Here is a 57,671-nt window from a genome sequence, read left to right as displayed (position 1 = left end):
TGAGCTTTGACGGTATCGGCAAAATCAAGTATGCGCCGGAAAGCACCCGCATCTCGCTAATTCTGGAGCTTGTCCGTAAAGGCTATGAGGATCAGATTCTCATCAGCGGAGATACCGCCCGTAAAACCTACTACAAGCATTACGATTACGGTCTCGGGCTGGAGTACATTATTTCCAAATGGGTGCCGCGCTTTGTAGATGAGGCGAATCGCAGCGGCTTTGACGGCCGGAAGCTGGTGGAGAAATTTTTCGTAAGCAATCCGGCCAACTGCTTCTCATTCAAAAAGTAAGGGGTGCTTAGCGTCATGAAATTCGAACTCGAGAATTCGGTTGAGGTGGAGGAGAAAATCCGCAAACTCGGCGCGGCCATACTTCCAATCGGGGCCGTTGAAGCGCATGGTCCCCATCTGCCGCTGGGCACGGATAACCTGCTTGCGTCCAGGCTCGCGGACAAATTGGCGGAACGGACGGACAGCTTCGTTCTGCCGACCCTTCCTTATGGTCAAGTGTGGAGTCTGCGCAATTTTCCGGGAAGCATCAACGTGTCGAACGAAGCGCTCATCCGGCTGCTTGCCGATATCGGCGAGAGTATATATCATCAGGGATTCCGCCTATTCATCATGGTCAACGGCCATCTCGGCAATGCGGTAGCGATGAAGGAAGCGGCGAGAATTTTATACGAACGGGTACCCGAATTGAAAGTGTTCTACTTCTTTTATCCAGGCACGAAGGAAATCACGGCGGAAGTACGCGAGGCTTCGGCCGCTCATGGCAGCTACATGCATGCCGATGAAATCGAGACGTCCTACATGCTTTATCTCGCGGGCGAATACGTGGACATGAGCAAGGCGATCGACGGCGCTCCGCAGATCCCGATTGAAGCGGACTTCACGCCTACACCCTGGGAGGAAATGACGGCTTCCGCGGTGCTTGGGGATGCAACGTTGGCAACGAGGGAGAAGGGAGAGCGGATTATCGAGCGAAGCCTGGAAGTCATGGCCGACATGGTACTCCGGGCGAAAAAAGCGATATGAACCCGTTCACTCGACGAAGAAAAACAGAAATCTATACAAATACAGGAACCACGAGGTGAAAGCGATGATGATGGACACCTATTTTGATGTGATTGGCGGGTTGTTTGACAAAGTACGAGCGGAGCAGGCCAAGTCGATCCGTGAAGCGGCGGAAAAGGTGGCGGCCTGTATTCAGCAGGGCGGCATTATTCATCTGTTCGGCTGCGGGCATTCGCATATATTGACCGAGGAAGTCTTCTACCGGGCAGGCGGACTCGTACCGATCCGTCCGATTCTCATAGAGAAGCTGATGCTGCATGAAGGCGCGGTACGTTCGTCCGAGCTGGAAAGACAAAACGATCTTGCCGTCGAATTCATGAGCAACCAGGACATCCGCAAGGGAGAGGTCGTATTCGTCCTGTCCACCTCGGGCCGCAATCCGGTTCCCGTGGATGTCGCTTTGATGGCGAAGGAGAAGGGGGCCTTCACCGTAGGCATTACCTCACTGGAATATTCCAAAAGCATGCCGTCCCGGCACAGCAGCGGCAAGCATCTGGCGGATGCCGCGGATCTGGTGATCGACAATTTCTCGGTCAAGGGCGATGCGGTATTGAGCCATCCCGGCCTTCAGGTCCCCTTTACCCCGAGCTCGACAGTGATCGGAGCCTTGATTTTGAACGCCCTGTTCGCCGAATCCATTGAGATTATGATTGAACAAGGCTTTAACCCCCCTGTATTTCTTAGCGGAAATATCGACGGCTCCGATGAGCACAACCAAGCGCTGGTCGAGGCGTATAAAGGCCGGATAACCTTACTGGCCTGACAAGGGTCGAGCGGATGAACGGCAGGAAACAACAGAGAAACCGCAAATTTACGTTTCAGTAAGTAACAGCCCCGGGCTGGCGGTTACAGGATGAGGAGGAAAGACATGTTCACACAAACGGTAACCATACAGAATGAGCAGGGCTTTCATGTACGTCCGGCTCAGCTATTCTCGGAAAAAGCAGGACAATTTGGAGGAGAGGTTCGTCTGAAGACAAACGAAGGTCGCTCGGCGGATGGCAAGAGCATGCTGGAGCTGATGACGCTTGGCATTGAACAAGGAGCCGTCGTGACCATCGAAGCAAACGGAGACGGTGAACAAGAAGTCGTCGAAGCCCTGATACAGCTCGTCGAAAGCAAGTTTGGTGAAGCCTGATGAATAGGCTGGATATTCAAGGAATCGGCGTATCGGAGGGTATCCGGATTGCAAAGGCCTATATCTACAAATCTTCGGTGGGGGCCAGCGGCGAAAGCAGCCCCGAAGGGAATTATATTCCCGATACCTCGGCAGCGGTCCAAGACGAGCTTCATAAGCTTCGCGAAGCCAAAGCGGGCTGCGCCGAGCAAATGGAGAAGCTGATTGAGAAAGCGAAGGAAGCGGTAGGCGAAGAGCAAGCGGGCATTCTTGCGGGACACCGAAAGCTGCTGGACGATCCGGCTTTCTACCCGAAGATGGAGGCGCGGATCCGGGAAAAATTGGAGACGGCCCCGAGGGCCGTTGCCGAGGTTGTCAACCAAGTCGCCTCCATGTTTGAAGGCATGAGCAATGATTATATGAAGGAGCGCGCAACCGACATCCGCGATATCGGCGGCCGTCTTCTCGCCTGTCTGTCGCCTGGACAATCGCAGGGACTTGCCGGAATCACCGAGCCGGTGATTCTCGTTGCCGACGATTTGACGCCTTCGGATACGGTGCAGCTGGACCCTGCCTTGGTGGTCGGCTTTATCACCCGTACCGGGGGAGCAACCTCGCATACTGCGATTCTCGCGCGGTCGCTCGGCATTGCCGCTGTCGTCGGCGCGGGAGACGGGATTGACGGCATCGAGGACGGCGATCTGCTCGTCCTCGACGGATCAGCCGGGCTGTGCATCGCCCGGCCGGAAGCGGCGGAGGCGGAGCAGCATCAGCTCCGCATGCAGCAGGACCTCGAGCGCAGGCAGTCGCTCGAGGAATACACTGCGCGTCCGGCGGTGACCGCCGACGGTACGCGCGTGGAGCTCGCGGCGAACATCGGCAGCGCCGCGGAAGCCGAGGCCGCCGTCCGGCAGGGCGCGGACGGCGTGGGGCTGTTCCGCACGGAGTTCCTGTTCATGAACGCCACGGCCATGCCGGGCGAGGCGGAGCAGTTCCGTGCGTACCAGGAAGCGGCCCGGCTGATGGAGGGCCGCCCCGTGATCATCCGCACGATGGACATCGGCGGAGATAAGGAGCTTCCGTACCTGCAGCTGCCAAAGGAAACGAATCCCTTCCTGGGCTACCGTGCAATACGGGTAGGGCTTGTCCGCCAGGAGCTGCTTCGCACGCAGCTGCGGGCGGTGCTGCGGGCCAGCGCCTTCGGTGCGGTGAAGGTCATGTTCCCGATGATCTCCGGTTTGCAAGAATGGAGACAGGCGAGATCCATCCTGGCGGAAGTGCAGGGTGAATTGAGGGAGGAGGGCGTACCGTTCGACGAGAAGATGGAAGTCGGCATTATGGTCGAGATTCCCTCCACGGCCGTGTTGGCAGGACTTTTCGCGGACGAAGTCGATTTCTTCAGCATCGGTACGAATGATCTCGTTCAGTACACGGTTGCCGCGGATCGCATGAACGAACACGTAGCGCACCTGTACGATTATTTCCATCCCGCCGTGCTTCAGCTCATCCGGACGGTGATCGATGCTTCCCATAAGGCCGGTAAATGGACCGGCATGTGCGGCAGCATGGCGGGCGACCCATTGGCCGCACCGCTCTTGCTCGGTCTGGGCCTTGACGAATGGAGCATGGAGGCTGGCAGGCTCAGCCCGATCAAGGAAAGGCTCGAAGGATTGGATCGAGCGGAATGCCGCGATCTGGCGGAACGCATTCTTCGTCTGGACACGCCCCAAGCCATTCGTCAGGAGCTGGAGGCATTTTGCAGCGCTAAGATTCCCTGCTGATTCGTCTTCGAGAATTTCATAGCGAAGCGATTTCGTTCGCGGCTCCGCAAGAAGAAAACCCTTGATGATTCATCAAGGGTTTTTAGTATACCGCCGACCCTTCGATTAGCCGCATGGGGTAACCGTTACGCTGGATCTCGTTCAATTATTTATCCATGAATAAGCATTAGAACAACCAGGGGGCCTCGATATTTATTGACCAGGCTCGGAGGACTTCTTAGAATGAATAGAGAAGGACTACGTATTAGAAGCCTCAAAGAAAGAGGATGGAACATGGAAAACAGTGAAAAGAGCTTTGTGATCAGTATGGAGCGCTTTAAGCCTCACACCTTTCAGGCCGAGCAGGGAGAGGGCCTCTTCCAGTCACATGCCCATGAATACGATGAGCTGACGCTGGTATTGGAAGGGGAAGGGTACTACAGCTCTTCTGAACAGAATATCAAGGTAGCTGCCGGCGATCTTATCCTGATACCCGCCCGGCTTCATCACGGCTTCGTTTGTACGAGGCCTTGGCAGGGGATATCCGTTCATTTCTTCCACGATAGGCTTCCGGTCCATTGCCAATACCTCTTTCATGACATAGAGTCCAAACCACATCGGATCCGGAGCGCCCATCTTCACGAAGATGATATGCGGTGGGCGGAAATCAGTTTTTATCAGCTGGAGAAAGAATGGAATTCCAAGAGGCAAGACATCGATGCCTACAACATGATGCGGATTGCCTTTGAGACAACCTTGCTGATATTCCAGCGTAACAGGGAAACGTCGATAAGGGCGGCAGGTACCGATGAGGTCGTATTGGAAGCGGTATTAAAAGAAATTCATAGCAGCTATTATACACAGATTACGGTTAACGAGCTCGCAGCTCGCCATTTTATTTCCGAAAGCAATCTTCGCAGGAAGTTCTCGGAATCCTTCGGCGTCTCGCCAAAGCAGTATATCATCAACCTTCGTTTGATGGAGGCTAAACGGCTGTTGCGACAAACCGATAAGGCGATCGAATCGATCTCCGCCGAGGTGGGCTTTACCTCTTCCAGTCGGTTTTATGAGTTCTTTACTAAATCGAATGGAGCCACACCGCTTGAATGGCGTAAGCAGAATCCATGAATCGAATCGTCTATGAGGACCGTCCGTCAGGGCGGTCCTCTTTTTCGACCGTCGAAAACGATTCGGTATTGCTTTATTTTGCATATATACTAAAGCGTTTTCATAATTGTTTGCCCAGAATTCGTCCCTGATAATTAATGGAAGCAAGAAATAAACCGAAGGGGGTGGACTTCGCTGAAGGCTTTACCTTGACCGGAATGAAGGAATAAAAGGAGAGAGAGAGCATGTCAAATCGCACAACGACGTTTAGCAATCCAATCGTAGCAAACGCAGCCGATCCTTGGGTGCTGAAGCACACGGATGGCTATTATTACTTTATGTCCACGCAGCCGGGTCGCCTGGAACTTACCCGATCCTCCAGCTTGACCGGACTTGCAGAGGGCCGAAGGAAGACCCTATGGTCTCCGAAACCGGGAGGCCCCTACAGCTATAACTTGTGGGCACCGGAAATACACTATCTGAATGACAAATGGTACATCTACTATACGGCTAACGACGGCGGAGGAGACGAATCGCGGGGGTTATGCGTGCTGGAGAACGAACATAGCGATCCGCTCGAAGGCGAATGGGTTTGGAAAGGGGCGATGAAGACTCCCGTTCCGGGCTTGGACGGCACCGTGATGACGGTTCGGGACCGGCTTTATTTTCTATATGCCGGATACGGACATTTTCCCGAATACGGATCTGCTATTTATATTGCGCAAATGGTTAACCCTTGGACATTGACCGGGGAACACAGCTTGCTAACGGCTCCAACGCTTACGTGGGAAAAACAAGGCGGAATGGCCATTAATGAAGGTCCCGTCACGCTGCATAGGAACGGCCGCATTTTTCTGGTTTATTCCGCCAGCACGACCTGGTCCGAGGATTATGCCCTGGGTATGTTGACGATGGATGAAGATGCCGATCCGATGGATCCGGCTTCATGGCAAAAGTCGATGGAGCCTGTATTTCGCAAAAGTATAGAGAACGGAGTCTATGCGACCGGCCACAACAGCTTTACGAGGTCTCCGGATGATCAAGAGGACTGGATCGTCTTCCATGCGCTTCCTTCAGCCGACGCCGATGCGAGCATCCGCTCGACGCGCATACAGAAATTCGGTTGGAAACTTGATGGGACGCCTGATTTCGGGGTTCCTTGGAGCGATGCGCATCATCAGCCCGTACCATCGGGGGAGTGATCAATGAACGCCTTTAAACAGATTTGCATATGAAATGATCCATTATCTATTATGGAGGGATCGAGATGAATACTAGGCTGAAACGTTTTGGGCTGCTTGCAGTCATCGTTATGCTGTTCATGTCAACCTTAGCCGCGCCAACGGCGCAGGCGGCTGCTATCGGAACGGTTGTATATAGTAATCCGGCTGAACCGGAGCCTTATTATGTAAGGGCGGTCAAGCTTGATAATGGAGATATTCTGACCACCTTCACCCCGCGGTTTCCCGGCAACGCAGGATGGAGCGGCATGCAGCCCTTTCCCTTTTACAAGAGCACGGACAACGGGGCAACCTGGTCCTTATTCAGTGAAATTGATCCGAATGATTACGGACTGAACCGGAATCAGCAAGGCATGACAACGCTGTATGTACTGCCTCAGCAGGTTGGGGATTATCCGGCAGGAACCTTATTGTTTGCATCCACGGATTGGGACAACTCCGCACCGTATACGATTCATATCTGGAGAAGCACGGACAACGGCGCCACTTGGCAGTTTCACAGCAACCTGGCTGCAAGGGGAACCGAGGGGACAAAGCGTACATGGGAGCCGGAGTTTGCGATCACGGCCGATGGCCGGTTGATTTGCTATTACTCGGATGAGCGGAAACCGGGGTATAACCAGGCAATCGCGCAGGAGATTTCCAGTGACGGTGGACTGACCTGGGGAAATTACAGCATCATTGTGGGCAATCAGGCAGATTGGAATTGGCGTCCGGGGATGCCGCGGGTCATACAAGCGAAGAACGGAAGCTATTTCATGTTTTTTGAGATGCTGGGGGCAGCCCCTAACTTTGCGGTCCGGTTCAAAACCTCACCTGATGGCATCCATTGGGGAAGCCCGACGGATCTGGGGGAGGTTGTAGGAACAGGAATATATCGCGCATCCCAGACACCGGAGGTTGCTTACATCGATGACGGAACCGCGAATGGCCGCTTTTACGTTCGGGGCATGACGGATGTGGTTTCTTCCGCTAACAAAATGTTTACGAGCGCCGATTACGGAGCGACCTGGACGCAAATGGACGCCCCGCTGACCGTAAAAGGGACTAATCAGAGCACACCGGCTGCCTGGAGCGGAACGCTGCTGCCGCTAGGCCCGTCATTGCTCCTGGAGGTCAATACCGTAAAAGTAGGGAGCCGGAATGAAATCCGCGCCAATGTAGCCCAGGTGGACAAGGAATTCTCCCTTGTTTCCGGGGGGACCTATAAGCTGGTCAATCAGAATAACCAGCTTCTTCTGGATAATGCCGGCGGCGGTTCGCCGGCCGGGACAAACGTCATCCAGTGGAACGATCTCGGGGCAGATACCCAGTGGTGGCGGTTGGATTACAGAAACGGCGGCTTCTTCCGGGCAATGAATGTAAACAACAGCCTGATCCTGGATAATCCCAACGGAGCCACGACACCGGGTACAAACGTGATCATGTGGACGAATAATGAATTGGATACTCAGAGGTGGAAATTTACGCACAAGGGCAACGGATACTACACCAGCATGAACGAGCGCAGCGGATTGATGCTGGACAATGCGGGTGCCGGCGCTCCGGCCGGTACCAAGGTCATTCAATGGACGGCCAATGGTTTGGATACGCAGAATTGGAAAGCGGTGCGGGTGGATGCGGAAATTCCGGTCAATCAGTTCGAGAGCTTTAACATCGCAAACAGTTTTGTTCGTTATCATGACGGCCGAGGGAAGATTGACGGGGGGCAGTACAGCGGTGAATCGCAATGGAGAATGGTTCCTGGACTGGCCGATCCATCCGCCGTCTCCATCGAATCGGTGTCCTTTCCAGGTCAATATCTCAGACATCGCGACGGCAAGATTTGGCTGGAGTCCAATAATGAGTCCTCTCTGTTTAAACAGGATGCGACATGGAAGTTGCGTACCGGCTTTTCAAGTCCATGGGCAGCCTCCTTCGAGTCTTATAACATATCCGGAACATTTATCAGGCACCGGGACGGCATGTTGGAGATCTCGCCGATCACGACTGAATTGGATCAGAAGGACGCCACATTTTACGTGAAGTGATTCATACGTAAGGAATAAGCCTAATATTGTGTGCTTGTTCTTGCAACATAATTAACTAGAGAAGACAGCTGGTCAGGGCGATCGGCTGCCTTCTTTTCTTGCAAATTTTATCATTCTATTATCAGTTCTTTTATCGCGAATACGAAATACGTTTATATAGCAGGAATGAATCCGGCTTTTTTAAGTGGACATGCAGCGGGTCCTGTAGGCCGGGTAGGTACAGAAGATGCCACGCGTTAAATGTAAGGAGGGAGCATAAACTTCATGAATACCATGTCCAGCATTCTAGATAGCAAAATAATAGCGATTATCCGCGGCGCCAATTCAAAAGACGTCTTGAACATGGCAAAGGCGCTGCACGAAGGCGGGGTGAACATGCTAGAAATCACCATGAATTCACCAAACGCATTGTCTGCCATTGAAGAGATAACCGCTGAACTAGGAGATCGAGTGGTGGTGGGGGCGGGTACCGTTCTGGACTCGGAAACTGCGCGAGCCGCTATCTTAGCAGGGGCCAAATTCATTCTGTCTCCTACGGTTGACATAGAAACGATAAAAATGGCAAAACGATACGGAGCAGTAAGCATCCCGGGGGCCTTTACTCCAACTGAAATTCTATCAGCCTATGAAAATGGCGGAGATATTATCAAAGTGTTTCCTGCGACGTTGGGACCAAGCTTCATTAAAGATATACGCGGACCGCTTCCGCAAATTCCGTTGCTACCAACTGGCGGCATAGATTTAAACAATATTCAGGAATTTATGAAAGCGGGCGCTATTGGTTGTGGCATTGGAAGCGCACTCGTGAATACGCAGCTGGAGATAACAGATGAGTATTTCGTGCAATTATCAGAAAAAGCGAGACAATTTGCTTCAGCCGTAAAATCTAACGAGGATTAAGGAGCGTATTCATAATGAAAATTACGGGTTACGAATTATTCCTAGTACCGCCCCGCTGGTTGTTTTTAAAGATGGAGACGGATGAAGGCATTATCGGCTGGGGCGAACCTGTCATTGAAGGAAAGGCGAGAACGGTAGGAACCGCAGTAGAAGAGTTAATGGAGAATTTAATAGGGAAAGACCCATTAAGAATAGAGGACCATTGGAATCTCATGTATCGATCAGGCTTTTATCGGGGCGGCCCCATCTTAATGAGTGCGATTTCGGGCATTGATCAAGCCTTATGGGACATCAAAGGGAAATATTATAACGCGCCCGTCCATCAATTGCTTGGGGGAAAAGCAAGGGAGTCCATCAAGGTCTATTCATGGATTGGGGGAGATCGTCCTTCAGATGTCGGGAAATCGGCGAAAGAAGTGGTCTCCCGAGGATTTACAGCCGTAAAAATGAACGGTACGGAAGAACTTCAATATGTCGATTCCTATGAGAAAATAGACCAGGTCATTGAACGCATTGCAGCTGTCAGGGACGCGGTGGGTCCGTATGTTGGAATCGGCATTGATTTTCACGGTCGCGTGCATAAGCCAATGGCCAAAATCTTAGCCAAAGAGCTGGAGCCTTTTCGCCCGATGTTTATTGAAGAACCGGTTTTGCCCGAAAATAATGAAGCGCTGCGAGACATCGCTAATCATGTAGCCATCCCTATTGCAACCGGTGAACGAATGTTCTCCAAATGGGAGTTTAAACGTATATTGATGGATGGATATGTTGATATTATTCAGCCGGATCTATCCCATGCAGGCGGTATTACGGAATGCAAAAAAATCATCTCCATGGCTGAAGCGTTTGATGTGGCGGCAGCTCCGCATTGTCCATTAGGACCGATTGCGTTGGCTTCTTGCCTTCAAGTCGATGCGACTTGCCACAATGCATTTATTCAAGAACAGAGCCTTGGCATTCATTATAATCAGGGGAGCGATTTACTCGATTACATTGTGGATAATCTTGTGTTCGAGTATGAGAACGGTTACGTGAAAATACCGGAGGGTCCTGGCTTGGGAATTGAAATCAACGAAGATCATGTGCGAAAAATGGCCGATATCGGACACAATTGGAGAAACCCCGTTTGGCGGCATACGGATGGAAGCATCGCGGAGTGGTGATAACCCAAACGGTTGTCAATCCAAATCATCGGTATTTGTATGTGTTTTGCATATAGCTTCCTAAGAGCGCCGGCAGCCCCTTCTATATCAAGTAGAAGGGGCTTTTTTTTGGGGATGTATCCTTTATGAGGGCGTTTTTATAAGTTATCCATGTCTATCGGGCAATCCTCAAGAAAAGATCCCGGAACACCTCGTCACGCCGAATGAAATGAACGGAGCGAATCATGTGCCGGAACGGATCATGCATCCATCGGAAATCCTCGGATATGCGCGGACTGTGAACCAGAGCGCTCGGACACCATTCCGGGTTGTTGAGCCAGGCAATGACGCCAATGTCCCAGATGACCCGGGAATAAGCAAAATGATCGTCGGAACAACTTAAATATGTTTCGAATAAATAATCCCCGATCTCGCCTTGGCCTTTGACGAAGTCCCGCAGTTCGGATAACGAGGTCTGCAAATGAGATGACACGCCGAGGCAAGGAACGAGAATGAGCGGGACGCCGCAGTCCAAGACCAGCCTGGATGCGTGCAAATCCTGAAAAAGGTTAAACTCCTTCGTATCGCTCCAATGCAGGGCATGCCCGCCTAACCATACCAGCACGATCCGTTCGAGGATCCGGGGTTCCATGAGCAGGGCGGATGCAACATTCGTGATGGCACCGATCGCAACGACATACAAGGGATCGGCAGGATCGCTTGCCATGGCCCGCTCAACGAGATTGCGCGCGGCTTCGCTTTCGACCGGCTGGTCGGAAGCAGGAAGGTAACCCGTGGAGCCGCGATAGACAGGGATGTCTTCACGTCCCAGAATGCGGCGGATGTTCCATATTTCCTGGTAGCTTTTTTCCATTCCGTCCGCAGGACCTGAAGATAGCTCATTGAAGAAAGGCGCTGCATATATTGCCTCTACGGTCATGTTATCCGCGGATTTCAGCGCGTAAGCGATCGCAAACGGATCGTCGATTTCATTGAACGCGTCGGTATCCAGCACCAGGCGGATTTTATGTCCCGGATGCTCCAGACGCTGCACCAATTGGCTTGCCGGGATCGTTGGAAAAGTAGTCATCGCCATATCCTCCAATCATGTTTGGGCTAGGCCGCCAGGAGCCGCTCCAGCTGATTCATCTGGGATTAGGAAACGAACATCATACGCTGATCGTGGGTTCGACCACCGTTATGGCATTACGGATGGAATCGAGATTAACGGTTGCACCAATCGGCAGAGCTGCTTTATACATACCATGGCCTGTGGCAAGATTCGTGATCAACGGCTTGCCGAGAGGCACGATGAACTCGTTGATGACATCCTCATAGGCTTTGCCGTAAGCCGTCTGGCAGCCTGTACATTCCCCCATGATGATGCCGATGCAGTCACGAAATTTTCCGGCGAGCTTCAAATCGTTGAAGTATCTGTAGACGGTATTGGTAGGTTCATGCGTTTCTTCAAGAACGATGATTTTCCCCCGTGTATCGATTTCGAAGGGAGTCCCCAGCGTATCAACAAATGACGTTAAATTACCGCCTACAAGCGGCCCCGTAACGTTGCCCGGAATCCGGCCGATCAGGGGCATTCCAGGCGGGTTCAGGATGGGACGCGTTAATGAATACAGGGACGTTGCCGCAAAAAACTGATCGAAATTATAGGCTGGCGTTTCGGGTTTGAAGTCAATAAGCAATAGACTATGGAAGGTAATTAAATCGACCAGTTGATGCAGGGCGTTTAATAGAACCGTGATATCGCTGTAGCCCGTCAAGATTTTCGGGTGATTCCGGATAACCTGATAATCCAGGTACGGGAGGATTCCGGCTACGCCTGTGCCGCCTCTGGTAGGCAGTATCATTTTAACCTGCTCGTTTTGGAACATCATCATTAAATCGGATGCCCGCTGTTCGTCGGTGCCAGCCAGAAACCCGTTTTGCGCATAAACATATTGACCCAATACAATATTGAACCCCATTGCTCTCAAAAATTCGATCCGTGCATCAATGATGCTGGCAGCGAGCGGGCTGCCCAAGGTAACGATTCCAACAGTATCGCCTCTCTGTAGTATTGGCGGACGTATCGGCATATTCCTTCCTCCTACCTTGAAATAGAAGAAGCCTCGTATTCCCGTGTCTCTTTCTAGATTATATTGAATACGCCATCTGCACAGTACTGAAATGAAGCGGGAATAGTGAATCGTTAGTTGGACAAGCGCTGGCCATGATCGCAAGTACTTGTTGGCGTGTCTTAACGATGGGAAGCAGCCTGCTTTCTGTATGCTCCCGGGGTCATACCCGTCAATTTTTTGAAATTGCGATGAAAGTGCGTCAGCGTGGCATACCCGCAGATTTCAGCGATTTGCCCGACAGACTCCTCTTGGTTCCGCAGGAGCTCTTTGGCACGGGCAATCCGTTTAGCATGCATGTAACCCGTCACATGCAACCCGGTGTATTTCTTGAACATGCGGGAGAAATGGGCGGGGTCCACCGCAGCTTGTGCCGACAGAGCAGATAGTCCGATAGGCTGATCCAGGTGTTCGTGAATCCATTGGATGGAATCCATCAGCCAGGCCGGGCCGATCTGGGAGTGGACCGTCTGTTCTGCGGACAGGGTGCTGATATAGCGATTGATGTGCAGCAGCAAGGAGCGCAGTTGAAGCACGAGCGCCTCGCGGAATCCTAGCTGGGCAAGCCGGATCTCTTCCGAGATTCCTTTCAGCATGTCCTCGATATAGGCTTGGTTCGACTTGGGCAATTGATGACGGTAGGACCCTGTTCTTTGGGCATATTCAAAACAGCTGAGAATGGAGTATTGCAAATCGCTTCCGTTCGCACCGAGTACAAGCGAAGGCGCAAAGAATAAAGCACTCGAAACAATGGGCTGGTCCGGGTCAGGGAAAGAGCTGTGAATCGTGTTCCCGGGTATGATGAAAAGGTCGCCTTCATTTTTCTCCATCAGCTTGTTCTCAATAAAAAAAGTGCCTTTTCCCTGGTACACATAAACCAATTCGTAAAGATCATGCAAGTGATGAGGCAGCTCCAATTGGGGGCTTTTTATAGTCCGATAAACCATTTCCATCGGAAACAGGGGGTCCCCATGAAAGGGTTTACGCAGGGGAGTCATGATTTTACCACTCCTTATCCTCTATTAAGGACAACAATATCAAAATAGGTTATAAAAATGCAATCCTTGGCTATTTTTGTGCACAGATTATGAACGTACAATAAAGATAGCGAACACTATACTTAAAAGGCAGGGATGGATATGAGATTGGATGCCCACCAGCATTATTGGCTGATTGAGAGAGGGGACTATGAATGGATCACGCCGGAGGTTCCGGAGCTTTATCGAAACTTCTTGCCCTCCGATCTTAAGCCGCATTTGGATTCGCATCAATTGGACGGCAGCATAACGGTTCAGGCGGCACCGACCTTGGAAGAGACGGACTATCTGTTATCGTTGGCGGATCGCGATGCTACCATTGTCGGAGTGGTAGGATGGATCGACCTGTTCGATCCGGAGCACCGCCGGCATTATGAGCGATTTCGGAAACATCCGAAATTTATCGGCTTTCGCCTCATGATTCAGGATATGCCGGACGCCAACGTCATCTTGGAGCCGTCATTCATCCAAGCATTGAACGAATATGCCAAGGAAGACGTTCCGATCGATCTTCTTGTTCGGAGTCATCAGCTGGAGCCGCTGCTGAAGCTGATTGAGCAGGTCCCCGGCATCCGCGGCGTCATCGATCATCTGGGCAAGCCGCCGATCCGAAGCGGACAGATGGAGCCTTGGGAGAGCTTGATGAAGCGAATCGCCCGTTTTCCGCGCATCTACTGCAAGCTATCCGGTATGGTGACCGAGGCGGAGCATCGCCGGTGGAGCCAGGAAGACTTTAGTGGGTATGTACATAAAGTGGTCGCGATGTTCGGTCCCGATCGGGTCATGTTCGGCAGCGATTGGCCCGTGTGCCTGCTATCGGCGGGATATGACCAAGTGGTAGACGTATTAGCAGAAGCGCTGCCGAAGCATTGGGGAGAACAGGAACATGCGCGTTTGTTCGGTCTGAACGCCAAGGCGTTCTATAAGTTGGATAAGGGTGGTGTTCATCATGAAATACCGTAAGTTAGGCCGAACCGGTCTGGATGTTTCGATATTAGGCTTCGGAGCGTCTTCCTTAGGCTCCGTCTTTCGGGAAACCGACGACAGCGAGGGAATCCGTACCGTGCACGCAGCCATGGATGCGGGCATCAATTTGATCGATGTATCCCCTTATTACGGATTGACGAAGGCGGAAACCGTGCTGGGCGAAGCGATCCGACAATTACCCCGGGACCAATTCATCCTGTCTACGAAAGCAGGCCGCTATGGCGAGAATGATTTTGATTTCACGTCCAAGCGGATTATCGCCAGTATCGATGAGAGCTTGAAGCGACTCCAAACCGATTACGTGGATATTCTCTTTTTGCATGATATTGAGTTCGTTCCCGCATCCGTTGTAATGGAGGAGGCCCTTCCTGCACTCCAGCTTTTGAAGGAAAAGGGAAAAATCCGTTTTGGAGGGATTTGCGGTCTGCCTCTGCAGCTGTTCGAAAAATTGCTGCCCCAAATCGAAGTCGATGCCATCATTTCTTACTGCCATTATTCTTTGAACGATCAGACGCTTACCGGTTTGCTGCCGCTGCTTGACAAGGAAGGAATTGGGCTTATTAACGCCTCTCCCTTATCCATGGGCCTTCTCGGTTCCCGAGGAGCACCGTCTTGGCATCCGGCTTCAACGGAAATCAGGGAAGCCTGCAGACGTGCGGCCGAGTATTGCGCTAAAGCCGGAACGGATATCGCGAAGCTAGCCGTGCAATTCTCGACTTCGAATGAACAGATCCCGACGACACTGGTCAGTACGGCCAATCCCGACAATATACAACGTAATGCTGCTTGGAGCGAAGAGCCGCTGGATCAGACCCTCTTGGCGGAAGTATTGAAGATATTGGAGCCCGTACAAGGACGGACTTGGATAAGTGGACGCCAGGAATACAATGAAGGCATCCGATGATGAAGAGGAGGCAGCTATGATGAAGGGTATCGTATGTCAAGAGATCGGGAAATTTCAATACCGGGAGGATTTGCCCGAGCCTCCATTGCTCGAAGGAGAAGCCATCGTCCGCATCAAGCGGATCGGGATTTGCGGTACGGATCTGCATGCCTTTCGCGGGAATCAGCCCTTTTTTACGTACCCGCGTATTCTCGGCCATGAGCTATCCGGCATCATTGAAAAAGTCGGAGCTAACGAAGAGGGATTGAAGCCCGGAGACACCGTCTGCGTCATTCCTTACATACACTGCGGGGAATGTATGCCTTGCCTTAGAGGCAAAACAAACTGCTGTAGATCGTTGAAGGTGATGGGTGTGCATATCGACGGCGGCATGCGCGAGCGCATCTCCGTTCCGACTCGTCATTTGATGCGGGCGGAAGGGCTGACCTTGGATCAGGCTGCTTTGGTAGAACCGCTTGCCATCGGCGCGCATGGCGTTAAACGGGCGAATGTGACCCCGAAGGATACGGTTTTAGTCATCGGAGCCGGTCCGATAGGACTGGGGATCATGGTTTTTGCCAAAGCGCTAGGGGCAACCGTTATTGCCATGGATATGAATGCCGATCGGTTGGCCTTCTGCAAAGCCTGGGCGAAGGTGGATCATGCCATCCAGGTTGGAGATGAATTGTCCGATCTTTCGGCGCTAACGGATGGAGAATTTCCTTCCATCGTTTTGGACGCAACGGGAAACCAACCCTCCATGACCAACGCTTTTAACATGGTTGGGCATGGGGGAACCTTGGTGTATGTCGGTTTGATTCAAGGGGACATTTCATTTCGGGATCCCGAATTCCATAAGCGGGAATTGACGCTGATGGGCAGCCGTAACGCGACCAGGGATGATTTCCATGATGTGATGCAGCGGATCTCGGAAGGCGGCATTGATGTAGATCCGTACATCACCCATCGATGCCGGTTCGACGAATTGATCCAAGAATTCCAGGGCTGGCTCCGTCCTTCCGCCAAGGTCATTAAGGCGATGGTGGAACTTTGAACCATTCTCTTGAATTGGTTGAACATGGTTCAGATGAAAGAGGATCATGGAAGGTCAAACGGCAGATGGAAATGGACAGCATATTTCTTAATTTTATTTTGCAGTGTATGATAACAGTATGTCTTAATTCCTTCCACGCGGATTCTCTTCCATTGACGGAAGAGGTTAAGCCATATCCAGGAAATCGTAAACGGTTACATTAGGAATCAAGGCGGGGATAGAAGGGATGTGCCCTGGTAATTCAGGGCTTTTTTTAAATTGTATTCATACCGTGTATGACTGCGGAAGGTTGCAAGCTGCAAGGGGGGAGCCGATATGAAACCCGTATTCAAGATCATGATCGTCGACGACGAAATGCTTGTCAGACAGGGGATTAAGCACCTTCTGGATTGGGAACAGGAGGGGTACCGAATCGTAGGCGAGGCTTCTAACGGTCTGGAAGCACTGAATTTGATGGATGAAGTGAGCCCTCATGTCATTCTTACCGACATCGTAATGCCCGTCATGGGAGGGGAGAAGCTGGTCAAGGTCGTTAAGGAGAAGTATCCCCACATTGAAATCATCGTTCTTAGCAGTTTCAGCGAGTTCGATTATGTTCGGTCTACTTTTCAGAGCGGCGTAGCGGATTATATCCTGAAGCCGAAGCTGGAAGCCGATTATCTGATGTCCATCCTCAATAAGGTTACGGCCAAAATGGTCGCCATGAAGCCGGACGCCGATCCACGTGCGGATCAAGGGGAAGCGCAGATCCTGCAAGCCATCGAGAAACTCATGACGGGGTATGAGTCTTCGCTGGATCCCTTGCTGGTGCATTCGAGGTTTCCTTTCGGACAGTATTTGTTTTTCGGTGCGGATCTGAAGCATGTGAAAGAATCCGGGGACAGATGGAGTTTCGGAAACGAATTGGAAAGCGAACTTCGAAAGATAGCGATGGCCGACATGGTGTTTATGCGGTTGAAGTTTGTCAACGATACGGCTCTTTTTTTGCTGAACGTGAATCCCGAGCGGAGGAACGAACTTGTCATTGAACTCCGGCAATTGATCCCCAAACTGGCTCATGATACGAGCGAGACGCATTTTGTTATCAGCCAGTGCTTCGCCGACTTTAATAGTCTCGGCGAGGTATACCATGACAATTATCTGAAACTCATGCGATACGGCTTCTTCCTTAAGGATCGGACGCTGATTGAATACGAACATTTGCCGGGCCTTCCGGATTCGCCTCTCGAATACGACATGGGCGAGCTCTTGGAACAGTTGAAACGCAAGCAGTACCGGAAGGCCTTCACCGGCTTTTTGGAATACGCCTGCCTGCGCTCAATGGATTATCGTACCGATATTTTCGAATTCAAATCGTCGTTGGGGAATTTCATATTTAACGTGGCGACCACGCTTGGAAAAATGAAGGTCGAGACCGGAAGCCTGGAGAATGCCAAATACGACTATTTCCGAAAAATAGACGAAGCCAGGTATGCCGGCGAAGCTATCGCCGTTGTCGAAGCATTCATCCGCGAAGCGGAACGTGCGATAGGCGAGACGAATACATCCGTTAATCCCAATATGGACCGGCTGCTTGAATATATTAAGGACCATTACGCCGACCCCATCACACTTACCGGAGTGGCCAGGCAGTTCCACTTTAATGCTTCTTATCTGTCGAGTTATTTTGCTTCGTATAATGGGGAGGGATTCAGCGAATACCTCAATAAAATCCGTTTGGAAAAAGCCATGGAGCTGCTTCTGACAACGGAACTTACGATTTCCGAAATCAGCGCCAGCGTAGGGTACTCCGATCAGAGTTACTTCACTAAGGTGTTCAAGAAGCAGACAGGCATCTCTCCGAGTCAGTTTCGGAGACAAGACGCGCGGGAGATACGGGAATCATGATCGGAAATGTCATAACCAAGCTGCGAAAACAGGGCTTATTCCTTAAGCTGTTTCTTGTGACCCTCATCAGCATCGTTACCGTTTCCCTCCTGACGCTGTCCATTACCATCAGCATGTCGGAGAAGTTATTTCTGCAGACATTCAGCATCACGAACGGCAAGCTGTTGAACCAGATGAAGTCAAACCTGGAGTCCTATAATAACGCCATAGCCACCGGTGCCACCATGATCGCCCAGAATGCGGCGATCCGTAGCTATTTATCGGGCGGAGAAACGGAGGCCGTGGCTCTGGCGATGAAAACGTACCGGATGACAGAGGGTATGAAGTCGATTCAGTCCAACTTTAGCGCCTATGACGTCGGCATCATGATCGTTGGAGCGAACGGCCGAAGTTATTCCACCGATCCTTGGTATTGGTCGGTCTCGGCCGAGGAACTGAAGGATCACCCGATTACCAAGACAACGAAGGCCCATCCTGCGCAAATCCTGTACCAGCTATATCGCGGCGATGATCCTAATAACGCACAGGAGCCCATGCTCGTCGCCTCCAAAGCTCTCTTTGACCAGTCTACCGGCAGAATTTACGGCACCTTGTACGTAGTCATTCGCGACCGTAATTTTAAGCCCTTTTATGCGAATTTTACAAGCGAAGGCAATGACGTCGTGCTGTTGAACAAGGAAGGGGTCATTGTTTCCAGCAACAGGACCGAATTGATCGGGATGTCGGATAAGGGACTGCTTCAGGAGGTCGTAACGGATCAAGACGAGGGAGAAGACGATCAGTCTGCCTATATAATGGGGAACGAACGAATTGTGTTCTCGGAATATTTGCCCGAATTCGAATTTTATTTAGTGAATATGATCGACAAGAAAGCCGTGACCGGACAGATGGTGAATGCCAAAGCCGTCACGTTGACAATCATGGCTATCGTTGCGATATCGCTTGTCATTGTTTTTCTGATCACCCGACGAATGACGCAGTCGCTCCGCGTACTCGTCGAACAGATGTCGAGCATTCCGACGAGCGGGTTCGATCATCATGTAGATGTTGCAAACAGCAGTTATGAAGTGAAGGAGCTGGGGAACGCCTTCAACTTTATGCTGGATGCGCTGCATGATTATGTAGACCGATTGATGGAAACCCAGAAGCAGCAGCGAAATGCGGAGCTGGCCGCGCTTCAAATGCAGATCAATCCGCATTTTTTGTATAACACGCTGGCTTCGGTCAAATTTCTGGTGCAGCAGGGCAACAAGGATAAAGCCGCAGGTACGATTAACGCGCTCATATCGCTTCTGCAAAATACGGTCAGCGATATTCATTCCACCATTCCTGTGCGGCAGGAACTCGAGACGCTCAAGCATTATGTGTATATTAATCATGTGCGGTACGGAGAGAAAATCCGCGTCCATTACTTCGTGGAGCCGGATAGCCTGGATTATCATATGCCCAAGCTCATTCTTCAGCCTTTTATTGAGAATGCATTCTTCCATGCATTCAACATCAAGGGAGAGGGAAGAATTTTGATCATGATTGCCGTTCAGGAAGACCAGCTTGTGTGTGAAGTCGTAGATGACGGGGACGGTATGAATCTTGAGCAGAACCCGCCCAAAGAAGACTCGTTGCCTGCACCGATGAGCAAACGCCAATTGTTCTCCGGCATTGGGATACGCAATGTGGATGATCGAATTAAATTGATGTACGGCGAGAAATACGGGGTCCACATTACAAGCAAACGCGGTGAAGGAACAAAAATCATCCTTACGCTTCCATTGACCAAAGCTAAAGATATTACAAGAATCTAAAGATAGTACCAGAGCCTGTATGAAAGCGAAAACAGGATCTAATAATAGCACCAAAGCTGACAAAGATAGTGCCAATGAAAACGAATACAAAGTGATAAGATGGATGCGCAACAGAGAAAACGCTTCCATCTTTTATTATTTTTTAGATTAAAAGGGGGTTTACGCATTGAAAAAATTAATGAGCTTACTGCTGGCTGGCGTTGTACTCTTGTCGGCATGTTCTTCGGGCGGTAAGGAAGGCGGAACAGACAGCAACGGCAATTCCGGCAATGAAGGCAGTACCGGGACAAAAGAGATTACGGTTTGGGCTTGGGACCCGGCATTTAACATTGCGGCCATGAATGTTGCCAAGGAAGCCTACGCTCAAGTGAATCCGGATGTCACGATTAATGTGGTAGAGAATGCACAGGCCGATATCGTCCAAAAGCTGAACACAGGGCTCAATTCCGGTTCCACGAAAGGGCTGCCTAACATCGTGCTCATTGAGGATTACCGTGCACAGAGCTTCTTGCAAGCGTATCCGGATTCCTTCTACGAATTGACGGACGTCGTGAAAGTGGACGATTTCGCGGATTACAAGATTGGCCCGACCAGCGTCGACGGCAAGCAGTACGGCGTTCCGTTTGACTCCGGCGTGACGGGAATGTACGTACGAACGGATTATCTCGAGCAGGCAGGCTACAGTCTGGACGACCTGCAGGACATCGACTGGAAGCAGTACATCGAGATTGGCAAAGCCGTCAAAGAGAAAACCGGCAAAAGCATGATTACGCTGGATCCTAATGATCTGGGACTTATCCGCATGATGATCCAATCCGCGGGGGCGTGGTATACGGCGGAAGACGGCCATACGCCGACAATAGCTGACAATGCACCATTGAAGGAAGCCTTTGAATTGTACAAAGAAATGATGGATTCCGGCATCGTGAAGGTGAACTCGGACTGGAGCCAATTCGTTGGAGCATTCAACAGCGGTGAAGTGGCTACCGTACCGACCGGCAACTGGATCACGCCTTCGATCAAAGCCGAAGCTTCCCAATCCGGTAAATGGGCGGTAGCCCCGCTGCCTAAGCTTGCGGCAACAGAAGGCTCTGTCCATGCATCCAACCTGGGCGGCAGCTCCTGGTATGTGATGAACGTAGAAGGCAAAGAAGCAGCTGCGGAGTTCCTCGCGAAGACGTTTGCTTCCGATGCTGAGCTGTATCAGACATTGAATACAAAAGTCGGGGTGATCGGCACCCTGAAAGCGGCCGCAAGCGGAGAAGCTTACGCGGCAGCGGATGAGTATTTCCAAGGGCAGAAGGTCGTTTCGGACTTTGCCGCTTGGACCGAACAAATTCCTAACGTGAACTACGGCATGAACACGTACGCCATCGAGGACATTATGGTCGTTGCCATGCAGGCATATCTCGGCGGTAAAGACGTGGAAACCGTTCTGAAAGATGCGCAGGCGCAAGCCGATACGCAAATCCGTTAAACACACTTAGGCAGTACGATCTATGCCCTTGCTCCTTCTTCTCCTGTAAAGTGGACATCTGCTGAAGGAAGGGGAGCAAGGGCTTTATGTTCTCTATCCGTAAGAATTGTGACCAACAGAAGGGTGTGGAGTGGTGTGAATGCAGAAAAAGCCAGGCTAAGCCCGCAAATTCACAAGGGCCTTAACAGTCAAAGGCGGATACGTTTGACAGGCTGGTTCTTCGTCCTTGTGCCGGTCGTCATGATTGGTATTTTTTATTTCTATCCGATGGTTCAAGCGTTAATCCTATCCTTCAAATCGGGCAGGGGCAGCAATCTTCAGTTTGTCGGAATAGACAACTATATTCGCCTGTTCAGCGATACCACCTTCCTTACGGCCGTCAAGAATACGTTTATTTACTTACTTGTTCAGGTCCCGGTTATGCTGGTGCTGGCGCTCTTTATCGCTGTGCTGCTCAATGACGATCGATTGAAATTCAAAGGTTTTTTCAGAACGGCTATTTTCCTGCCGACGGTAACGTCGCTTGTAGCGTACTCCGTCGTTTTTAAGTACATGTTCGGAGCTGACGGCATCGTCAATAAATTTCTGGTGAATCTTCATCTCATCCGGGAACCGATTCAATGGATTACCGACCCGTTCTGGGCCAAAGTCACGATTATCATCGCGATCACCTGGCGTTTTACAGGCTATAATATGATTTTCTATTTATCGTCACTGCAAAATATCGATAAATCCGTATATGAAGCTGCACGCATCGATGGTGCGAATGCCTTCACGCAATTTTTCAAAATTACGATTCCGCTCTTGAAACCAATCATCTTGTTTACGACGATCACATCGACCATTGGAACGCTCCAGTTGTTTGACGAGGTGGTCAACATCACCAAAGGCGGCCCCGGAAACGCAACCATGTCGATATCGCAATATATTTACAATCTTTCCTTTGAGTACACGCCTGACTTTGGGTACGCAGCTACCGTTTCTTATTCGATCGTACTCATGGTGGTCATATTGACGATGATCCAGAACAAAGTTGGAGGTGACAAGAGATCATGAGAACGAAACGCGTGTTTACTTACCTGTTTTTAATTATCGCTGCCCTGATCTCCATCTTTCCGTTTATCTGGATGGTTGTCAGTGCCACCAATCCGTCCGTGGACGTAACGAAAGGGACGCTGCTGCCGGGCTCGCACCTGGTCAAGAATATCAACAATCTGTTCAGCTCCGTGGACATGTGGCAAGCTCTGTGGAATTCCGCAAAAATCTCGGTGGTGACTACCGTCCTTTCCCTGCTGGTTGCATCAGCCGCTGGTTACGGATTTGAGATGTACCGCAGCCGCGGCAAAGATATCGTATTTAATATCCTACTGGCCTCGATGATGATTCCGTTCGCGGCGATCATGGTGCCTTTATTTCAGATGTTTGCCAAAGTATCGGGGGTTGTACCCTTTCTAGGGATTGATACGGCGGGGGCTGTCATCCTGCCGACATTCACGACGGCCTTCCTTATCTTCTTCTTCCGTCAAAGCACAAAAATGTTCCCGAAGGATATGATGGAGGCCGGTCGCATCGATGGACTGTCGGAGTTGGGCCTATTCTTCCGCATCTATATGCCGACGATGAAATCGACCTATGCCGCCGCAGCGATTATTACCTTCCTGAACAGCTGGAACAACTATTTGTGGCCGTTGATCGTGCTGCAATCGCCGGAGAATATGACCGTGCCCCTGCTGATATCGAATCTGGGATCAGGTTATGCTCCCGACTACGGTTTGATCATGTCTGCGATTGTCATTACGACGCTGCCGACGGCACTGGTGTTCTTCATGATGCAGAAGCAATTTGTTGCCGGAATGACAGGTTCAGTGAAATAAAGTAAATGGAGGGAAACAGATGAAACAGCAGGTTGAACGGGGAGTCGCGCCAAGCCTTGCATGGTTGTCCGACCCCGGCATATTCGCGGTAGGCAGGATGCCTGCGCACTCCGATCACCGATACTACGCAACGATACGGGAAGCCGAATGGCTTGGAGAGATGCCTTGGCGCCGCAGTCTGAATGGAAGCTGGAAGTTTAGTTATGCGCATAACGCCAAGGAACGCCAAGCGGATTTTTATAAAATGGACGTTTCCTGCAGAGGCTGGGATGATATTGAGGTTCCCGGACATATCCAGCTTCAGGGTTACGGGCAGCCGCAATATGTGAACACGATGTACCCATGGGACGGTGTGGAGTTTCTTAGACCCCCGATGATCTCAGAGTACCACAATCCCGTGGGCAGCTATGTGAAGTATTTCGACGTTCCTGCCGGCTGGCAGCAGCGTCCGTTGTACATTTCTTTTCAGGGAGTTGAATCGGCTTTCTATGTATGGCTGAACGGGGAGTTTGTCGGTTACGGCGAAGACAGCTTTACGCCGAGCGAATTCGACCTCACGCCGTACTTGGCGGAAGGCGAGAATAAGCTGGCTGTCGAGGTCTATCAACGCAGCACCGGAAGCTGGCTGGAGGATCAGGACTTTTGGCGCTTTTCCGGTATTTTTCGCGACGTGTATCTGTACACGGTACCTGACGTTCATGTGCAGGATCTGCATGTTCAAACCGATTTGGATGAAACGTATGAACTTGGAACGCTGAAGGCTGCCATGCAGCTTAAGGGCAGGCCTGCTTCGAAAATAGTCCTTGAGCTTAAGGATGCAGCAGGAAATCCTGTGGTCCGGGGGGAGACCGGAGCTTCCGGGGGAACGGCGTCGATTGAGTTAGCTGCAGGAAAGGTCGAGCGGTGGAGCGCGGAGGAACCTAATTTATATACACTGTACGTATCCGTCTATGACGCATCGGGAGACCTCGTGGAGGTCGTGCCGCAAAAGATAGGTTTCCGCAAATTCGAGATGCTCGACAAGGTGATGCACTTAAACGGCAAGCGCATTGTATTCAAAGGCGTCAACCGGCATGAATTCAATTCCCATCGCGGACGCTGCATTACGAAAGAGGATATGCTGTGGGATATCAAGACACTGAAGCAGGCGAATATCAACGCCGTTCGGACGTCGCATTATCCGAATCAGACGCTGTGGTACGAGTTGTGTGACGAGTACGGCGTGTACGTCATCGACGAGATGAATCTGGAGACGCATGGATCGTGGCAGAAAATGGGGGCCGTTGAGCCATCCTGGAACATACCGGGCAGCAGGCCGGAATGGCGGGATATCGTTCTGGACCGTGCGATTTCCATGATCGAGAGGGACAAGAACCACCCATCGATATTGATCTGGTCTTGCGGCAACGAGTCTTATGCGGGTGAAGTCATTCGAAACGTTGCGAATGTTTTCCGGGAGAAGGATCCTACCCGGCTCGTGCATTACGAAGGAGTATTCCATAACCGGGAATATGACGATGCGAGCGATATGGAGAGCCGCATGTATGCAAAACCGGCGGATATTGAACAGTATCTGCAAAACGATCCCACCAAGCCCTATATCAGCTGCGAGTATATGCATGCCATGGGTAATTCCGTCGGCGGATTGCATAAATACACGGAGCTGGAGCGGAAGTATTCGATGTATCAAGGCGGCTTCATCTGGGATTTCATGGATCAGGTTATCGTGAAACATGATCGTTACGGCAAACCTTTTATGGCCTATGGAGGGGATTTTGACGATCGCTCAACCGATTACAACTTCTCCGGCAACGGCATCGTATATGCAAATCGGACATGGTCCCCCAAAATGCAGGAAGTGAAATTCCTGTATCAGAACATCAAGCTGACACCGGATCGTTATGGCGTCACGATCCGAAACGAGAACTTGTTCGTGGGTTTGGATGCTTATCATGTTACATACTCTCTGTATCATGAAGGCAGGGAAATCTATAGCGGAGCTGTATGCACCCAGGTTGGTCCAGGCGAAGAGAGATACGTAAAGCTGGAACTGCCTGAGGCCGGGTATCCAGCCGGTGAGTATGCGCTGGACGTTTCACTCGTGACCAAGAAGGCTTCGTTATGGGCGGAAGCCGGGTATGAAATTGCTTTTGGACAATTAGTTTTCCAAGTGAAGGACACGTTGGCTGTTGACGATACTGACAATGCGTCAGCGTCGGAGGCAGAACGCCTGCAATCAGGTTCAGAGGTTTACCATGATAAACCAGCGAATGATTTCCGTGTAGTCGAAGGGGACGTAAATATCGGCGTTCACGGACGCGATTTCTCCGTTTTGTTCTCGAAGCAGGCAGGGACCCTCATATCCGTCAAGTATGCGGGACGGGAGATGATCTCTTCGCCGCCGGCGCCGCTCTTCTGGAGAGCGATGACGGATAACGATAAAGGGGCCGGGCTGCCGTTCGACTCCGCGCTTTGGTATGCAGCAAGCCTGACTCGAAGAACGGAAAGCTGCGAGCTAATGGAGTACTCAGACCGCGCAACCGTGACCTACGTGTATATACTGAGCGTATCCGAAGGAATACGGGTGCGTGTATCCTACACGGTGTTTACCGATGGCAGCATTCATGTAAAGTCGGGGTATCAAGGAGAGCCGGGGCTGCCGAAGCTGCCGATCTTTGCTCTTACCTTCAAAGTGCCGGCGGACTACGACAACCTGGATTGGTATGCAAACGGGCCGGAAGAGAACTATATCGATCGTGCGTTCGGAGCTAGATTGTGTCGCTTCCGAAGTCGTGCGGCGGATCATGTTTCAGCCTATTTGGTACCGCAGGAATCGGGCAATCGTACAGGCGTGCGGGAGGTATCCATAACGAGCGATCAAGGTCATGGCCTTACGATAAAAGCCTCGGCGGCAGCACCGGTTGAAGCGAATATATCGCCCTATACCGCATTCGAGCTGGAGAATGCGACGCATCATTATGAGCTGCCGAATGTTCACCATACCGTTGTTACCATTGCCGGACGGCAAATGGGGGTTGGGGGTGACGACAGCTGGGGGGCTCCGGTTCATGACGAATATCAACTCGATCCTTCGACGGACATGTCTTTTGAATTTACCATTTGCAAAAGCCTATTCATGAAATAGCAGAATGCCAAACAACGCTCGGCCCACCAATATGGTTGGGCCGAGCGTTGTTTTATACTTTCGCGTTTACAGGATGATCAGCATAATCATAGTATGAATCCGCCATATTCAGCGTCCCGCATCATCGAATTTGATACCGAAACCAACTGTTAAAACCATGTGATGTATGTTATATTTTGGATAATTTCGGTTGACGTTCGATGAAGAAGGACTTTGCGCTGCATATTAAGCAGGACGAGAACGGGAAGTACAAATTCATTGACATGTCATTTGAGAAACGGATTTATTTCCCTGATATGTAAAAACGGAGGTGTCCGATATGGATTTGAACAATGACGCTAAAGAAATGGCTCCTGCTGCTGAAGAAAATCAGCAAAAAGAAAAAGAACGACGCCCGATGTCGACCAGCAGCGGGCTCCTGGAATCGGCCATCGACAAGTTTGCCAGAGAAGGCGGCTTTGACGACTTGCCGTTGAAGGGAAAGCCGATCAAGATCGAGGACGGCGATGTGCTAGCCAGTATCATGAAGAACGCGAATTACCAGCCGGTCTGGGTGGAGCTGAGAAAAGAAATCGCCGCCGACATCAAGCGTCTTCTTGACCTTCAGGACCCGAATGCGATTCCCGAGGCCGAGGTAGAGGCCATCAACCAGAAAATTATGAAGTATAACCGCATCGTTCCGAATCCGCAGCTGCAAAAAGGACTCCTGTCCGGGACCAACTTGCACGCAGCCTACGATAAGTGGGAATAGAGAATATCTTGAATGTGCTCCCCGTTACCGTCCGGGTGAACAAGCGAAAGAGACTCTGAAGCTATCCGCTTTAGGGTCTCTTTTGAATAGGGTCCATTTCTCGATTTGGGCCAAGCTCGAACCAATCAGGGAAGCGGGGGCCAGTACTTACTTCCTGCCGATGCGCCAAGCATCCAATTGCTTCTGCACCTCTTGGATCACGTCATTCATGCCTGCTAGCTTCAGCTCCTCGTTAAACTTGGGGAGGATCGTATCGACATCCACGGAGCCCGTCATGAGGCTTGGGTAATATTTATGCCAGACCATCTCGATGTTATCGGTTTGAGCGGTCAGCGCGGATAGATCCGGCGTAAATCCAAGCACGGTGGAATTGACGACTCCGGCGTTGTATTGACGGAATTGCTCCCAATTTGTCGAGCGGGTCCGGATTATCGCCGCCCATGGTTTTCAGGATAAACCAATTCCCCTGCGTGTACTGCACGCCTGAATAGCTGCTTGCAGGCGCATCCGGGATCGGTTCGCCATGGCTGTCTTTGTCTGTTTTCGGAACGACCTGCCCCTGTTCGTCCAATGTGTAGTGGATGCCCTCGATCCCATAATTGAATAAATTCCGTATCTCCGGGTCCGTATTAAGCAAATTCAGAAACTTAATGCATTCTACGGGATGCTTGGTATTGGCATTAACGGTCATGATGCCTCCCCGGACGGATTCCGTAGTAACGGTGCTGGGGGTTACGGGATTCGCTACCACCTTATAACCGCGATCCTTGCTCCAAGTCGTCTCCGAGAGCGGCCCCCCGCCGGAGGACTTCCAGAACACCTTGGCGCCTCGTTTGAGCCCTCCCGGCTCGCGTAGCGCCGCATCCTTGTTGATGAAGCCTTGCTTATAATAACGCCGCAGCGTATCGAGAACCTGCCGGGCTTCCTTGGTTTCGAAGATATTCACCACCGGTGCGTCCTGGTCGAGCGATCTGATCATCAAGGGCACTTTATGGTTCATGATGTATTCGTATCCGTAGAGAGCGAAGAAATTATGGGAATCCCGATCCAACTCCATAGGAATGTAATCCGGCTCTTTCTGCTGAATCATCCGGAGGAGCGGCTCAAGCGATTCCAGCGTATTGTACTTCGTGATGTCGATATGGTGTTTGTCCACGATCGAGGCAGGGTACATCCACTGATCGCGTACGGCTAACTCCTTATTGGTAGGGACGCCGTAAATGCTGCCGTCGTTCATGCGGACCCCCTGCCAAAAGGTGGGATCGATGGCCTCGTACATATCCTTGCCCAGGCCGGCCAGGTGGTCATCAAGCCTCAACCAGGCTCCGCGCATCGCGGTGGTTGCATAGTCGGGCGCAAAAGCAATGTCGAACGGGCTTCCGGCGGATATCAGCGTGTTCAGCCGATCTTCATACTCCTGCCAGCTTACCTTGATATAGGTGATCGTCACGCCGATCTTGCGAGCCATGATTTCATTGATTTTATCATTGACGAGGCGAAGATCCTTGTCGGGCTCACCGATCGTATAATAGATCAGGTTGACCGTGTCGCCGACATGCGGTTCGTCGTCAAAATCAGGCTGTCCGAAGCAGCCGATTGTATAGAATGTGAACAGCAGCAGCAGGCTGATCATCATTATAGACCGTAAGCTTCTAGCGTATTTAACCATCGATGTCCTCCTTTCCGCCACGTATGCGTTACCCTTTTCCCCGCAGTTCAGAAGGAGATTTCCCGAAAAAGCTGTGAAAGTGCGTATAAAAATAATTGAGATTGTTGTAACCCACGGAAAACGCGATATAGGAAATTTTCTCATCCGTCGATTGAATACTCTCCTGTGCCAAAAGCATGCGGTAAGCCATCAGGTATTCGGAAAACTTCATCGCGGTTTCTTTGAGAAACAATTGTCCGAGGTAGGTGCTGTTCATCTGGAAACGCTCCGCCACGGATTTCAAGGTGATGTTCTGAGCATACTCCGTCCTGATCATCAGCAGAATCCGGTTCACCAGCTTGGATAAGCTGTCATAGCCAACGCCAAGCACCGGATCCTGGTTCAAGCTTTCGCCGTTTCGGTCACCTATCGAACCGCCCAGATCCTCGACGATGATCTTCTCGATCACTTGCTGCAGCTTGGTACGTTCAACCGGCTTCAGCAGATAGTCTTTGACGCCGCACCGAATGGCTTCCTGGGCATACTTGAATTCGCTGTAGCCGCTCATGATGATGTATTTCGTAGGGATTTGAAATTCGTTGAGTCTCTGGATCGCTTCATATCCAAGCTCCTTGCCGATGCAGACATCGAAAATGGCGACGTCCGGCAGCAGGTCCACCACCTTGGACATCGCTTCCCCCGTGGATTCACAGGTTTCGATCCGTCCAAATCCGTATTGCTTCCAATCCAGGATTCGCTTCATTCCCTCCAAAATCTGAGGTTCGTCATCCACAATCATCAGTTTGTACATGTTCAATCACCTCTTTTGAAATCCGCACGGAAATCTTGACTCCAGCTTCCTCATTATTCTCAATCTCGATCGAAAGGCCGTTTCCATAAAAGAAATGAAGGCGCGTATATACGTTGCGCAGTCCGATACTATGGGAAGAAGTCTCATCATGGTTGGACAGCGTGCTGCGAACGATATCCAAACGCTCCGGCGGAATCCCGCTTCCGTTGTCCACGAATTCCAGCACATAAGCATCATTCGCTTCAAATCCGTTGACGACATACAGATTAAACTCATGATTCGCGTTAAAGCCATGAATGAAAAAATTCTCGGCCAGGGGCTGCATCCAGAATTTCACGGTAGGGATCGAGTGCAGCACCGGCTCAACATTGATTTGATAATAAAAACGCTCGGGATACTTGAACTCCATAATCTCCAAGTACTTCTGAAGCAATTCCAGCTCGCTAGCAATCGATATGATATTTTCCTTTTTGACGATTTCACGATAGAGCGTGCCTAACGTAGCAATGGCGTCGGCGGTGTCTCGGTCCTGATTTACTAGCGCCGTGGAGCGGATAACCTCCAGCGTATTGTATAAAAAATGAGGGTTGATTTGATGTTGAAGCGCTTTCATTTCGGTTTCCTGCTGCTTGATTTTGAGCAGATATTCATTGCGGATGTGCTTGTCCAGCTGCTGAATCATATCGTCCAATTCCCGGGCGATCATGCCGTATTCGTTGCGACGGTACCGGGCGGGGCGGTTCGGCGTAAAATTGGCCATTTTCACCCGTCCGATCGATTGAATGATGCGGCGGAGGAAGAGGGCATCATCCCGCATATTATATGCGATGAGAAGAAGCACGCTGACCATGGCCGTCAATACGATCAGAAAGATGGCGACCAGCATCCCGGCATGCTGACGAATCAGCATGGATAAATCAATGATGCTAATAAATTTGAAATTAAACTTGGTGGACGGAAAGGAAACGAATAAGATATGCTTCCGTACACCCCTCGATATAAAACCATGACTGCGGCCGTCTGCCTCGGCCAGTCGGGACAGCTCCTCCAAGTCCTGGTCCTGCCCATTGCCGATGAGGTAGGTTTCGCCGGTAGCACTGACCGCGGCGGCATTGCCAAACCGGAAATTTCGAATGGATTTAAAGATTTGATCGCTGCTGACCAAAAAGCGCATTTCCCCGAACTCCTGAGCGCCCGGCGTCGGATTTGACAGTTTCTTGCGATAGACGAAGCCCTTCATGATCGTATCGCGGAACGCCTCGTCCGTATTCGGCAGCCCGAAGGTAAAGCTTGTTATCCCGTGCTCATTAAAACGTACGACATTGCCGTAATGGCCGGTATGCAGGCTAATCTGCGTGATTTCGCCCTGCGCCCAGCTGTACAGATAGGTCTTCACATCCTCGGGAAACGAAACCAGCGGCTGGGAGAAATGGCTGTTCTGCAGCCTGCTGGTTAAATAGCCTTCCGCGCTGCTGCTTAGAAAGCTGCGAGCATCGTCCATCAGTCCGGGATTGGAGTAGATGCGCTGCATGTAAGCCTCGATTCGGTCAGCATCATACTGCAGCTCATTCTCCACGCGCGCAAAGGCATTAGCCGCCTCGATGCGGGCATTGCCCACCCATTGATTCAGCAGCATGGCACTGGTCAGCGTACCAAGCGTCAGACCGATGACCACGACGAAGATGACATAGGCAATAAACTTGTGGCGATAGATTTTGATTTGTAAAAATGAGCCCATACGACACCTCAATTGCAGCAGGTCGCTTTAAATATGCGCAGCTTAATCTCAATGTAACACGATTCACGCCAAGCTTCATAGATAGGATGGAAAAAGCATCCCTTAAAAGTGTCCTAATAAGGGATGCGCAGGAATTTACTTGAAGTAACTATTGATCTGCTCTTGGGCCGCTTGCATGATCGTGTCCATGCCGGCCGACTTTAATTCAGCGGTGACTTTCGGTATCACTTTCTCCGGATCGGATGCTCCTGTAATGATTTCATATTTGTATTTATCCCACACGGCCTGGCAGTTCGCCACTTCGGTCTGAAGATCGGTGATGTCCAGCGCAAAGCCGAGGACGGTAGAGGAGCTCGCTGCATCGTTCAGCTTTTTAACCTGCTCCCATTGATCTTCAGGAGCGCCTTTCGTAACAGCCAGATTAAAGAACGTGCCTTGCGTGTAAGCCGCAAGCGGCCAAGTATCGGATGTACGCTCAATCACTTTTTCGCCATCGACGTTGTTGTAATCCACGCCCAACTCGCCGAATGCCAGCATATTGCGAAGTTTAGGATCCGTATTCACCAATTCAAGGTATTTCAAGGCTTCCTTCTTATACTTGGAATTCGCCGAAATCGCGTTCAGCGAGCCTTGAATCGTACTGGTGGTATAGATCGGCCCGTAATGCTGGACCATATCGTACTTCTCGATGGCGTCATTGATCTGCCAGCTGATCTCGGCTCCCGGGAATGCCTGGGCTGCAAAGAACGGTCTGCCTTTGTCGTTCTCCGTCTTCGTCGGCGCATCCGGGTTGATGATGCCATCCTGGTACCATTGATGCAGCAGCTTCAGATTAGCCACAACATCAGGCTGCTCCAGCACGGAGACAACCGTGCGCGATGCGTCGTCCGCTTTGACGCCGATCGGAGGGAAGCCCAGGGTTAAATCGTCATAGTCGTTAAAGAAGCCGTTCAAGCCTTCGCCTTGCGTCATTGGCAGCGGATAGAAGCTTTTGCCTTCGCCGGCCTTCATGTCATGAAGCGGTTTATCCAGGTCCTGCAATGTTTTGATATTGTTGATGTCGATATTGTACTTTTGCACGTACTTATCATCGAATACCCAGTACTGCGTCAGCGCGGAATCCTTGTAAGTCGGAACGGAATAATATTTGCCGCCGATCTTTGTGCCTTCCCATACCTTCTCGGGAATCAGTTTGTATAAGTCCGGCGTTTCGCTCTGAACCAAATCCGTAATATCGGCAAACGCGCCCATAGCTACTTGCTTGCTGTATTTACCGCTGTTCGTGAACATGATGTCGAATGGCTCGCCGGTATTCACGATGGTATTCATTTTGGTGTCCCATTCACCCCAGCTGGCTACCTTGATGTCGACCTTCACGCCAATCTTCTCGGCCGTGTAGGCATTCATGGCATCCACCGCTTTGCTGAAATTGTTAGGCACTTGGCCGCCGATGGTCCACCAGGTCAACGTCGGTACATCCTTGCTTGCCGTTTCGGTGTCATTGGATGTGTCCGGCGTGGTTTGGGATCCGTCTGTCGCAGGTGCAGGCTTCGAGCCGCCGCAGGCTGCCAAAGCAGTCAACATAAGCGTCAGCACGCACAGCGTAGAGATGAACTTTAATGCTCTTTTCATTTCATTTCCCCCTTTTTGAAGTTGAATTACCTAAGTGTGTACAGCGGATATTTATCATAAACCAAGCTTGTCTTGGTTTATTTCGTCATTAGCCCTTCACGGCGCCGACCGTCAATCCGGAAATAAAATATTTCTGGAAAAAAGGGTAGGCGAATGCTACAGGCAGCACGATGAGAATGGCGACCGCCATGCGGGCGGATTCCTTCGGCATCGTAGCGACGAGCATGGCGTAGCTTACGCCCATACTCGCTGCATTCTTCGCGAGTGCGTCCACATTGCTCATTAGGCTGTTGAGCAGCGCTTGCAGGGAATACAGGTTCTGGTTGTCGATATACAGCATCGATTGGAACCAGTCGTTCCAGTAAGCAAAGCAGAGAAACAGTCCGATGGTGGCGATGACCGGCAGCGAGATCGGCATGATGATGGAGAAGAAGATTCGCAGCTGGCTCGCGCCGTCGATTTCGGCCGATTCGATCAGCCCGTCGGGAATCGTGCTTTTGAAAAAGGTTTTACATATGATGACGTTGAACGATGAAACGGCGAGCGGGAGAATCAGCGCCCAGATGCTATCTTTCAGTCCCAGCAAATTCGTGTTGATGAAGTAACTGGATACCAAGCCGCCGTTGAATACCATCGGAATGAATACTACCCAGGTCAGAAATCCCCTCAGCTTATAGTTGGGGCGAGAGAGAACGTAACCCATGGAGGCGGTCAGCAGCACCCCGAGCACGGTACCGACCACGGTAACGAGGGCGGATACGCCGAGGGCCCGCAGAATCATCGTTCCCTGCTTGATGATGTATACGTAAGCCTCGGCCGACATGGCGACCGGCAGCAGATGATATCCGGTCTCGCGGATGGACTCCTCGCTGGAGAAGGAGATGGACAGGACTACGATTACAGGTATGACGCAGAGCAGCGCCAACAGAATGAAGATCAGGTTGAACAAAAGGTTGACGGCTTTGTTTGTACGGTTAAACTTCTCAAGGCCTGTCTGATAAGTAGATTTCGATGTCATCTTCTTGCCTCCTTACATCATCGCGCTATCGGGATCGATTCGGCGAACGATCCAGTTAGCGGCCAGAATCGTAGCGCATCCCAGAACAGACTGTACGAATGCGGCTGCGGATGCCATGCCTACGGTAGCCGTTTTCAGTTGTTTATACACCATGACATCGATCGTGGTCGCCACGTTGAACAGCGAATTGGAGTCTCGCGTGACCTGATAGAACAAACCGAAATCGGTGTAAAATATGCGCCCTACCGCCAGTATGAACATCATGACGATCACCAGCTTGAGCATGGGCAGCGTAATGAATCTTGTCTGCTGCCAAATGGACGCGCCATCGATGACGGCTGCTTCATAATAGGTGCTGTCTATGCTCGTGATGGTCGCCAGATAGATGACCATGCCATAGCCCAGGCCCTTCCAGACATTCAAGAGAATCAGAAAAAACGGCCAATACTTCGGCTCCATATACCAGTTAATGGGATCGCTGCCCATCGAGACGAGCATTTGATTGACGATCCCTTTATCAAAGCTCAGGAATGCCCAGCCTACGGCGGATACGACGACCCACGACAGGAAATAGGGGAGGAACATCATCGTCTGATAGACTTTGCTGGCTTTGCGGCTGTGGAGGAGGCCGATCATGATCGCGAATAGGACGGGCAGAACGATCCCCAGCACAATAAACACAATGTTGTATCCTATCGTGTTTCGAATAATGATCCAGGCGTCATTCGACTTGAATAGAAATTCGAAGTTTTTGAACCCGATCCAAGGGCTGTTGAACACATTGCTCAAGAACCCGCCGCTAATCTTGAAATTTTTGAAGGCGATAATGATCCCGAACATCGGTAAGAAACTAAACAGGATGTACCAGATCGTGGTTGGCAGCGCCAAGAGGGTCAATTCCGTATCCTGCTTGTGCCAGCGCATTCGTAAGCGCTTTTCGTTTTTTGGGTTCGGCTTGAGAGCTCATGTCTGTCACTCCTTACGGTGTAATCTCGCTTGTCGTACACTTGTTGATTTCATTGTATAAGAGGAGGAAACGCTGCTTCCAGATAACAAACTTGATACTATAGTCAACAAACGTTAGGTTCGAAAGACTTGTTAGGACGGACATTTACAGAACATGGTTTTTTATTATAATATTTCAAGGCCTTTCTCTAGGAGATCTTTCGATGTCTGCAAGCAAAACCGTGGGTATAATATAATTGAAATCTCACAGGAATAAGGAGGCTGCACATGAAGGTAGTAATCATTGGCGCAAGCGGCACGATCGGACGAGCAGTCGCTAAAGAATTAGAAAAAAATCACGAAATCGTACATGCCGGGCGAAACGGCTTCGATGCCCAAGTGGATATTACTTCCGTCAACAGCATTAAAAACATGTATAAAAAAATCGGAAAAGTGGATGCGGTCATCAGCGCAACAGGCGGTGCGCATTTTGGTCCTATTGCAGAATTGACGCCGGAGCTAAATGAGATGGGCATTGAAAGCAAACTTAAGGGCCAAATTAATCTAGTCCTTCTAGGACTGGATTATATGAATGACGGAGGAAGCTTTACCTTAACAACCGGAATTATGATGGATGATCCCATTCCTCAGGGCGCATCGGCAGCCATGGCAAATGGCGGTGTCAAGGCATTCGTTAAATCCGCAGCCATTGAAATGCCGAGGGGAATTCGCATAAACAGCGTAAGCCCTAATGTTTTAGTGGAGTCCCTAGATAAATACGGCGAGTTTTTCCCGGGCTTTGAAGCCGTGCCAGCCGCACGTGTAGCGCTAGCGTATAAAAAGAGTGTGGAAGGGGCTCAAACCGGGCAAAACTATGAAGTTTATTAATGAAAAAAGTGCACAAAGTTATAAAAGAGAATCCGGGCTTAATCCGGATTCTTTTTTCTTTCGTCCATCTGCAGCTATCAAACAAAGGGAAAACGAGAGCGTTATATGTAAATATAATCACTTCTATAGGAAAATAATATAACGTGATTTTTATTGACACAATTAAGAAAACTAAACTAACATTAGGATTATTTTCATCAAGAGGGAGGCAGCTATGAGTTTTAAAGAACAGTACGAAGAAATTGCAGGTGTAGGACAGACCATATTCGATAACCCTGAGCTTGGCTACAAGGAATTTAAAACCAATCAAACGGTAGTGGATTTTCTGAAAAAGGTTAATCCGGATATCGAGCTGCAATCATTCAGCACAACCGGCCTTCGGACAACGCTTGGCGGCGGCAAGCCGCTGAACATCGCTTTTATCGCGGAGCTTGATGCGGTATATGCTCCAACCCATTGGCGATCGGACGAGGCAACGGGTGCGGCACACAATTGCGGTCATTATACGCAGGTGGCGATTGCCCTGGCTTTATACAAACATTATTTCGAGTCCAAGGCGTACGACGCTTTGGATTATAGTCTAACGTTTATTTTCATTCCCGCCGAGGAGTATTTGGATCTCGCTTACAGGGACGAGCTGCTCGGAAGCGGCAAGATCTCCTATTACGGAGGAAAACCCGAAGCGATGAAACTCGGCGTGTTCGACGATATCGACATCGGGCTGTGCGTACACGCCATGGGAGGAGAGTTTGCCGAGCGCACGATCGAAATCAACTGCGACCTGGCCGGATTCTTATATAAGCATTACACGTTTACCGGAAAAGCAACCCACGCCGGTTTCGATCCTTTCTCCGCCAAAAATGCCTACAGCATGTCGACCCTGTTCAATGTGGCGTTAGGCCTCAGCAGGCAGCAAATGAAGGACAGCGAGAAGGTCCGCATGAACCCGATCGTCCTGGAGTCCGACATGTCGACCAACGTCATTCCCAACCGGATTACGGTTGGCAGCGATCTGCGCACCCAGTCGGTGGACTACATGAAGGAAGCGGCCTCCAAGATGGACGATGCGGCCAGGGGCAGCGCGCTGGCCCTTCAAGGCGAGGTCGAGATTAAGACGCAGATGGGATATTTGCCGTTCGTTCAGGACCGGTATTTGTCCGAGTTCGTGCTGGAGGCGTTCCAGGATAACGAGGAGATCGCGCGTATTTGGAACAACAACGCCATCAGCGCTGCAGGAGACATTGGGGATTTAGCCTTCATGATGCCCTGCATTCAAATCGGCTACAGCGGCTTTACGGGAACGATCCACGGCGACGATTTCAAGGATATCGATCCGGAATTTATTTATGAAGTGTTCCCGAGATTTTTAACGCAGGTGCTGGAGCGCATGAGCGGACGTATCGACCGCTCGAAGCTGTACCGCCGCACATTCGCCGAATACGAGCAGCTCCTTGCGTCGATCGTTGGCTCCCATTAAGAAAGAAAAAAGAAAAGAGGACATCATGGCATGAAGTTAAAACTACAGTATCTCTATTTGCTTGCATTCGTGCTCATTGTTATAGCGGTTGCCGAATTTATCGGCATTCAGTCCATCAAGGTCGGCTCCGTGAAAATAAGCCTGCTTCCACTCGTATTCGCCATTTTGATCACGATGGTGCTCGGCTTGTCGATATTCCGTAAAGGCTTGATGAAGAAAATTTACAGCAAGGAAAACGTCGGTTTCTCCAGCAAGTATCTGATCTTTATTATGCTGCCGCTTATGGCGAGATACGGAGCCGACGTTGCTCCTAGATTAGAAGAAATCTTAAAAGTAGGCTGGGTATTCATCATTCAGGAAATCGGCAACCTGGGGACGATTGTGCTCGGACTTCCCATCGCCATCCTGCTCGGCCTGAGAAGGGAAGCCATCGGCGCTACGCTTGGCCTTGGAAGGGAAGGGGAACTCGCTTACATCTCCGAGAAGTATACGCTCGACTCCGACGAAGGCCGCGGGGTACTGTCCCTCTATATTATCGGTACCCTATTCGGCACGCTGTTCTTCAGCATTCTGGCGCCGGTCATGGTTGCCGCCGGCTTCTCGATCGAAGCGCTGGCGATGTCCTCCGGGGTCGGTTCCGCCAGCATGATGACAGGCTCTTCTTCCGCGTTAATCGCGCATTCTCCTGAAATGACGGAGACCATTAACGGATACGCTGCTGCGAGCCAGCTGCTTACCAGCTTTCTCGGAACGTATACGATGGTATTTCTCGCGGTCCCGCTGCAGCGGTTTATGTACAAATTAATGGTCAGAGGTGAAAAGAAATGAGCACCGGTTTGAATAAATACGCAAAATATGCCCTCGTCCTGCTGCTTAGCGTCGGTCTTATTTTATTTACGGAGCAAATGAAGTTCATCAAAAACGGCGAAGGCCATATAACGATAGGGACGATAGCCGGCTTATCCGTGCTTTGGCTTTTTTCCTTCATCGGCGTTCTAATCTCGACGCTCATGAAAAAGGTTCCGCTGAAATTCCTGCAGGAATTCCCGGTTCTCGGCTGGGTATCGATCGTTTCGCTGATCTGCTGCCTGATTTCGGATGTGTTTGTGGACGCCATTGCCAACGTCAACTTTTTGTCCATCACCACTCCGATTTTGGCGTTCGCCGGCATTTCCGTAGCCGACAGGCTGGTTGATCTTCGCAAAACCTCCTGGCGCGTCGCGATCGTTGCGGTGTTCGTGTTCACGGGCACGTACGTGGGAAGTGCGCTGCTGTCAGAGCTCGGCCTTTATTTGTCCGGTAAGTAAAATATGGAACAAAGCCAAGAAGGTAAAAAAGATGACCTCCGAAAAACGGAGGTCATCTTTTTCTCGTTCAACAGCGAAACCGATAGCTTTCGCCTCGTTTGGTAAATGGCTCATTAGTCTGCCGCAGCCGTTTCTCGTTGACTTTCCTCAAGAATCCGTCACCAGCACTCGCAAGGAGGTGCGGTCAAGGGCCCGCGAAGCCAACCAGCAGCCGCTGACGGCAATGGCAAGAGCGATCAGCGTCAGGACAATCGCCAGCGGCCACTCCATGACCAGCGGCACCTTGACGATGCCGTAGGCAGACAGCAAGCCGCGCAGTACGGCTGGCAGCGCGTAGACTCCGCATACCATGCCAACCAGCGTACCGAGGGCAGCCACTCCGGCAATGCCGCTTGTCAACGCGCGGCGGATGTCTGATGCCGTCAGGCCGAGCGAAGCGTAAATGCCGTAGGTTTTCGTTTCCTTGCGAATATGCAGGCGGCACGTACTATAGACGATCAGGCAAGTGACGGTGAGGAACAGAAGGGCCAGCAAACTCATCGGAATGAGCAGCACGGCAGTGGCCTCCTTGAATACGGAATCCAGGAGCACTTCCTGCTTGAGGGCCTGGATCACCGGACCATAGCGTTGATTCAGCTGTCGCACGAACTCATCGCTATCCGCTTGGTTCCGAAGTTGAACAAACCCGGCGTCCGGATGGATCTGTCCGACAAGATCCGATGTGATCCGAGCGATATTCGACAGGTTGGAAATGGACTGAAACGTGCCGGTGATCAGCAGCTGATGCGGTTTTCCTTCGATGTAGATCGTGACGGCATCGCCAATATCTTTATTCAATTTGCGTGCAATGTTGACTCCGATCGTAATTTCGTTAGGCAGCACGGGGTTCCGGCCTGTCAGCGAGGCCAATCCCATCTCGTCCATGCTGCCTTCCACCACGGTCAGCGGGAGGCTGAACGTCGGTTGAGTGCCATCTGCTTGCGCAACAACTCCAATAGCCGAGCCGGACCAATTCAGGCTGAGGACCCGGGGATCCTTCTCGATATAAGATTGCAATTCTGTACGATCCATTCCGTCAGCGTTGATCACCATGATGGCGATATCCGCATCGTCGTAGCCCCACTGGGCGGAGGTTTCGCTGATGCGATAGACGCTCGTTACCAGTAGGGTGCCAAAGACGAGCACCGCCGCGGTAATGCTCATCAACAGAAAGACCAGCGCCGCCCCTTTTTTGTTGCCGGTCACATGCTTCCATCCGATGACGGCGGGTACGGACCATCGGTCCAGCAGCCTTGTGCCGGTTCCATGTCGATGTGCATGGGTATGCGAAGACTCCGACATGCCATAGCGGATCGCCTGAATCGGCTCGATATGGCGCGTTTTGGCTGCATAGAGGACGACGCACAAGAGGATGATGATCAGCATGCCGATGCCGGTCCAGATTGCGACTCCCAGCGCCTGCACGGAAACTGGTGCCGCCTCGGATTTAAGGAAGGATAAGGAATTCTGAATGATGACATCCGACAGCAGACGGCTGCCGATCAGGGCAGGGATCAAGGCGATAACCGTCAACAAGCCGTACTGCAGCATATAGGTGACGATGATGCGTTCGGAGGTCATGCCGATGGATTTGAGAATGCCGATCGTGCGGTAATTGGCCAGGATCGTGTCCGTGATCGTAAAGCCGATCGTAAGCAAGGCGACAGCAATCATGACCAGTCCGAGGAAACTCATGACGAAGCCGATCACTTTGTTCATGATAAAGTAAAAGGCGGACAGCTCGGCAAACGAAACGCGTTCTTCCAAAAACGGCGATCCGAGCGCCTGCTCAAAGCGCTGCCAGTACTCCCCGCTTTGTTCGGGATGCGCATAGCGAAGCGACACCAGGTACTGCTCTGGCGTGGACAAGCCGCCCATGGTCGAAAGGTAGTCCGCTTCGTTCATCCAGATGCGTGCAGTGGTGGTGAAGGGGCCGCCATGTGACAGGTCAATAACGATAGCGCCGATCGTGAATTGTACCGGGGCAGCCCCGGCCGTGAACACCAGTTCATCGCCGACTTCCATGTCGTATTTGTAGGCGAGCGAGGTGGGTACCCAGACGGTTCCGGCTTCCGGAACGGTCAGTTGAGCCGGTCCGGCGCCGGGGAGCGGATTATTGACCCCATGCGGCATCGGAGGCGTACCGATCATATACAGATAAAGATTGGGCAGTTCTTGCCCGTTATAGACCAAGCCGGTCCAAGGCTTGTAAGGAATAAGGCTGGAGGCGGTCACGCCCTCCTGGGTTGACCACCAATCGGCAACCATGCGTTCATCATGCAGCCCGCGGGTCATATTTATGATTTCATGGGCGCCTTGAGCAGCCGTATGGCGCTCTTCGAATACATTTTCCGTATTCATCAAGACCGTGAAAGCGGTGCTGACTAATAGAGCAGATAGCGCAATGAGCAGTGCGATCAGCGCGTTTTGCAATTTTCGTTTGCGAATGTTCCCCCAGCACAGCGTCAATATGGCACGCATCTTGGACTACCTCCTCCCGGTGACATAAGCAAAGATCATCGCTTCCCGCTCGGAGGCCAACTCCGGGACGTAGGGTCCCATATCCAGCGTGCCGCCGATCTTGCCATCGCGAATGTAGATCAGGCGATTGCCGCGGCAGGCTGCCTTCATATCGTGGGTGACCATGACAATCGATTGGCCCTCCGCATTCATCCGGCTCAGGATATCGAGCACCGTAACACCTTGTTCGTAGTTGAGGCTGCCGGTGGGTTCATCGGCAAAAATCATATCCGGATGGTTGATGAGCGCCCTGGCGATGGCGGCCCGCTGCTGCTGGCCTCCGGACACCTGGGAAGGCAGCCGGGTGCCTTGTTTTTCGAGCTGCAGGCTTGTCATCAGGTCATTGGCCCTTTGTTTTACGGCTTCTTTATCCCGATTGGCGATATAACCAGGAAGAGCGACGTTATCGAACAGCGTCAAATCCGGCACGAGGTTACTGTTTTGATAGATAAAACCGATCTGATCTGCTCGAAAACGCGCAAGCTCCTTAGCCGAAAATTGATCGAGGCGCTGTCCCTTAAGGTGGACTTCACCGGCCGTCACGGCGTCAAGTCCGCTAAGCAAGTAAAGCAATGTCGACTTTCCGGACCCGGAATCTCCCATGATCACAGTAAAGTCGCCGGCATATATCGACAGATCGACATTGCGCACGGCATGGTACTGCTCTTTGCCGGTGGTATAGGTTTTGCATAAATTGGAAGCTTGCAGCATGATGGTTTTGTTTGTAGGCATGACAGGGTCTCCTCTCTTCTCATGCTTCCAAATTATAGAGGACGATTCTTGCGCATTCCTTATCAAATTATTAATAAAGTATGACAGGGGTCAGCTTAGCGGCAGAGTCAAGCAGAAGGTCGTTCCCTGCTGCTGTTTGCTGTGAAACGTGATCGTGCCGCCATGCGCTTCCATAATATATTTGCAAATCGACAAACCGAGTCCAACCCCGTGCCGCTCGGCCAGTTTCTTGCAGTCCGGGACACCGCCTTGGTAATACCGTTCAAAAATAAACGGCATGTCCTGCGGGGAAATACCGCTGCCCGTATCGGAAATTATGATCCGTAAACTGGATGATTCGGCCAACTCCTCAACGGCGAGCGTAATCGTATCCCCGGGCTTGGTATGCTTCAGGGCATTCGTGACGAGATTGGCGATGACCTGCTCGAAGCGCACAGCATCGATGATAACAAGCACGTTCGGAATGGAAGAAGGCTCCACGCAGCGCACTCCCATTGTACGTATGTAGTGCGCCATGGTTCGAAACACAGGTTCAATCGTAGAAGAACTGTATTGCTCCAGCGGACGCACCGCAATTTGGTCCAGATCACGCAGCGCGTGCAGCAGCAAATCGTCTACAAGCACAGCCATCTTGCTTGTATTGGCATGCACCACCTCCAGGTAAGCCATCACACTCGGCAGATCGGGGCAGATGCCTTCACGAATCGCATCGATGTAGGCTTTGATGGTCGCCAGCGGGGTTTTTAAATCATGGGACAGATTGGAAATGAGTTCCTTGTGCGACTGGCTGTGCGAGGCTTGCTGCATATGTAAATTGCGAATTTCTTCACGCATGAGATCAAATACGGCATAGAGTTCGCCGACCTCGTTATTGCTTGCCCATTCGGCGCGCTGCTCGTAATCGCCCTTCAGGATGGCTTCCGCATAGGGCTTGAGCCCGGCAACAGGCTCAACCAGATCCCGCTGCACCCGGCGTCCGGTGGAGAAGAGTACATAAAGCAGCGTTAGGAGCGCCAAGGAAAGCAAGGTCCATGGCACAACGAGAAGCAAGCCGGAAGAAGGGATGGCCGCGGTCGCTGCAGATGCAGGGACCGTAAACTGCGCATAGCCTGCGAAGGCGTTGGTTCCGGCATCCAGCAGCGGAAATGCCAGGTGGTAATCGGGCGGGTAGCCGTCGGACATACGCAGCGTATAGTCCAGTTCAAAGCGAGGATGAATACGGCGTACCGATGAATCATCGCTGTCATATATCATCGTTCCGTCAGGAAGCACGACCTTAAGGCCGATCCTTGTTTCTTGACTCCAGCCGGTTAATTTCTCGCGAATTGGAGCATCGGGAGGGAGCAGTTCGACGAACTCGTTCTCCAACGTATGGACGATCGTATTGGTCAGCAAGCGAATGTGGTTGACGATGGAGGACGAAGCAGGCTGGTTCGAGGGCCAAGCGAGCCAAACGACGGACAGCAAAATGATAAGAAGAGACAGGCAAGCCGCCCAGAGCCTTCTTGCATACCATGGTTTCCAGTGCATAAAAGGCTACTCCGTTTCATCGGGGTCGAATTTATAACCGACACCCCAAACCGTCGTGATATAAGCGGATTTGATACCGCTGCGTTCCAGCTTCTCGCGGAGCCGCCGAATGTAGACCGTGATCGTATTATCCTCGACATAAGCGGAGTACCCCCACACCTGATCCAGCAGCTGCGTTTTGGTAAACACTTGGTTCGGGTTGGATGCGAGAAAATAGAGCAGGTCGAATTCCTTCGCGGATAAAGCAATTTCCCGCTGTCCGGCCATGACCTTGCGGGCGCTTTTATCAATCGATAACGTGCCGAATCGCAATAGCTGTTGTGTTGCTGCCTGGAGTTTCGGGTCGGCCATTCTGCGCAAATGCGCCTGAACCCGGGCGACCAGCTCACTGAGCGAGAAGGGCTTGGTCATATAATCATCGGCGCCGAAACCCAAGGCAAGCACTTTGTCCGTGTCGCTGCTGCGAGCGCTTAAAATAAGTATGGGCGCAGAAGTCAATGTACGAAGCTCACGGCATACTTCAATTCCGTCAGCGTCTGGCAGCGTCAAATCAAGAATGATAAAATCCGGCTGCCGGTTACGGACTCCCTGCAATCCGTCCCTCGCATTCTCCGTGATGAACGTGCTGAATCCCTGGACACGCAAATAATCGTTCACAATGCGCGAGATATCCCGCTCATCTTCAATAATCAGTACCGTTTTAGGAGATTGCATGAAAAAGTCGCCCCTGTTCCGTTTGCTTTAAATAGTGAATCCATTATAGCACGGGTCGGATTTAAGCATAGGGAAGATAAGGAAAATCCCACTGGATAACCCTGTCGCTATTTTTAAGTTAGCTGAATGCATGCCTACATGTATCTGGAACAAGGAAAACCCCCGGTCTGGAATAAGACCGGGGGTTGAGCGGTTGGATGCTTTGATGATCGACAGCATCCTCCCTATGAAGGAGAGTATTATTACTTCACGTTATCCTTAAGCGTGGAAACCCAAACCTCAACGCCGTCTGAATTACGAGTGGACTGGTGAGAAACCGTTGCTTCCTGAACATCGCCGAACCCCCAATGGGTTTCTGCTACATCAGGGAAGAGCGGCTCCAATCCCGTCAAAGGTCCACGGTATAACGCTTTGTTGATCAACGTGACGGCTTCGACCCGCGTTATGCGGTTGTTAGGCCGGAACGTGTTTCCAGGATAACCGGATAACAAATTGTTGCGATATAATGCCTCAATGGATTCGGCAGCCCAGCTTCCTTCGATGTCCGTAAAATGGCGATTCACGGAAGCCGATGTGTCCAGATCCAGGAAACGGGCCAGCACCGCAGCCAGTTCTCCGCGAGTGACCGGTGCATCCGGACGGAACGTATGGTCTGCGTAACCGTTGAAGTATCCTTGGGATACCGCGATTTGAATGTAATCGGTCGCCCAATGTCCTTTTCGAATATCGTTAAAGCTCGAGTTCGCGTTACCTGTGGTTTTCTCCGAAAGACGAGCAACGATTGCAGCGAGCTCGGCCCGGGTCAAGGTATTGGACGGTTGGAATTTACCGTTAGGGAACCCGAGAATATAACGCTGATGCTGGAGATCGCCGAACCGTTCAGAGAATACTTGAACATGGACGCTATTGGATTTTTTGCTGCTACCTGCCGTAAGATGTCCGATGATTTCATATTGAATCTCTTTGGCTGCAATCAGTCCCCACTTGATGTCCAGTTTGAAGCTGCCGGTGCTTCCGGCAGGGAGATGAGCCACATTCCAGGTTACGGTTCTGCCATCAACCTTTCCGCCGTGAGCATTCACGACTTCGGCGCCTTCAGGAAGGGTAACTTGAATCGATGCATCACGTAATGCCGCGTTGGTACGATTAACGTAATCGACGGTAATGGTCGATTGCGTGCCTTCTTGGACTTGCTTCTTGTCCGTGGACAGGTTCAATGTCACATCGCCCTGCGGCTGCGGTGATGGGGAAGAAGACCCTGAAGAATCCCCGCCATTACCTGATGACGGCACTGGCTGCATAGCAAAGTCAAATGCGATAATGCTCTGTCCCACATGGATGATCCCGTCTTTGATATAACTGTCGGAACCGTTAACGGCTGGGGCATTCGGTTTGGAAACCCGGGTGTCATAAGTGTAATAGCCGCTTCGTTTCGCGACGATGTAATAATCGCCTTCCGGATATACCATCCATGCATATTCGCCAGCCGCATCGGAAATCTGCGGATTGGCATTTTGGTTAGGCGCAAACCCAGCCAGTGCAGGCAAGGATACGAGCGTATTCGGCACCCGTCCTTTCTGACGGTTAAGCTCAGTGTCAGCCCAATACAATTGAACGTCTGCGCCGCTAATCACTTTTCCTGTCGATGCATCCGTGATGACGCCGTAAGGATCTATCAGGGAATACACGATTGCAGTCTGTCCGTCTTGGGTCATATCCACGTCCAAGATGGAAGCAGGACCTGCCAATACCGTCCCATCCGCCAGTTCAAGCTGGTAGGATATTTGGTATTTCCCCGGCGGGACTTGATCCAGCGAGAACGTTCCGTCATTGGCGACGGTGAGCGGCTGCTTAAAGCTGCTGCCGTTCAAGCCTTGAAGCAGTGCAACGGCTTTTCCGCTGCCAAGGATATCCCCGATGGTGTCAGGGTTGGATGCTCCGCTGGCGGAAGCAACGAATAATTGACCTCTCAGCAGGTTCGAAGGTTTGATCGTTTGGCCAGGTTGTACTGTACCGATCGTAACCTGTTTGGTATGCGTCAACGTGACGTCACGCCCTCCGATTTGAACCGGAGTTTCAATATTCAATTCGTAGGTATAGTTTCCGCGCGGAACCGGTATCTGGTAGGAGCCGTCCTCGCCGGTCGTTAACTCAGCCGAGAAATCAGGAATTCCGTCGTTGTTGAAATCGGATTCCACGGTAATTTTTGCGCCTGCTACCGGTTTGCCGGTAATTTGATCCACAACGATGCCGTCAATGGCGGCAGGGAAGTAATGTACGCCCTTGCTTGCTTGAACGGTTGTGCCTGTGCCGGGATCCTGTATCTCCGCCACCACGATGTCGTATAACGGCGTCGTGTCCGTTAAAACCGAAGGTTCGTATGTCCATACGGCAATCCCTTCTTCATTGGTGGTCACCGTCTTGGTTTTTCCGGAATCATATGTGATGACCACGGGCACTCCAGGAACCGGGTTGCCATTGGAATCGGTAGCCTTAGCGGTAACCGTGACCGGAGACTTCCCGTCAGCCAATACGCCTTCAGGGGTCACCGTTACATCCAGGTTGTAAGATAATGCCTGATCATGAACATGGACGGTTTGCGTGACGGATTTTCCGTCATGCGTAGCCGTGATGATGGCCGTGCCTGGTGCTACGGCGGTAACGACGCCATTAGCATCGACCGTGGCCACCTTATCATCGGAAGATGTATATGTGGCTTTGCCTGTTACATCCTGAATGCTTTCATCCAAGGAAACCGCCGTTACCTTAGGCGTGTGCTGATCACCGGTCTGCAGCGTGACGCTTGCCGGATCGATCAACAGATCGCGCAGGCCGGAGGCCGGCGTGGTTATTTCCACGGACGGCGAAGCAGGGGATTCAATGCCGTTGCTGACGGCTTTGATGACATAGCTTTGCTTCGTTTCCGGCTTCAGGCCGGACAACACATAGCTAGTGCCTGTCACTCCGTCGGCGATCAGCTGTCCGTTGGCATCATAGATGTTGTACGTTTGAGCGCCCGGGACGACGTTCCACAATAACTCGGCATTGGTCGCATTCACTTGCCCAGTCTTTAACGCCGGAGCATCGATGCTTACTTTAACAATGGATTGAGTGGTCTTACCGTTATATACGGCCTCGATTACGGTGGTGCCCGCACCTATTGCCGTCAGTAAACCGTCTTCGCTTATCGTAGCTACGAGTGGATTTTTAACGGTAAACTCCGTTACATCCAGGGTAACGTCTCTACTACCGTTCTCATAAACAGACGTAACCACCGTAGGATGCGTGTAGTTTTGTGCAAGAGGACTCGTATTGAGTTTGTATTCCGGCTTATCAAAGTAGAGCCCTAAAGTAACTGGATTAGATGGAAGGGTCTCGATCGTACCGGCCGGTCCAGATATAACTGCCGTTACAGTGTATTGTGAGATATCATCCAGATTTGCCCCAGTCAAGGTATACGAGGGAACCTGAATATTCGTGTCGAGCAGGACACCGTCCTTATAAAGACTATAATAAGTAGCTCCTGTTACAGTGTCCCACGACAGCTCATTAGCTGTTGCAGGTGTATTACCTGATGAAAGGACCGGAGCCTTCGGTACCGTAGCGTAAGCTCCACCTACCGTCACAACCTTTATCTCTCCCGATGGAGGATTATCGCCAAAATCCAGAATGGCCGTAGCTTGTCCCTGGCTATTGGTCGATTGGGATGGAGAAGTCCATACTCCTTCCTCGGAATAGAAGGTAATCGGGGCTCCCTCCACGGGATCGCCGTTTACATCAAGCGCGGTTCCTACCACTTCATACTTCCCAGGCTCAGAGGTAGGAACGACTTCAATTCTGACGTCGGTTGGAGCTTGTTTGTAGGCATAGCCTGTATTTGCCGTATCGATCGGCTCGAATTCGTTCGTGAAATACCATCCAAGGATATCATGGGTTTCCATCGAGCCGCCGGTGGCGGAGGTGAATCCGGCATAAACGCCGGGATATCCGGCAAAGATTTCGTCCAAGTCAATGTTGCTTGTTTCCAGAACGGGAGTTGTCGGACGCGTAGCATCTTTGCTGAGGTAAACCTTAACGACCTTGGTCTGTCCATCGTAGTCGATCCAGGAGTATAGATCTTCTCCTCCTGACAGCGTAATGCCATTGAGGTTCGTTGTATACCAATCCGGGTTGGTATTGTTCACACTACCGTTTTTTGCAAGTCCGATGTAGTTAGCGGATGGATCATTGACCGGGCTCGGGTTTTGATATGTATCATACTTCACCGCAAAGCTGGGTTTAATCCCCCCATAGCCAATGCCCACACCGACTTCGCCCGCACTGTTGGATTGGGCCTGAATGGTAAAGGTAATGCCGTCGGCAGGAGAGTTGGTACGATTGTCCCCGTTCAGGCGGAACTTGAAAAAAGTGCTGAAGGAATAGTTGTTCCCTGCCGCGATCAGCTTTTTGTTAAAAGCCGTACCGAACCGGTTTCCTTGTGCCTCGGTCAGACGCAGGATATCGCGACCTTTACTGTCTTGCATCACTTTGGCCTGGCCGTTCAGCGAGAATAATCCGACCTGTTTGGGATTACTGAAATCATCAAGTTTATAGGTGACCCATTTGTCCTCGGGTGCCGCCGCCGCAGAGGCCGGTGCCGTCAAAGGCTGAAACGTGGCAACGAGCATACAGATCACCATAAACAAGGATCCGAATTTTCCGGATTTTTTCATGAAATTGATCATCCTCCTTCTTTTTGATTTGTGTGTCGACTTGTACTTTTCATCTCAAGCGAACCTGCCCCAAGGCGGCCTTCTTGACATGGAAGAACATATTTTGACAAGCGAAAACCAGAATAACAAAGCATGCTCTACAAATTCTCTACAATAGCTATACAGGTTCTCTACAAATGCTCCACTCTAAAAAGATGCGGTCGTGTCCGCCTCCTTCAACCAGAATTTTATTGCTTTGATTGATACAGCAGCTGGCGAGAGATCGTAGAAGAAGCTCAGGATTTGCCCCATGCAGCCAGCTACCAGCCAAACAAATGTTCATTGACAGCATGAATCAACATTGTGTACACTTTTTTTATTCCGACTGTTCAGTATAAATAAAATCAAGATGTCAGGTGAGAAGTGATGCCCAAATTGGGAATGGAACAAAAGCGCAGGGCAGACGTCATTAACGCCACGTTAACCTGCATCAGCTTGCATGGAATTGAAGGGATGACGCTGGATAAGGTTGCCGAGTATGCGAACTGCTCTAAGGGAGTGGTCACTTATTATTTCAAGAATAAGGATCATTTGACGACCGAAGCCTTCAAGTCGTTCCTGGCCTACTATGGGCTAAAGATCGAATCAGGCATTGAGCCTGCCATGTCAGCGGAGGAAATGATGGAGGTTGTCCTGCAGCATATACTGCCTCCGTACAGCGTGGACACGGATCAGAAGCTGAATGTTTCGCAGCTTGACGGAGTCGATAAGATGTTTATCCCCTATGAGGATCAAGGCAAGCTCTTTGTGCAGTTTTTTTCAAAAGCCATGCTGGACCGTCATTTGCAGGAAGTTGCATCCAAGAGTTACGAGCGCGATCTCCAAGGCATTTCCAAGATTATGGAATACGGTAACCTGACGGGGCAAATGTCGGTTGAAGATTCCAACAGTGCCGCCTATGGCTTGATGGCGATGGTTATTGGCCTTAGCTTCTTTAGGGTAGCGAAGATTCCGCCCGACAAGGACGAGGATAACCGGTACATATGTGAGGATTATGTAAGAAGACTTATCAATAGAGGAGGAGTTTGATGAATATCACGAAGGTTGAAACCGATGGAGGAACGATTGCTGTCGTTAGCGGCAGCGAGGTATTGATTAAGGATGTCCAGACGGCCCTGGATCTCATAGCCACCGTGCAATATGAAACGGACAGCCGCCGCATGGTGATGGATCAATCGTTGATAAGCGAGTCTTTCTTCGAATTGAAGACGCGGCTTGCAGGCGACATTCTCCAGAAGTTTATCAATTATCAGGTGAAAATTGCGATCATTGGAGACTTTTCGGTATATCCAAGCCAAAGCCTTCAAGATTTTATTTACGAATGCAATAAGGGCCACGATTTCTTTTTCTTGCCCAGTGAACAAGAGGGGATCGAACGTTTAAGCAAATGGAGTAATTAAGTAGCGAATACGGGAGGAAGATCGTTGCCGGTACCTGGGTTTGATCCAAAAGGGATTTCGATGTTGAACATACCAGCAGGCGCAGTTCAATTAAGGGACGACCGTATAAAGTCCTCGTGGACGGTGGAAGTGCCTGCTTTTCAGCTTGCTTCGGTCCCTGTAACGAAGGCGTTATACTTCTCAATTCTGCCAAAGACGTCCGGATGCGATGATTTGATGGAGTCCCCAGCCGTGAATATATCATGGCATGAAGCGATTTTCTTTTGTAATATGTTATCTCGGCGCGAAGGCCTAAACGAATGTTATTCGGTAACGGATGACGGCGAGTCCGTCGTTTGTGACAAGGAGGCGGACGGATACCGCCTTCCCACGGAAGCGGAATGGCAATACGCGTGCAAAGCCGGGAGTCCTGGCTACCGTTACGGAGAGCTTGACGACATCGCTTGGTATGAAGGGAATTCCGGAGGCGTCCTGCATGAGGTGGGCAAAAAGCGGCCGAATGCGTGGGGGCTTTACGATATGCTCGGAAACGTATGGGAGTGGTGCTGGGATCTTTACGATCCGAATGTATACGGCTCCTACAGAGTATTCCGCGGAGGGAGCTGGGCCGAAGAAGCCAGAGGCTGCGGAGCGACATGCCGCCGCCGCAGCCACCCGACGTTTCGGATTGAGGATCTCGGGTTTCGTTTGGCGAGATCGATATCAAGAAAAAGATAAAGCTGATCCTTCGGGGTCAGCTTTTTTTGATATGCAGCACCTCCATGAATTCCCATCAAACACATCAAAATACCGCGGCTGTTTCCAAGATGGCTATAGATGCTTAGATGCTTCCCATTCATACTTTTCCCACTTCCCGATGTCATATAATCTAACGCGGTGAACCTCGTAAATTTGCGTATAGACAAGGCTGAAAGACATCAGTAAGATGGGGTTTAACTTTTTGCGGGAGGTGTGGGGAGCTCAAGGGAGTCAAGGGTTGAATTGCCGTAGTGTTGATCAAAACCAGGAATTTCAAGGGATAAGGGGGATTCGAAGATGGTGAATGGACCGACATTCAACAATCCGATCGTAGAGCAGGCAGCCGATCCTTGGGTATGGAAGCATACGGACGGCTATTATTACTTTATGTCGACGAAACGCGATCATCTGGAACTGACGCAATCCGCAACCTTAACCGGCCTTGCGGAAGGACGGAAGAAAACGATCTGGACTCCGGAACCCGGGGGAAGGTACAGCCATAACCTATGGGCGCCGGAAATTCATCGTTTGGACAACAAATGGTACATCTATTTCACGGCGAATGACGGAGGAGGGGATGAGTCCCGCCAAATATGCGTCCTGGAGAACGCCGAGGCTGATCCGATGGAAGGACAATGGGCATGGAAAGGCGCGCTGCCGACTCCCGTCCCCGGCTTGGACGGCACGGTCATGACCGCAGGAAACCAGCTATATTTCCTGTATGCCGGATATGGCCATTTCCCGGATTACGGGTCCGCGATCTACATCATGCGCCTGTCGAACCCTTGGACATTGGCGGGGGACCATGTATTGCTCACGGCTCCGACCCTGTCCTGGGAAAAACAAGGCGGAATGGCGATTAACGAAGGACCGGTCATTCTCCGGCGGAACGGCCGCATCTTTATGGTGTACTCGGCCAGCACCACCTGGTCGGAGGATTATTCGCTGGGCATGCTCACGATGGAAGAAAACGGGGATCCCATGGATCCGGAATCCTGGACCAAATCGATGCAGCCCGTATTTTGCAAAAGCTTGGAAAATGGAGTGTACGCTACCGGTCACAATAGCTTCACGCAATCGCCGGATGGCGAGGAGGATTGGATCGTTTACCATGCGCTGCCCGCGCCTGGCGTCGAGACGACCTTGCGGTCGACCCGCATCCAGAAATTCGGCTGGAAGCCGGATGGAACTCCGGATTTCGGCGTACCGGCCGCCGAATCGGACGCCCTGGCCAAACCGTCCGGAGAATAATGTATGCGGATATATAACCTCCTGATCATGCAAGGGAATACAGAGTAAACATGGTTAGGAGCAAGGTATGCCAAACTGGCGTAAGTGATATATTCATAGGATTTGATCTATAATAAACCCTCATTTATTACACGATATCTGTAATAAATGAGGGTTTATTACGAAGAGAGGCGCATGTATGCCGGAATCGCGAAAATACTGCAAGAACAGCAGAGATTTATAAAAAACCTTAATTCAAAAGGGGTTTTCCGCGTCCCATTATTCCCGATATTTTCATTAACAAAAAGTTTTTAAAAAAATACACAAAATTAGTTACGGAAAATGTGTATGAAAGCGTTGACAGGACGGAGTTGCATGCTTATACTTCGGTTAAAGATACAGAATAATTGTATTAAATGGATGTGCAACAGCTGTCAGTCTCATCAATTTCACATGTGAAAGGGGATCCATATCCAATGGCCATGATGAAGAGGATCGTGTCAGGGCGGAGGTGCTTAGACCGCGAATGACCCTTGTCATGAATCAGCCTGAAAAGACATGAAGCGTTGAACATGAAGCGAAGCCGATGAAGCAGAAACGAGATTTTGCCAATTAGAAGAGACGAAGGCTTTCAAAGACACGAAGATGCTATGACATAAGGAGACACTAGCTTCGAAGGATTAAAAAAGACAGATAAAAGCCTTATAACCGGACGCCCCCTGAATAACGACGGCATATGGATCCTCTAGGGAGCAGCGGCGGGGTGCTCGCAATTATTCATATCATGGGAGGTTAAGTATGAACGGAACGATGAAGCGTTTTTTCACTTTGTTATTCATATCCATCCTGATTATTTCGACGGTAACCGCTTGCAGCGGCAAGGCAAGTGACGAGCCGGACAACACCGTAACCCAAGAGGAAGAAGTAGAGAAGAACGAGGTAACGTTCGAAGATATCAGCGGGGACATACGCGGCAATAAAGCACCGACGCAGGAGCAAATCGATGAGGTCAACGGCACGCTGAACGATACATACCTCGGAGATGTATTTGACGAAGTCATTCCAAGCGATTATTCCGCATATCCGGTTAAGGGCGATGTGGTGCTGGATGTTTGGATGCCTGCCAACTCCAACATCCCGGATATGAATAATCACTTGGTTCAGAAGCAGGTGGAGAAGCTCACCGGCATCAAGGTGAACTTCATTACGCCGCCGGTCGGACAGGAAGCCGATGCCTTTACCTTGATGATCTCCTCCGGCGAGCTGCCGGACATCATTATTGACCCGGGCCGTTATCCGGGAGGCTTCGAAGCAGGGGTCAACGATGGCGCTTACCTCGATCTCACCGACCTGATGGAAAAGCACGCTCCGAATTATACGGCATGGCGCAACTCGGACGAAATGAGAAGAAAAACGACCGTGACCGACGACGGCAGGCTGCTGGGCTTCTACGGCATCGCGCCGTATTCCGAATGGACTTGGTTCGGCATGCTGATCAAGCAGGAAGCGCTGGATAAGACGGGACTTCCAGTCCCGAACACGATAGACGAATGGTATGAATTCCTGAAAAAAAGCAAGGAAGTCGGATATAAGGCGCCGCTGAATTACGGCTCGACGTACGGCCAAATTTTTACCGGCATTATTAATGGCGCATATGGCGTTTGGGATTGGACCTTCATGGACGAGAACGGCAAGGCGGCTTGGGGGCCGGCACAGCCGAAAGCCAAGGAATATCTCGCAACGATGCAAAAGTGGAACAAGGAAGGCCTGCTGAACCGGGACTGGGCTACCGCCGATTTCAATCAACGGATGGCCAGCGCGATTTCCGACGATACGGCCGTGATGATGGATTCCCCGGATACGATGTGGAGTTATTGGAAAGTGCAGAACGACATTGATTTCGTGGGGGCACTGAATCCTGTTCTGAATGAAGGGGACAAATCCGCGACCACCTACAAAAACTTCAAAAGAACCGGAACCAGTGCAGCCATCACTACACAGAGCAAAAATGTCGAAGCCGCGATGGCATGGCTGGATTTCAACTATTCCAAGAAAGGCTGGGAGCTGATCAACTTCGGGGAGTACGGCACCGTACACTTGGTGGATGAGCAAGGAATGCCTTATTATCCGGAAAACAGCTATATGTACAATGATCCGGACGGTCAGCCGGTAGACGTCACGCTTTGGAAATACCGCTGGCATAGTTGGCCGAACATCCGCGACGAGCACAATGCCAACCCGTTGATCACGGCGAAAGGCAGCTATTCCGGAGATATTCGTCAGGACTGGACGGAGAACATGGACACCAGCATGGCGATGCCGCCGATCACGTTTACGAAAGAAGAAGCCTCGCGCGAAGCCGAGCTTGGGAACCAGTTGTCCACGCTGCGCGGAGAATATTTCGCGAAGATCATCATGGGCGAATTGCCGGTCGATGCTTACGATAAATTTTTGAAGGAAGCGCAAAGCATGGGGCTGGACGAATTCTTGAGTCTCCATCAAGCAGCCTTGGATCGGTATAACCAACGATAGTTTTCATAATAAGAACAGGTGGTTGATTCATGGAGATATTACGGAAAAACAGGGGAGTAGACCATGTCCGGACACCCTCAGAGCCCAAGAATACCAAGCGCTTGATTCAAAAGGACCTGAAAAAGAATTGGTTCGTTTATCTGATGGCCCTTCCCGTCGTGGCGTGGTTCTTGATCTTCTGCTACGGGCCGATGTGGGGCGTCATGATCGCGTTCAAGGATTTCAAGCCTTTGCTGGGCTTCGCGGATAGCGATTGGGTGGGCTTCAAGCATTTCATTGATTTTTTCTCAGGACCCTATTTTTGGAGAGTCGTCAAGAATACGCTCCTGCTGAATGTATGGGGAATCGTCTTTGGATTTACGGCACCGATCATCCTGGCCTTGCTGCTGAATGAAGTCCGTTCTTCCAAGTTCAAGCGGACCGTGCAAACCATCACGTACATGCCGCATTTTATTTCACTTGTGGTCGTGTGCGGGATCATTCACATCTTTACGTCCAATGAGGGAGTTGTTACGCAGCTGCTTTCCTTCATAACGGGAAAAGACTATTCGTCCCTTCTAGGGTACTCCAATTTGTTCCGACCGATTTATACCTTTTCCGGAATCTGGCAGAGCATCGGTTGGGACAGCATCATTTACCTGGCTGCGATGAGCTCCATCGATCCTTCGTTATATGAAGCGGCCGATATCGACGGGGTCGGCAGAGTGAAAAAAATGTGGTACATTACGCTGCCTCAGATCAGCCCGGTCATCATCATTCTGTTTATTTTTGCGATCGGCGGATTGATGGCTTCCGGCTACGAGAAAATTATCCTGCTCTACAATCCTTTGATCTACGATACGGCGGATGTCATTGCTTCCTATGTTTACCGAAGGGGCTTGAGGGAAGCGAGCCTGAGTTATTCCACTGCCGTAGGCTTAATAAGCTCCATCGTCAATTTCGGGCTGTTATGGATGACGAATACCATCGTGAAGCGCAGATCTGAATCCAGCTTATGGTAAGAGAGAGGGAAGGTTATGGAGGAAATCAAGCAACTCAAAGTGAAACGAAGCAGGAAGCATAAAAGCATCGGGGACCGCGTATTCGACTTTACGAACTATACGCTGTTAACCGCTTTAACGTTGGTGTGCTTTTATCCCATACTGCATATCTTGTTCGCTTCCGTCAGCGATCCCGGCGCTTTGGTGGCTCATCGAGGGGTATTGTTCAAACCGCTGGGATTCACGCTTGACGGTTACAAGCTGGTGTTTAAGGACAACAGCCTGCTCAGGGGATACCTGAATACGATCATTTACGTTGGACTGGGCACCTTGGTCAATATGGTCATGACGATATTGGGCGCTTACGTGCTGTCCAGGCGGGACTTGTATTTCAAGAATTACATCATGGTCATGATTACGATCACGATGTTCTTTGGCGGAGGGCTGATTCCCTGGTTCCTGTTAATGAAGGACATCGGCTTGTACAACAATTTGTGGGCCATGATTCTGCCGACCGCTTTAAGCACATGGAACATCATCATTCTAAGGACCGGATTCCAGTCGATTCCGAGAGAGCTCGAAGAAGCGGCACTGATCGACGGCGCAAGCCAAGCCAACATCCTGGTCACGGTGATCCTGCCGCTGTCGAAGGCGACGCTGGCCGTTATCTTCCTGTATTATTTGGTCGGCAATTGGAACTCCTGGTTTAACGCGATGGTCCTGCTGAAGGATAGGGAATTGTTCCCGTTACAGCTGTTAATGAAGGAAATCCTGGTCGCCAATGATTCAACGGCCACCACGATCGGCAGCGCGGGCGGGGTCGTCATTAACAGCGCCCAGAGCTCGACCGCGTTCCGGGAGCTGGTTAAATATTGCGCGATCGTGGTTTCGACGGTGCCGATATTATTGGTATATCCGTTCCTGCAAAAGTATTTCGTGAAAGGCGTTTATGTCGGTTCGATCAAAGGCTAGGCGTTCAAACAAGCAGATAGAGAGACTGAATCATTAGGAGTGAGCAGCATCTTGACGACAGAAGTTAGCAAGGCGCAAACGGTTCGCAGCGAATATCCGAGGCCCCAGTTTCAGCGCAAAGAGTGGTTAACCCTCAATGGAGAATGGGATTTCAGTTTTGACGATGAAGCCATCGGCGAGGATGCAGGGTGGTATCATGCGGAAGCGCAGGCTTCCTTTACGAGGAAGATCAACGTTCCCTTTACGTTTCAAAGCAAGCTGAGCGGCATCGACGACCCTTCCTTTCATGATGTCGTGTGGTACCGCAGAACGTTCGAAATTCCGCAGGACTGGAACGGAAAACGGATCGTGCTTCATTTCGGTGCCGTGGATTATTTGGCCAAAGTGTGGGTAAACGGGCACTTGGTAGCCATGCATGAAGGCGGGCATACGCCATTCCAGGCCGACATTACGGCTTCGCTCGTGAAAGGAAGCAACACGCTCGTGCTGCGGGCGGAAGATTTCAGCCGCGACGTCACCCTGCCGCGAGGCAAACAATACTGGCTTGAGCACTCGGCAAGCATCTTCTACACCCGTACGACCGGCATCTGGCAAAGCGTGTGGTTGGAGCCGGTATCCGCGGTACACTTGGGCAAAACGATGATGACGCCCGATATCGACCGCAACGAAA

At 51.0% G+C, this 57,671-nt stretch carries 47 protein-coding genes (1 of these 47 running past the window's edge); 32 read left to right on the top strand and 15 right to left on the bottom strand.

The window, feature by feature from the left end:
* The 10 genes from HMPREF9412_RS18635 to dgoD form a co-directional block, all read left to right on the top strand.
* Positions 1-290 carry the end of a phosphotriesterase family protein gene (locus tag HMPREF9412_RS18635; RefSeq protein WP_009593218.1) on the top strand. The gene continues 703 nt to the left of window position 1, outside the view, so 290 of the gene's 993 nt are visible here — the last part of the coding sequence; the start codon falls outside the window, past its left edge; it ends in the stop codon at positions 288-290.
* Between the two features lie 15 nt (positions 291-305).
* A complete protein-coding gene (locus HMPREF9412_RS18630; RefSeq protein ID WP_009593215.1) occupies positions 306-1,034 on the top strand; it encodes a creatininase family protein in 729 nt (242 codons plus the stop codon).
* 67 nt (positions 1,035-1,101) lie between these two features.
* Entirely contained in the window at positions 1,102-1,836 is a 735-nt protein-coding gene (locus tag HMPREF9412_RS18625) for an SIS domain-containing protein (RefSeq protein ID WP_036672721.1), read from the top strand.
* A 105-nt stretch (positions 1,837-1,941) separates the two neighbouring features.
* A complete protein-coding gene (locus HMPREF9412_RS18620) occupies positions 1,942-2,211 on the top strand; it encodes an HPr family phosphocarrier protein (protein WP_009593276.1) in 270 nt (89 codons plus the stop codon).
* Entirely contained in the window at positions 2,211-3,971 is a 1,761-nt protein-coding gene (gene ptsP, locus HMPREF9412_RS18615; protein WP_009593294.1) for a phosphoenolpyruvate--protein phosphotransferase, read from the top strand. The genes HMPREF9412_RS18620 and ptsP overlap by 1 nt, the downstream gene beginning before the upstream one ends.
* Before the next feature lie 273 nt (positions 3,972-4,244).
* On the top strand, positions 4,245-5,078 hold the full coding sequence (locus tag HMPREF9412_RS18610) for a helix-turn-helix domain-containing protein (protein ID WP_009593239.1): 834 nt from the start codon (positions 4,245-4,247) through the stop codon (positions 5,076-5,078).
* 224 nt (positions 5,079-5,302) lie between these two features.
* Entirely contained in the window at positions 5,303-6,259 is a 957-nt protein-coding gene (locus HMPREF9412_RS18605) for a glycoside hydrolase family 43 protein (RefSeq protein WP_009593230.1), read from the top strand.
* Between the two features lie 65 nt (positions 6,260-6,324).
* Positions 6,325-8,328, top strand: coding sequence for an AbfB domain-containing protein (locus HMPREF9412_RS18600; RefSeq protein ID WP_009593217.1), 2,004 nt, complete (start codon positions 6,325-6,327; stop codon positions 8,326-8,328).
* Positions 8,329-8,592: 264 nt separating this feature from the next.
* The gene (locus HMPREF9412_RS18595) at positions 8,593-9,228 is read left to right on the top strand and encodes a bifunctional 4-hydroxy-2-oxoglutarate aldolase/2-dehydro-3-deoxy-phosphogluconate aldolase (RefSeq protein ID WP_009593273.1); all 636 of its coding nucleotides are present in this window, start codon (positions 8,593-8,595) and stop codon (positions 9,226-9,228) included.
* 14 nt (positions 9,229-9,242) lie between these two features.
* Positions 9,243-10,391, top strand: coding sequence for a galactonate dehydratase (gene dgoD, locus HMPREF9412_RS18590; protein WP_009593299.1), 1,149 nt, complete (start codon positions 9,243-9,245; stop codon positions 10,389-10,391).
* A 154-nt stretch (positions 10,392-10,545) separates the two neighbouring features.
* On the opposite strand, the gene HMPREF9412_RS18585 is transcribed toward dgoD, so the two are convergent.
* The 3 genes from HMPREF9412_RS18585 to HMPREF9412_RS18575 form a co-directional block, all read right to left on the bottom strand.
* Positions 10,546-11,460: a nucleoside hydrolase gene (locus tag HMPREF9412_RS18585; RefSeq protein ID WP_009593246.1), complete on the bottom strand. Its 915-nt coding sequence runs from the start codon at positions 11,458-11,460 to the stop codon at positions 10,546-10,548.
* A gap of 79 nt (positions 11,461-11,539) precedes the next feature.
* The gene (locus HMPREF9412_RS18580) at positions 11,540-12,463 is read right to left on the bottom strand and encodes a S66 peptidase family protein (RefSeq protein WP_009593206.1); all 924 of its coding nucleotides are present in this window, start codon (positions 12,461-12,463) and stop codon (positions 11,540-11,542) included.
* A gap of 161 nt (positions 12,464-12,624) precedes the next feature.
* Positions 12,625-13,500 carry an AraC family transcriptional regulator gene (locus HMPREF9412_RS18575; protein ID WP_009593298.1) on the bottom strand — a complete coding sequence of 292 codons (876 nt, stop codon included), beginning with the start codon at positions 13,498-13,500 and terminating at the stop codon, positions 12,625-12,627.
* A gap of 141 nt (positions 13,501-13,641) precedes the next feature.
* Here HMPREF9412_RS18575 and HMPREF9412_RS18570 point away from each other — a divergent pair, with 141 nt between their 5' ends.
* The 10 genes from HMPREF9412_RS18570 (at position 13,642) to HMPREF9412_RS18525 (ending at position 27,399) form a co-directional block, all read left to right on the top strand.
* Positions 13,642-14,502, top strand: coding sequence for an amidohydrolase family protein (locus HMPREF9412_RS18570; RefSeq protein WP_009593267.1), 861 nt, complete (start codon positions 13,642-13,644; stop codon positions 14,500-14,502).
* A complete protein-coding gene (locus HMPREF9412_RS18565; RefSeq protein ID WP_009593195.1) occupies positions 14,489-15,430 on the top strand; it encodes an aldo/keto reductase in 942 nt (313 codons plus the stop codon). Before HMPREF9412_RS18570 ends, HMPREF9412_RS18565 begins: the two co-directional genes overlap by 14 nt.
* Before the next feature lie 19 nt (positions 15,431-15,449).
* On the top strand, positions 15,450-16,463 hold the full coding sequence (locus tag HMPREF9412_RS18560; RefSeq protein ID WP_036672702.1) for a zinc-binding alcohol dehydrogenase family protein: 1,014 nt from the start codon (positions 15,450-15,452) through the stop codon (positions 16,461-16,463).
* Between the two features lie 315 nt (positions 16,464-16,778).
* The gene (locus HMPREF9412_RS18555) at positions 16,779-18,350 is read left to right on the top strand and encodes a response regulator transcription factor (RefSeq protein WP_009593277.1); all 1,572 of its coding nucleotides are present in this window, start codon (positions 16,779-16,781) and stop codon (positions 18,348-18,350) included.
* Positions 18,347-20,152, top strand: a complete 1,806-nt coding sequence (locus HMPREF9412_RS18550; RefSeq protein ID WP_009593250.1) for a cache domain-containing sensor histidine kinase — start codon at positions 18,347-18,349, stop codon at positions 20,150-20,152. Before HMPREF9412_RS18555 ends, HMPREF9412_RS18550 begins: the two co-directional genes overlap by 4 nt.
* 166 nt (positions 20,153-20,318) lie before the next feature.
* Positions 20,319-21,629: an ABC transporter substrate-binding protein gene (locus HMPREF9412_RS18545; protein WP_009593226.1), complete on the top strand. Its 1,311-nt coding sequence runs from the start codon at positions 20,319-20,321 to the stop codon at positions 21,627-21,629.
* A 240-nt stretch (positions 21,630-21,869) separates the two neighbouring features.
* A complete protein-coding gene (locus HMPREF9412_RS18540) occupies positions 21,870-22,685 on the top strand; it encodes a carbohydrate ABC transporter permease (RefSeq protein ID WP_441007216.1) in 816 nt (271 codons plus the stop codon).
* The gene (locus HMPREF9412_RS18535; protein WP_009593191.1) at positions 22,682-23,503 is read left to right on the top strand and encodes a carbohydrate ABC transporter permease; all 822 of its coding nucleotides are present in this window, start codon (positions 22,682-22,684) and stop codon (positions 23,501-23,503) included. Before HMPREF9412_RS18540 ends, HMPREF9412_RS18535 begins: the two co-directional genes overlap by 4 nt.
* 19 nt (positions 23,504-23,522) lie before the next feature.
* Complete coding sequence (locus tag HMPREF9412_RS18530; protein ID WP_009593255.1) at positions 23,523-26,648, top strand: glycoside hydrolase family 2 TIM barrel-domain containing protein; 3,126 nt, start codon at positions 23,523-23,525, stop codon at positions 26,646-26,648.
* A 319-nt stretch (positions 26,649-26,967) separates the two neighbouring features.
* Positions 26,968-27,399: a J-domain-containing protein gene (locus HMPREF9412_RS18525; RefSeq protein WP_009593225.1), complete on the top strand. Its 432-nt coding sequence runs from the start codon at positions 26,968-26,970 to the stop codon at positions 27,397-27,399.
* A 147-nt stretch (positions 27,400-27,546) separates the two neighbouring features.
* On the opposite strand, the gene HMPREF9412_RS33365 is transcribed toward HMPREF9412_RS18525, so the two are convergent.
* The 7 genes from HMPREF9412_RS33365 to HMPREF9412_RS18495 form a co-directional block, all read right to left on the bottom strand.
* Complete coding sequence (locus HMPREF9412_RS33365) at positions 27,547-27,762, bottom strand: DUF3502 domain-containing protein (protein WP_009593220.1); 216 nt, start codon at positions 27,760-27,762, stop codon at positions 27,547-27,549.
* Complete coding sequence (locus tag HMPREF9412_RS18520; RefSeq protein WP_254664070.1) at positions 27,713-29,068, bottom strand: extracellular solute-binding protein; 1,356 nt, start codon at positions 29,066-29,068, stop codon at positions 27,713-27,715. Before HMPREF9412_RS18520 ends, HMPREF9412_RS33365 begins: the two co-directional genes overlap by 50 nt.
* A gap of 28 nt (positions 29,069-29,096) precedes the next feature.
* On the bottom strand, positions 29,097-29,858 hold the full coding sequence (locus HMPREF9412_RS18515; RefSeq protein WP_009593258.1) for a response regulator transcription factor: 762 nt from the start codon (positions 29,856-29,858) through the stop codon (positions 29,097-29,099).
* Positions 29,833-31,596 carry a sensor histidine kinase gene (locus tag HMPREF9412_RS18510; protein WP_009593193.1) on the bottom strand — a complete coding sequence of 588 codons (1,764 nt, stop codon included), beginning with the start codon at positions 31,594-31,596 and terminating at the stop codon, positions 29,833-29,835. Before HMPREF9412_RS18510 ends, HMPREF9412_RS18515 begins: the two co-directional genes overlap by 26 nt.
* 135 nt (positions 31,597-31,731) lie before the next feature.
* A complete protein-coding gene (locus HMPREF9412_RS18505; protein WP_009593233.1) occupies positions 31,732-33,228 on the bottom strand; it encodes an ABC transporter substrate-binding protein in 1,497 nt (498 codons plus the stop codon).
* An 88-nt stretch (positions 33,229-33,316) separates the two neighbouring features.
* Positions 33,317-34,246 carry a carbohydrate ABC transporter permease gene (locus HMPREF9412_RS18500; RefSeq protein ID WP_009593207.1) on the bottom strand — a complete coding sequence of 310 codons (930 nt, stop codon included), beginning with the start codon at positions 34,244-34,246 and terminating at the stop codon, positions 33,317-33,319.
* A 12-nt stretch (positions 34,247-34,258) separates the two neighbouring features.
* On the bottom strand, positions 34,259-35,170 hold the full coding sequence (locus tag HMPREF9412_RS18495; protein ID WP_036672700.1) for an ABC transporter permease: 912 nt from the start codon (positions 35,168-35,170) through the stop codon (positions 34,259-34,261).
* Between the two features lie 309 nt (positions 35,171-35,479).
* Between HMPREF9412_RS18495 and HMPREF9412_RS18490 the strand changes: the two genes are divergently transcribed.
* The 4 genes from HMPREF9412_RS18490 to HMPREF9412_RS18475 all read left to right on the top strand — a co-directional run bounded on the left by HMPREF9412_RS18490 (position 35,480) and on the right by HMPREF9412_RS18475 (position 38,863).
* Positions 35,480-36,079 (top strand): short chain dehydrogenase, encoded by a 600-nt coding sequence (locus HMPREF9412_RS18490; RefSeq protein ID WP_009593187.1) that lies wholly within the window; start codon positions 35,480-35,482, stop codon positions 36,077-36,079.
* Between the two features lie 214 nt (positions 36,080-36,293).
* Entirely contained in the window at positions 36,294-37,556 is a 1,263-nt protein-coding gene (locus tag HMPREF9412_RS18485; protein WP_009593199.1) for a M20 family metallopeptidase, read from the top strand.
* Positions 37,557-37,586: 30 nt separating this feature from the next.
* Positions 37,587-38,384 (top strand): DUF3100 domain-containing protein, encoded by a 798-nt coding sequence (locus HMPREF9412_RS18480; protein ID WP_009593281.1) that lies wholly within the window; start codon positions 37,587-37,589, stop codon positions 38,382-38,384.
* Positions 38,381-38,863, top strand: a complete 483-nt coding sequence (locus tag HMPREF9412_RS18475; RefSeq protein ID WP_009593297.1) for a hypothetical protein — start codon at positions 38,381-38,383, stop codon at positions 38,861-38,863. Before HMPREF9412_RS18480 ends, HMPREF9412_RS18475 begins: the two co-directional genes overlap by 4 nt.
* Positions 38,864-39,010: 147 nt before the next feature.
* Here the strand turns inward: HMPREF9412_RS18475 and HMPREF9412_RS18470 are convergent, their stop codons facing one another.
* The 5 genes from HMPREF9412_RS18470 to HMPREF9412_RS18450 all read right to left on the bottom strand — a co-directional run bounded on the left by HMPREF9412_RS18470 (position 39,011) and on the right by HMPREF9412_RS18450 (position 49,110).
* A complete protein-coding gene (locus HMPREF9412_RS18470) occupies positions 39,011-41,383 on the bottom strand; it encodes an ABC transporter permease (RefSeq protein WP_009593280.1) in 2,373 nt (790 codons plus the stop codon).
* A 6-nt stretch (positions 41,384-41,389) separates the two neighbouring features.
* Positions 41,390-42,154: an ABC transporter ATP-binding protein gene (locus HMPREF9412_RS18465; RefSeq protein ID WP_009593254.1), complete on the bottom strand. Its 765-nt coding sequence runs from the start codon at positions 42,152-42,154 to the stop codon at positions 41,390-41,392.
* 90 nt (positions 42,155-42,244) lie between these two features.
* A complete protein-coding gene (locus HMPREF9412_RS18460) occupies positions 42,245-43,684 on the bottom strand; it encodes a HAMP domain-containing sensor histidine kinase (protein WP_009593296.1) in 1,440 nt (479 codons plus the stop codon).
* Between the two features lie 6 nt (positions 43,685-43,690).
* Positions 43,691-44,398 (bottom strand): response regulator transcription factor, encoded by a 708-nt coding sequence (locus tag HMPREF9412_RS18455; RefSeq protein ID WP_009593270.1) that lies wholly within the window; start codon positions 44,396-44,398, stop codon positions 43,691-43,693.
* Between the two features lie 242 nt (positions 44,399-44,640).
* Positions 44,641-49,110 (bottom strand): S-layer homology domain-containing protein, encoded by a 4,470-nt coding sequence (locus HMPREF9412_RS18450; protein ID WP_009593265.1) that lies wholly within the window; start codon positions 49,108-49,110, stop codon positions 44,641-44,643.
* Positions 49,111-49,515: 405 nt separating this feature from the next.
* On the opposite strand from HMPREF9412_RS18450, the gene HMPREF9412_RS18445 reads away from it, so the two are divergent.
* The 8 genes from HMPREF9412_RS18445 to HMPREF9412_RS18410 all read left to right on the top strand — a co-directional run.
* A complete protein-coding gene (locus HMPREF9412_RS18445; RefSeq protein ID WP_009593232.1) occupies positions 49,516-50,178 on the top strand; it encodes a TetR/AcrR family transcriptional regulator in 663 nt (220 codons plus the stop codon).
* Positions 50,178-50,549, top strand: a complete 372-nt coding sequence (locus HMPREF9412_RS18440) for a DUF4180 domain-containing protein (RefSeq protein WP_009593274.1) — start codon at positions 50,178-50,180, stop codon at positions 50,547-50,549. The genes HMPREF9412_RS18445 and HMPREF9412_RS18440 overlap by 1 nt, the downstream gene beginning before the upstream one ends.
* Positions 50,550-50,573: 24 nt before the next feature.
* Entirely contained in the window at positions 50,574-51,266 is a 693-nt protein-coding gene (locus tag HMPREF9412_RS18435) for a formylglycine-generating enzyme family protein (protein WP_009593291.1), read from the top strand.
* 318 nt (positions 51,267-51,584) lie between these two features.
* Positions 51,585-52,538, top strand: coding sequence for a glycoside hydrolase family 43 protein (locus tag HMPREF9412_RS18430; protein ID WP_009593286.1), 954 nt, complete (start codon positions 51,585-51,587; stop codon positions 52,536-52,538).
* Positions 52,539-53,315: 777 nt separating this feature from the next.
* Positions 53,316-55,049 carry an extracellular solute-binding protein gene (locus tag HMPREF9412_RS18425; RefSeq protein ID WP_009593205.1) on the top strand — a complete coding sequence of 578 codons (1,734 nt, stop codon included), beginning with the start codon at positions 53,316-53,318 and terminating at the stop codon, positions 55,047-55,049.
* Between the two features lie 29 nt (positions 55,050-55,078).
* The gene (locus HMPREF9412_RS18420; RefSeq protein ID WP_009593216.1) at positions 55,079-56,050 is read left to right on the top strand and encodes an ABC transporter permease; all 972 of its coding nucleotides are present in this window, start codon (positions 55,079-55,081) and stop codon (positions 56,048-56,050) included.
* A gap of 15 nt (positions 56,051-56,065) precedes the next feature.
* Positions 56,066-57,001 carry a carbohydrate ABC transporter permease gene (locus HMPREF9412_RS18415; RefSeq protein ID WP_009593262.1) on the top strand — a complete coding sequence of 312 codons (936 nt, stop codon included), beginning with the start codon at positions 56,066-56,068 and terminating at the stop codon, positions 56,999-57,001.
* A gap of 51 nt (positions 57,002-57,052) precedes the next feature.
* Positions 57,053-57,671 (top strand): sugar-binding domain-containing protein (locus tag HMPREF9412_RS18410; RefSeq protein ID WP_009593212.1); only part of this gene is annotated, 619 nt, incomplete at its 3' end.

The organism is Paenibacillus sp. HGF5, from assembly GCF_000204455.1.
Classification (GTDB): Bacteria; Bacillota; Bacilli; order Paenibacillales; family Paenibacillaceae; genus Paenibacillus_AQ; species Paenibacillus_AQ lautus_A.
The sequence above is the reverse complement of the archived record's forward strand: the minus strand, read 5'-3'. Positions and strand labels throughout refer to the sequence as shown.

What these genes read in the sequence shown, in the direction of transcription:
- HMPREF9412_RS18630 (WP_009593215.1), top strand. Translation starts at nt 306, where the DNA reads ATGAAATTCGAACTCGAGAATTCGGTTGAGGTGGAGGAGAAAATCCGC.
- HMPREF9412_RS18625 (WP_036672721.1), top strand. Translation starts at nt 1,102, where the DNA reads ATGATGGACACCTATTTTGATGTGATTGGCGGGTTGTTTGACAAAGTA.
- HMPREF9412_RS18620 (WP_009593276.1), top strand. Translation starts at nt 1,942, where the DNA reads ATGTTCACACAAACGGTAACCATACAGAATGAGCAGGGCTTTCATGTA.
- ptsP (WP_009593294.1), top strand. Translation starts at nt 2,211, where the DNA reads ATGAATAGGCTGGATATTCAAGGAATCGGCGTATCGGAGGGTATCCGG.
- HMPREF9412_RS18610 (WP_009593239.1), top strand. Translation starts at nt 4,245, where the DNA reads ATGGAAAACAGTGAAAAGAGCTTTGTGATCAGTATGGAGCGCTTTAAG.
- HMPREF9412_RS18605 (WP_009593230.1), top strand. Translation starts at nt 5,303, where the DNA reads ATGTCAAATCGCACAACGACGTTTAGCAATCCAATCGTAGCAAACGCA.
- HMPREF9412_RS18600 (WP_009593217.1), top strand. Translation starts at nt 6,325, where the DNA reads ATGAATACTAGGCTGAAACGTTTTGGGCTGCTTGCAGTCATCGTTATG.
- HMPREF9412_RS18595 (WP_009593273.1), top strand. Translation starts at nt 8,593, where the DNA reads ATGAATACCATGTCCAGCATTCTAGATAGCAAAATAATAGCGATTATC.
- dgoD (WP_009593299.1), top strand. Translation starts at nt 9,243, where the DNA reads ATGAAAATTACGGGTTACGAATTATTCCTAGTACCGCCCCGCTGGTTG.
- HMPREF9412_RS18585 (WP_009593246.1), bottom strand. Translation starts at nt 11,460, where the DNA reads ATGACTACTTTTCCAACGATCCCGGCAAGCCAATTGGTGCAGCGTCTG.
- HMPREF9412_RS18580 (WP_009593206.1), bottom strand. Translation starts at nt 12,463, where the DNA reads ATGCCGATACGTCCGCCAATACTACAGAGAGGCGATACTGTTGGAATC.
- HMPREF9412_RS18575 (WP_009593298.1), bottom strand. Translation starts at nt 13,500, where the DNA reads ATGACTCCCCTGCGTAAACCCTTTCATGGGGACCCCCTGTTTCCGATG.
- HMPREF9412_RS18570 (WP_009593267.1), top strand. Translation starts at nt 13,642, where the DNA reads ATGAGATTGGATGCCCACCAGCATTATTGGCTGATTGAGAGAGGGGAC.
- HMPREF9412_RS18565 (WP_009593195.1), top strand. Translation starts at nt 14,489, where the DNA reads ATGAAATACCGTAAGTTAGGCCGAACCGGTCTGGATGTTTCGATATTA.
- HMPREF9412_RS18560 (WP_036672702.1), top strand. Translation starts at nt 15,450, where the DNA reads ATGAAGGGTATCGTATGTCAAGAGATCGGGAAATTTCAATACCGGGAG.
- HMPREF9412_RS18555 (WP_009593277.1), top strand. Translation starts at nt 16,779, where the DNA reads ATGAAACCCGTATTCAAGATCATGATCGTCGACGACGAAATGCTTGTC.
- HMPREF9412_RS18550 (WP_009593250.1), top strand. Translation starts at nt 18,347, where the DNA reads ATGATCGGAAATGTCATAACCAAGCTGCGAAAACAGGGCTTATTCCTT.
- HMPREF9412_RS18540 (WP_441007216.1), top strand. Translation starts at nt 21,870, where the DNA reads ATGATTGGTATTTTTTATTTCTATCCGATGGTTCAAGCGTTAATCCTA.
- HMPREF9412_RS18535 (WP_009593191.1), top strand. Translation starts at nt 22,682, where the DNA reads ATGAGAACGAAACGCGTGTTTACTTACCTGTTTTTAATTATCGCTGCC.
- HMPREF9412_RS18530 (WP_009593255.1), top strand. Translation starts at nt 23,523, where the DNA reads ATGAAACAGCAGGTTGAACGGGGAGTCGCGCCAAGCCTTGCATGGTTG.
- HMPREF9412_RS18525 (WP_009593225.1), top strand. Translation starts at nt 26,968, where the DNA reads ATGGATTTGAACAATGACGCTAAAGAAATGGCTCCTGCTGCTGAAGAA.
- HMPREF9412_RS18520 (WP_254664070.1), bottom strand. Translation starts at nt 29,068, where the DNA reads ATGGTTAAATACGCTAGAAGCTTACGGTCTATAATGATGATCAGCCTG.
- HMPREF9412_RS18515 (WP_009593258.1), bottom strand. Translation starts at nt 29,858, where the DNA reads ATGTACAAACTGATGATTGTGGATGACGAACCTCAGATTTTGGAGGGA.
- HMPREF9412_RS18510 (WP_009593193.1), bottom strand. Translation starts at nt 31,596, where the DNA reads ATGGGCTCATTTTTACAAATCAAAATCTATCGCCACAAGTTTATTGCC.
- HMPREF9412_RS18505 (WP_009593233.1), bottom strand. Translation starts at nt 33,228, where the DNA reads ATGAAAAGAGCATTAAAGTTCATCTCTACGCTGTGCGTGCTGACGCTT.
- HMPREF9412_RS18500 (WP_009593207.1), bottom strand. Translation starts at nt 34,246, where the DNA reads ATGACATCGAAATCTACTTATCAGACAGGCCTTGAGAAGTTTAACCGT.
- HMPREF9412_RS18495 (WP_036672700.1), bottom strand. Translation starts at nt 35,170, where the DNA reads ATGCGCTGGCACAAGCAGGATACGGAATTGACCCTCTTGGCGCTGCCA.
- HMPREF9412_RS18490 (WP_009593187.1), top strand. Translation starts at nt 35,480, where the DNA reads ATGAAGGTAGTAATCATTGGCGCAAGCGGCACGATCGGACGAGCAGTC.
- HMPREF9412_RS18485 (WP_009593199.1), top strand. Translation starts at nt 36,294, where the DNA reads ATGAGTTTTAAAGAACAGTACGAAGAAATTGCAGGTGTAGGACAGACC.
- HMPREF9412_RS18480 (WP_009593281.1), top strand. Translation starts at nt 37,587, where the DNA reads ATGAAGTTAAAACTACAGTATCTCTATTTGCTTGCATTCGTGCTCATT.
- HMPREF9412_RS18475 (WP_009593297.1), top strand. Translation starts at nt 38,381, where the DNA reads ATGAGCACCGGTTTGAATAAATACGCAAAATATGCCCTCGTCCTGCTG.
- HMPREF9412_RS18470 (WP_009593280.1), bottom strand. Translation starts at nt 41,383, where the DNA reads ATGCGTGCCATATTGACGCTGTGCTGGGGGAACATTCGCAAACGAAAA.
- HMPREF9412_RS18465 (WP_009593254.1), bottom strand. Translation starts at nt 42,154, where the DNA reads ATGCCTACAAACAAAACCATCATGCTGCAAGCTTCCAATTTATGCAAA.
- HMPREF9412_RS18460 (WP_009593296.1), bottom strand. Translation starts at nt 43,684, where the DNA reads ATGCACTGGAAACCATGGTATGCAAGAAGGCTCTGGGCGGCTTGCCTG.
- HMPREF9412_RS18455 (WP_009593270.1), bottom strand. Translation starts at nt 44,398, where the DNA reads ATGCAATCTCCTAAAACGGTACTGATTATTGAAGATGAGCGGGATATC.
- HMPREF9412_RS18450 (WP_009593265.1), bottom strand. Translation starts at nt 49,110, where the DNA reads ATGAAAAAATCCGGAAAATTCGGATCCTTGTTTATGGTGATCTGTATG.
- HMPREF9412_RS18445 (WP_009593232.1), top strand. Translation starts at nt 49,516, where the DNA reads ATGCCCAAATTGGGAATGGAACAAAAGCGCAGGGCAGACGTCATTAAC.
- HMPREF9412_RS18440 (WP_009593274.1), top strand. Translation starts at nt 50,178, where the DNA reads ATGAATATCACGAAGGTTGAAACCGATGGAGGAACGATTGCTGTCGTT.
- HMPREF9412_RS18430 (WP_009593286.1), top strand. Translation starts at nt 51,585, where the DNA reads ATGGTGAATGGACCGACATTCAACAATCCGATCGTAGAGCAGGCAGCC.
- HMPREF9412_RS18425 (WP_009593205.1), top strand. Translation starts at nt 53,316, where the DNA reads ATGAACGGAACGATGAAGCGTTTTTTCACTTTGTTATTCATATCCATC.
- HMPREF9412_RS18420 (WP_009593216.1), top strand. Translation starts at nt 55,079, where the DNA reads ATGGAGATATTACGGAAAAACAGGGGAGTAGACCATGTCCGGACACCC.
- HMPREF9412_RS18415 (WP_009593262.1), top strand. Translation starts at nt 56,066, where the DNA reads ATGGAGGAAATCAAGCAACTCAAAGTGAAACGAAGCAGGAAGCATAAA.